Origin of the sequence: Kitasatospora sp. NPDC059408 (genome assembly GCF_042751525.1) — a bacterium.
Taxonomy (GTDB): Bacteria; Actinomycetota; Actinomycetes; order Streptomycetales; family Streptomycetaceae; genus Kitasatospora.
In genome coordinates this window covers 1-54,868 of record NZ_JBHYWI010000007.1, presented here as the reverse complement: position 1 = coordinate 54,868, position 54,868 = coordinate 1, and the positions used below count along the sequence as shown (strand labels likewise).

The 54,868-nt window shown below is 74.5% G+C and carries 58 protein-coding genes (1 of these 58 cut by a window edge); 35 read left to right on the top strand and 23 right to left on the bottom strand.

Features of this window, described 5'->3' with window-relative positions:
* Positions 1–221: the end of a helix-turn-helix transcriptional regulator gene (locus tag ACFXDE_RS07195; RefSeq protein ID WP_380491684.1), read on the top strand. The gene continues 637 nt to the left of window position 1, outside the view; 221 of the gene's 858 nt are visible here — the last part of the coding sequence; its start codon lies off the left edge, out of view; the stop codon is at positions 219–221.
* Here the strand turns inward: ACFXDE_RS07195 and ACFXDE_RS07190 are convergent.
* Positions 211–1,413, bottom strand: a complete 1,203-nt coding sequence (locus ACFXDE_RS07190; RefSeq protein ID WP_380491681.1) for an MFS transporter — start codon at positions 1,411–1,413, stop codon at positions 211–213. The two genes, ACFXDE_RS07195 and ACFXDE_RS07190, sit on opposite strands and share 11 nt — an antisense overlap.
* 54 nt (positions 1,414–1,467) lie before the next feature.
* Between ACFXDE_RS07190 and ACFXDE_RS07185 the strand changes: the two genes are divergently transcribed.
* The gene (locus ACFXDE_RS07185) at positions 1,468–2,226 is read left to right on the top strand and encodes an AraC family transcriptional regulator (RefSeq protein WP_380491679.1); all 759 of its coding nucleotides are present in this window, start codon (positions 1,468–1,470) and stop codon (positions 2,224–2,226) included.
* Between the two features lie 27 nt (positions 2,227–2,253).
* Here ACFXDE_RS07185 and ACFXDE_RS07180 read toward each other — a convergent pair whose 3' ends face one another.
* Positions 2,254–2,859 carry an SGNH/GDSL hydrolase family protein gene (locus ACFXDE_RS07180; protein WP_380491677.1) on the bottom strand — a complete coding sequence of 202 codons (606 nt, stop codon included), beginning with the start codon at positions 2,857–2,859 and terminating at the stop codon, positions 2,254–2,256.
* A gap of 379 nt (positions 2,860–3,238) precedes the next feature.
* Here ACFXDE_RS07180 and ACFXDE_RS07175 point away from each other — a divergent pair, with 379 nt between their 5' ends.
* Entirely contained in the window at positions 3,239–4,900 is a 1,662-nt protein-coding gene (locus tag ACFXDE_RS07175; RefSeq protein ID WP_380447719.1) for an APC family permease, read from the top strand.
* Between the two features lie 270 nt (positions 4,901–5,170).
* Here the strand turns inward: ACFXDE_RS07175 and ACFXDE_RS07170 are convergent, their stop codons facing one another.
* The gene (locus tag ACFXDE_RS07170; RefSeq protein ID WP_380491675.1) at positions 5,171–6,796 is read right to left on the bottom strand and encodes an FAD-dependent oxidoreductase; all 1,626 of its coding nucleotides are present in this window, start codon (positions 6,794–6,796) and stop codon (positions 5,171–5,173) included.
* A 308-nt stretch (positions 6,797–7,104) separates the two neighbouring features.
* Between ACFXDE_RS07170 and ACFXDE_RS07165 the strand changes: the two genes are divergently transcribed.
* The 9 genes from ACFXDE_RS07165 (at position 7,105) to ACFXDE_RS07125 (ending at position 13,892) form a co-directional block, all read left to right on the top strand.
* Complete coding sequence (locus ACFXDE_RS07165; RefSeq protein WP_380447715.1) at positions 7,105–8,274, top strand: SchA/CurD-like domain-containing protein; 1,170 nt, start codon at positions 7,105–7,107, stop codon at positions 8,272–8,274.
* Positions 8,275–8,303: 29 nt separating this feature from the next.
* Complete coding sequence (locus tag ACFXDE_RS07160; protein ID WP_380491673.1) at positions 8,304–8,747, top strand: cupin domain-containing protein; 444 nt, start codon at positions 8,304–8,306, stop codon at positions 8,745–8,747.
* Complete coding sequence (locus ACFXDE_RS07155; protein ID WP_380447711.1) at positions 8,744–10,000, top strand: beta-ketoacyl-[acyl-carrier-protein] synthase family protein; 1,257 nt, start codon at positions 8,744–8,746, stop codon at positions 9,998–10,000. Before ACFXDE_RS07160 ends, ACFXDE_RS07155 begins: the two co-directional genes overlap by 4 nt.
* Positions 10,001–10,005: 5 nt before the next feature.
* Entirely contained in the window at positions 10,006–11,247 is a 1,242-nt protein-coding gene (locus tag ACFXDE_RS07150) for a beta-ketoacyl synthase N-terminal-like domain-containing protein (RefSeq protein WP_380447709.1), read from the top strand.
* Between the two features lie 28 nt (positions 11,248–11,275).
* On the top strand, positions 11,276–11,536 hold the full coding sequence (locus ACFXDE_RS07145; RefSeq protein ID WP_380447707.1) for an acyl carrier protein: 261 nt from the start codon (positions 11,276–11,278) through the stop codon (positions 11,534–11,536).
* 1 nt (position 11,537) lies between these two features.
* Positions 11,538–11,993, top strand: coding sequence for an SRPBCC family protein (locus tag ACFXDE_RS07140; RefSeq protein WP_380447704.1), 456 nt, complete (start codon positions 11,538–11,540; stop codon positions 11,991–11,993).
* A gap of 5 nt (positions 11,994–11,998) precedes the next feature.
* Entirely contained in the window at positions 11,999–12,319 is a 321-nt protein-coding gene (locus ACFXDE_RS07135) for a TcmI family type II polyketide cyclase (protein ID WP_380447702.1), read from the top strand.
* 318 nt (positions 12,320–12,637) lie between these two features.
* Positions 12,638–13,066, top strand: a complete 429-nt coding sequence (locus tag ACFXDE_RS07130) for a hypothetical protein (protein WP_380491669.1) — start codon at positions 12,638–12,640, stop codon at positions 13,064–13,066.
* 112 nt (positions 13,067–13,178) lie between these two features.
* Positions 13,179–13,892 carry a class F sortase gene (locus ACFXDE_RS07125; RefSeq protein WP_380491667.1) on the top strand — a complete coding sequence of 238 codons (714 nt, stop codon included), beginning with the start codon at positions 13,179–13,181 and terminating at the stop codon, positions 13,890–13,892.
* Positions 13,893–13,968: 76 nt separating this feature from the next.
* On the opposite strand, the gene ACFXDE_RS07120 is transcribed toward ACFXDE_RS07125, so the two are convergent.
* Entirely contained in the window at positions 13,969–15,057 is a 1,089-nt protein-coding gene (locus tag ACFXDE_RS07120; protein ID WP_380491665.1) for a methyltransferase, read from the bottom strand.
* 30 nt (positions 15,058–15,087) lie between these two features.
* Complete coding sequence (locus ACFXDE_RS07115; RefSeq protein WP_380491663.1) at positions 15,088–16,167, bottom strand: nitrous oxide reductase family maturation protein NosD; 1,080 nt, start codon at positions 16,165–16,167, stop codon at positions 15,088–15,090.
* A 249-nt stretch (positions 16,168–16,416) separates the two neighbouring features.
* Here ACFXDE_RS07115 and ACFXDE_RS07110 point away from each other — a divergent pair, with 249 nt between their 5' ends.
* Positions 16,417–17,361: a deoxyribonuclease IV gene (locus ACFXDE_RS07110; protein WP_380491661.1), complete on the top strand. Its 945-nt coding sequence runs from the start codon at positions 16,417–16,419 to the stop codon at positions 17,359–17,361.
* Between the two features lie 149 nt (positions 17,362–17,510).
* Positions 17,511–19,643 (top strand): MMPL family transporter, encoded by a 2,133-nt coding sequence (locus ACFXDE_RS07105; RefSeq protein WP_380445530.1) that lies wholly within the window; start codon positions 17,511–17,513, stop codon positions 19,641–19,643.
* A gap of 49 nt (positions 19,644–19,692) precedes the next feature.
* Here ACFXDE_RS07105 and ACFXDE_RS07100 read toward each other — a convergent pair whose 3' ends face one another.
* Together ACFXDE_RS07100 and ACFXDE_RS07095 are read right to left on the bottom strand one after the other, a co-directional pair.
* Positions 19,693–19,917: a hypothetical protein gene (locus ACFXDE_RS07100; protein ID WP_359959138.1), complete on the bottom strand. Its 225-nt coding sequence runs from the start codon at positions 19,915–19,917 to the stop codon at positions 19,693–19,695.
* Positions 19,918–20,126: 209 nt separating this feature from the next.
* Positions 20,127–21,014 carry a polysaccharide lyase gene (locus ACFXDE_RS07095; RefSeq protein WP_380491659.1) on the bottom strand — a complete coding sequence of 296 codons (888 nt, stop codon included), beginning with the start codon at positions 21,012–21,014 and terminating at the stop codon, positions 20,127–20,129.
* Between the two features lie 156 nt (positions 21,015–21,170).
* Between ACFXDE_RS07095 and ACFXDE_RS07090 the strand changes: the two genes are divergently transcribed.
* From ACFXDE_RS07090 to ACFXDE_RS07065, 6 genes are all read left to right on the top strand, one after another.
* Positions 21,171–21,356, top strand: a complete 186-nt coding sequence (locus ACFXDE_RS07090; protein ID WP_380445528.1) for a YegP family protein — start codon at positions 21,171–21,173, stop codon at positions 21,354–21,356.
* A 104-nt stretch (positions 21,357–21,460) separates the two neighbouring features.
* Positions 21,461–22,693: a glycosyltransferase family 4 protein gene (locus tag ACFXDE_RS07085; RefSeq protein WP_380491656.1), complete on the top strand. Its 1,233-nt coding sequence runs from the start codon at positions 21,461–21,463 to the stop codon at positions 22,691–22,693.
* Positions 22,690–23,913, top strand: a complete 1,224-nt coding sequence (locus ACFXDE_RS07080) for a glycosyltransferase (RefSeq protein ID WP_380491654.1) — start codon at positions 22,690–22,692, stop codon at positions 23,911–23,913. The genes ACFXDE_RS07085 and ACFXDE_RS07080 overlap by 4 nt, the downstream gene beginning before the upstream one ends.
* Positions 23,891–24,772: an SGNH/GDSL hydrolase family protein gene (locus ACFXDE_RS07075; protein ID WP_380491652.1), complete on the top strand. Its 882-nt coding sequence runs from the start codon at positions 23,891–23,893 to the stop codon at positions 24,770–24,772. Before ACFXDE_RS07080 ends, ACFXDE_RS07075 begins: the two co-directional genes overlap by 23 nt.
* A gap of 208 nt (positions 24,773–24,980) precedes the next feature.
* Positions 24,981–26,081: an NUDIX domain-containing protein gene (locus tag ACFXDE_RS07070; RefSeq protein ID WP_380491650.1), complete on the top strand. Its 1,101-nt coding sequence runs from the start codon at positions 24,981–24,983 to the stop codon at positions 26,079–26,081.
* Positions 26,082–26,115: 34 nt separating this feature from the next.
* Positions 26,116–26,505 carry a DUF6188 family protein gene (locus tag ACFXDE_RS07065; protein WP_380445523.1) on the top strand — a complete coding sequence of 130 codons (390 nt, stop codon included), beginning with the start codon at positions 26,116–26,118 and terminating at the stop codon, positions 26,503–26,505.
* Positions 26,506–26,566: 61 nt separating this feature from the next.
* Here the strand turns inward: ACFXDE_RS07065 and ACFXDE_RS07060 are convergent, their stop codons facing one another.
* The 7 genes from ACFXDE_RS07060 to ACFXDE_RS07030 all read right to left on the bottom strand — a co-directional run bounded on the left by ACFXDE_RS07060 (position 26,567) and on the right by ACFXDE_RS07030 (position 32,847).
* On the bottom strand, positions 26,567–26,941 hold the full coding sequence (locus ACFXDE_RS07060) for a hypothetical protein (protein ID WP_380445522.1): 375 nt from the start codon (positions 26,939–26,941) through the stop codon (positions 26,567–26,569).
* Positions 26,942–27,044: 103 nt separating this feature from the next.
* Positions 27,045–27,440 (bottom strand): roadblock/LC7 domain-containing protein, encoded by a 396-nt coding sequence (locus ACFXDE_RS07055; RefSeq protein ID WP_380445521.1) that lies wholly within the window; start codon positions 27,438–27,440, stop codon positions 27,045–27,047.
* 82 nt (positions 27,441–27,522) lie between these two features.
* Positions 27,523–28,746, bottom strand: a complete 1,224-nt coding sequence (locus ACFXDE_RS07050; protein ID WP_380491647.1) for a hypothetical protein — start codon at positions 28,744–28,746, stop codon at positions 27,523–27,525.
* Positions 28,743–29,126, bottom strand: coding sequence for a hypothetical protein (locus ACFXDE_RS07045; RefSeq protein WP_380445519.1), 384 nt, complete (start codon positions 29,124–29,126; stop codon positions 28,743–28,745). The genes ACFXDE_RS07050 and ACFXDE_RS07045 overlap by 4 nt, the downstream gene beginning before the upstream one ends.
* Positions 29,127–29,772: 646 nt before the next feature.
* Positions 29,773–30,837, bottom strand: coding sequence for an MsnO8 family LLM class oxidoreductase (locus ACFXDE_RS07040; protein ID WP_380491645.1), 1,065 nt, complete (start codon positions 30,835–30,837; stop codon positions 29,773–29,775).
* Between the two features lie 46 nt (positions 30,838–30,883).
* Positions 30,884–31,516 carry a DUF2269 domain-containing protein gene (locus ACFXDE_RS07035; protein ID WP_380491643.1) on the bottom strand — a complete coding sequence of 211 codons (633 nt, stop codon included), beginning with the start codon at positions 31,514–31,516 and terminating at the stop codon, positions 30,884–30,886.
* Positions 31,517–31,653: 137 nt separating this feature from the next.
* Positions 31,654–32,847, bottom strand: coding sequence for a peptidoglycan-binding protein (locus tag ACFXDE_RS07030; protein ID WP_380491641.1), 1,194 nt, complete (start codon positions 32,845–32,847; stop codon positions 31,654–31,656).
* Between the two features lie 343 nt (positions 32,848–33,190).
* On the opposite strand from ACFXDE_RS07030, the gene ACFXDE_RS07025 reads away from it, so the two are divergent.
* Together ACFXDE_RS07025 and ACFXDE_RS07020 are read left to right on the top strand one after the other, a co-directional pair.
* Positions 33,191–34,690: a DUF6271 family protein gene (locus ACFXDE_RS07025; protein WP_380491639.1), complete on the top strand. Its 1,500-nt coding sequence runs from the start codon at positions 33,191–33,193 to the stop codon at positions 34,688–34,690.
* Entirely contained in the window at positions 34,687–35,187 is a 501-nt protein-coding gene (locus tag ACFXDE_RS07020) for a GNAT family N-acetyltransferase (protein ID WP_380491637.1), read from the top strand. The genes ACFXDE_RS07025 and ACFXDE_RS07020 overlap by 4 nt, the downstream gene beginning before the upstream one ends.
* Before the next feature lie 31 nt (positions 35,188–35,218).
* Here ACFXDE_RS07020 and ACFXDE_RS07015 read toward each other — a convergent pair whose 3' ends face one another.
* Together ACFXDE_RS07015 and ACFXDE_RS07010 are read right to left on the bottom strand one after the other, a co-directional pair.
* Positions 35,219–35,641 carry a helix-turn-helix domain-containing protein gene (locus ACFXDE_RS07015; RefSeq protein WP_380491635.1) on the bottom strand — a complete coding sequence of 141 codons (423 nt, stop codon included), beginning with the start codon at positions 35,639–35,641 and terminating at the stop codon, positions 35,219–35,221.
* Between the two features lie 81 nt (positions 35,642–35,722).
* Complete coding sequence (locus tag ACFXDE_RS07010; protein WP_380445512.1) at positions 35,723–36,133, bottom strand: VOC family protein; 411 nt, start codon at positions 36,131–36,133, stop codon at positions 35,723–35,725.
* A 296-nt stretch (positions 36,134–36,429) separates the two neighbouring features.
* Between ACFXDE_RS07010 and ACFXDE_RS07005 the strand changes: the two genes are divergently transcribed.
* Complete coding sequence (locus tag ACFXDE_RS07005; protein WP_380491633.1) at positions 36,430–37,452, top strand: hypothetical protein; 1,023 nt, start codon at positions 36,430–36,432, stop codon at positions 37,450–37,452.
* Between the two features lie 23 nt (positions 37,453–37,475).
* On the opposite strand, the gene ACFXDE_RS07000 is transcribed toward ACFXDE_RS07005, so the two are convergent.
* Positions 37,476–38,345 (bottom strand): polysaccharide deacetylase family protein, encoded by an 870-nt coding sequence (locus ACFXDE_RS07000; protein WP_380491631.1) that lies wholly within the window; start codon positions 38,343–38,345, stop codon positions 37,476–37,478.
* A 173-nt stretch (positions 38,346–38,518) separates the two neighbouring features.
* On the opposite strand from ACFXDE_RS07000, the gene ACFXDE_RS06995 reads away from it, so the two are divergent.
* From ACFXDE_RS06995 to ACFXDE_RS06970, 6 genes are all read left to right on the top strand, one after another.
* On the top strand, positions 38,519–39,199 hold the full coding sequence (locus ACFXDE_RS06995) for a response regulator (RefSeq protein WP_380491629.1): 681 nt from the start codon (positions 38,519–38,521) through the stop codon (positions 39,197–39,199).
* A complete protein-coding gene (locus ACFXDE_RS06990) occupies positions 39,196–40,782 on the top strand; it encodes a sensor histidine kinase (RefSeq protein WP_380491628.1) in 1,587 nt (528 codons plus the stop codon). Before ACFXDE_RS06995 ends, ACFXDE_RS06990 begins: the two co-directional genes overlap by 4 nt.
* Entirely contained in the window at positions 40,779–41,297 is a 519-nt protein-coding gene (locus ACFXDE_RS06985) for a GerMN domain-containing protein (protein ID WP_380491626.1), read from the top strand. The genes ACFXDE_RS06990 and ACFXDE_RS06985 overlap by 4 nt, the downstream gene beginning before the upstream one ends.
* A gap of 55 nt (positions 41,298–41,352) precedes the next feature.
* The gene (locus tag ACFXDE_RS06980; protein WP_380491624.1) at positions 41,353–41,991 is read left to right on the top strand and encodes an alpha-ketoglutarate-dependent dioxygenase AlkB; all 639 of its coding nucleotides are present in this window, start codon (positions 41,353–41,355) and stop codon (positions 41,989–41,991) included.
* An 84-nt stretch (positions 41,992–42,075) separates the two neighbouring features.
* Complete coding sequence (locus ACFXDE_RS06975; RefSeq protein WP_380491622.1) at positions 42,076–42,828, top strand: VOC family protein; 753 nt, start codon at positions 42,076–42,078, stop codon at positions 42,826–42,828.
* Between the two features lie 86 nt (positions 42,829–42,914).
* Positions 42,915–43,244, top strand: coding sequence for a hypothetical protein (locus ACFXDE_RS06970; RefSeq protein ID WP_380491620.1), 330 nt, complete (start codon positions 42,915–42,917; stop codon positions 43,242–43,244).
* Positions 43,245–43,253: 9 nt separating this feature from the next.
* Here ACFXDE_RS06970 and ACFXDE_RS06965 read toward each other — a convergent pair whose 3' ends face one another.
* The 3 genes from ACFXDE_RS06965 to ACFXDE_RS06955 all read right to left on the bottom strand — a co-directional run bounded on the left by ACFXDE_RS06965 (position 43,254) and on the right by ACFXDE_RS06955 (position 46,444).
* Entirely contained in the window at positions 43,254–44,111 is an 858-nt protein-coding gene (locus ACFXDE_RS06965) for a carbohydrate ABC transporter permease (RefSeq protein WP_380491618.1), read from the bottom strand.
* Positions 44,108–45,049 carry a carbohydrate ABC transporter permease gene (locus tag ACFXDE_RS06960; RefSeq protein ID WP_380491616.1) on the bottom strand — a complete coding sequence of 314 codons (942 nt, stop codon included), beginning with the start codon at positions 45,047–45,049 and terminating at the stop codon, positions 44,108–44,110. Before ACFXDE_RS06960 ends, ACFXDE_RS06965 begins: the two co-directional genes overlap by 4 nt.
* 87 nt (positions 45,050–45,136) lie before the next feature.
* Complete coding sequence (locus tag ACFXDE_RS06955) at positions 45,137–46,444, bottom strand: extracellular solute-binding protein (protein ID WP_380491614.1); 1,308 nt, start codon at positions 46,442–46,444, stop codon at positions 45,137–45,139.
* A 274-nt stretch (positions 46,445–46,718) separates the two neighbouring features.
* On the opposite strand from ACFXDE_RS06955, the gene ACFXDE_RS06950 reads away from it, so the two are divergent.
* The 3 genes from ACFXDE_RS06950 to ACFXDE_RS06940 all read left to right on the top strand — a co-directional run bounded on the left by ACFXDE_RS06950 (position 46,719) and on the right by ACFXDE_RS06940 (position 49,252).
* On the top strand, positions 46,719–47,531 hold the full coding sequence (locus tag ACFXDE_RS06950; protein ID WP_380491612.1) for an IclR family transcriptional regulator: 813 nt from the start codon (positions 46,719–46,721) through the stop codon (positions 47,529–47,531).
* Positions 47,532–47,971: 440 nt separating this feature from the next.
* A complete protein-coding gene (locus tag ACFXDE_RS06945) occupies positions 47,972–48,691 on the top strand; it encodes an alpha/beta hydrolase (protein ID WP_380491610.1) in 720 nt (239 codons plus the stop codon).
* 21 nt (positions 48,692–48,712) lie between these two features.
* Complete coding sequence (locus ACFXDE_RS06940) at positions 48,713–49,252, top strand: SMI1/KNR4 family protein (protein WP_380491608.1); 540 nt, start codon at positions 48,713–48,715, stop codon at positions 49,250–49,252.
* 12 nt (positions 49,253–49,264) lie between these two features.
* On the opposite strand, the gene ACFXDE_RS06935 is transcribed toward ACFXDE_RS06940, so the two are convergent.
* A complete protein-coding gene (locus ACFXDE_RS06935) occupies positions 49,265–49,831 on the bottom strand; it encodes a universal stress protein (protein WP_380491606.1) in 567 nt (188 codons plus the stop codon).
* A 282-nt stretch (positions 49,832–50,113) separates the two neighbouring features.
* Between ACFXDE_RS06935 and ACFXDE_RS06930 the strand changes: the two genes are divergently transcribed.
* Positions 50,114–50,932, top strand: coding sequence for an MOSC domain-containing protein (locus ACFXDE_RS06930; RefSeq protein ID WP_380491604.1), 819 nt, complete (start codon positions 50,114–50,116; stop codon positions 50,930–50,932).
* Between the two features lie 133 nt (positions 50,933–51,065).
* Here ACFXDE_RS06930 and ACFXDE_RS06925 read toward each other — a convergent pair whose 3' ends face one another.
* Complete coding sequence (locus ACFXDE_RS06925) at positions 51,066–51,458, bottom strand: ribonuclease (protein ID WP_380445497.1); 393 nt, start codon at positions 51,456–51,458, stop codon at positions 51,066–51,068.
* Positions 51,459–51,805: 347 nt separating this feature from the next.
* Here ACFXDE_RS06925 and ACFXDE_RS06920 point away from each other — a divergent pair, with 347 nt between their 5' ends.
* Positions 51,806–53,386 carry a carboxyl transferase domain-containing protein gene (locus tag ACFXDE_RS06920; RefSeq protein ID WP_380491602.1) on the top strand — a complete coding sequence of 527 codons (1,581 nt, stop codon included), beginning with the start codon at positions 51,806–51,808 and terminating at the stop codon, positions 53,384–53,386.
* A 488-nt stretch (positions 53,387–53,874) separates the two neighbouring features.
* Positions 53,875–54,249: a transglycosylase SLT domain-containing protein gene (locus ACFXDE_RS06915; protein ID WP_380491600.1), complete on the top strand. Its 375-nt coding sequence runs from the start codon at positions 53,875–53,877 to the stop codon at positions 54,247–54,249.
* 137 nt (positions 54,250–54,386) lie between these two features.
* Here ACFXDE_RS06915 and ACFXDE_RS06910 read toward each other — a convergent pair whose 3' ends face one another.
* Entirely contained in the window at positions 54,387–54,722 is a 336-nt protein-coding gene (locus ACFXDE_RS06910) for an SRPBCC family protein (protein WP_380491598.1), read from the bottom strand.
* Positions 54,723–54,868: the final 146 nt, after the last annotated feature.

Sequence of the window (54,868 nt, the reverse complement as noted above, 5' to 3'; positions counted from 1 at the left end):
TCCGCACCCTGTGGGCCGGGCACCACGTGCACGAGAAGAGCCACGGGCCCAAGCGCTTCCGGCACCCCCTGGTGGGCGACGTGACGCTCGACTACGAGACCTTCCAGGCCCCGGGCGCCGCGCACCACATGCTCGTCGTCTACACCGCGCCGCCCGGGAGCCCGGCCGAGGAGGCGCTGCGCTTCCTCGACAGCTTCACGGCCGACAGCTTCACGACCTGACCGGCACCGCCTCCGGCTCCGCCGCGACCGCCCGCGGCACGGCCGGTTCGGGCAGGGTGCGGATCGCCAGCCAGGAGACGACGGGCAGCACGATCAGCGGTACGAGCGCCGTCCGGAGCGAGGTCGCGTCGGCAGCCGCGCCGAGGACCGGGCTCACGACACCGCCGACGCTCACCGCCAGGCCGAGCGTCACGCCGCTCGCCGTGCCGACGCGGCTCGGCAGGTAGTCCTGCCCGAGCGTCACGTGGAGCGAGAAGGGCACGTAGAGCCCGGCCGAGGCCAGCGCCACGAACAGGAAGAACGCCGGCCCCGGCACGAACACGATCCCCGCGACGGCGAGGGCGCTCAGCAGGTACGAGCGCCGCACCACGGTGACGCGGTCCCGGCGCTCCGCCAGCCGGCCGCCCAGCACCGTGCCGACCGCGCCGCCGGCGTACAGCACGAACAGCGCCGCGGTGCCCGCCGTCGTGCCGCCGCCGGTCCGCTCGCGGGCGTAGAACGTGATGAACGTGCTCAGCCCGATGAACACCACGGACCGGCAGACCACCGCCACCGACAGCCGCAGGAACGAGCGCACGTCGTCGGCCCCCGCCGGCCCGGCACCCGCACCCGCACCCGCCGTCGGCCGTGCCACGCCCACCGCACGCAACGCGGGCAGGCACAGCGCACCGCCCACGACGGCGGGCACGACGAGCAGCGGCGTCCACCGCAGGCCGCCGGTGGCGACCACCGCGGACACCAGCAGGGGCGCCAGCGCGAACCCGACGTTCCCGCCGACGGAGAACCAGCTCATCGCCGTGTGGCTGCCCCGCCCGGCCTTGCGGGCGACCCGCGCCGACTCCGGGTGGTAGGCGGCGACGCCCAGTCCGGACACCGCGACGAACGCGAGCGTCAGCGCGTAACTGTCACCCAGGCCGCTCAGCGCGATCCCGAGCCCGCCGAGGAGGGTGGCCACGGGCAGCAGCCAGGGCAACGGGCGGCGGTCGGTGAGCGCTCCGAACAGGGGCTGCGCCACGGAGGAGAGCAGAGAGGCCGCGAGCACGATGCCGGAGGCGGCGGCGTACGTGTAGGCGCGCTCGGCGACGAAGAACGGGACCAGCGCGGTCACGGCGCCCTGGTAGACGTCGACGCAGGCGTGGCCGACGGCGAGGAGGGGGATGGCGCGCTCGGGCGCCTTGTCGTTGGTGGGCACGCCCTCATGCTCACGCCGCGCCCCGCTGTCGGGCTTCCGATAATCTGCCAACCAATGACGGAAATCCGCCACACGCCCGTGGCCCCCACGAGCACCCGCCGGCTCACCCGCGGGGCGGCCATCGACGCCCACCGCCACGACGACCACCAGATCGCCTACGCCGGCCGCGGCGCCCTGGCCATCACCACCCACGCGGGCACCTGGGTGGCACCGGCCGACCGCGCGATCTGGGTCCCCGCGGGCACGGTCCACTCCCACCAGGCCCACGGCGAGCTGGAGTTGCACCTGGTCGGCCTGCCCGCCGACAGCAACCCGCTGGCCCTGGACAGGCCCACGGTGCTCACCGTCAGCCCCCTGCTCCGCGAGCTGATCCTGGAATACACGCGGCGCCCCGACGAGACCGGCGACACCCCCGACACCCCGCCGCGCGCCCGCCTGCGGGCCGTCCTGCTCGACCAGCTGAGCGTCTCGACCCAGGAGCCCCTCCACCTGCCGGCCCCCACCGACCCGACGCTGACCGCCGTGTGCGACCTCCTGCACGCCGACCCGGCCGACGACCGCACCCTCGCCGCCCTCGGCCGCGAGGTCGGCGCGAGCGAACGCACCCTGTCCCGGCTCTTCCGCGCCGACCTGGGCATGACGTTCCCCCGCTGGCGCACCCACCTACGGCTCTACCACGCCCTCACCCTCCTCGCCGAGGACACCCCCGTGACCACCGTGGCCCACCTGTGCGGCTGGTCCTCCGCCAGCGCCTTCATCGACGCCTTCCGCCACACCTTCGGCCACACCCCGGGCACCCACCGCCGGCTCTGACCCGAGCCGGCGGCCGAAACCCGTACCTCACAGGTCGGTGAGCTCCCCCAGTCCGAGGGTGCGCAGCGTGTGGTTGGCCATCTGCAGGTGCCCGACGGCGTTCGGGTGGGCCGGGTCGTCCAGCCACGCGATCGGGGCGACGTCGCCGAACTCGGCGCGCCAGTGGGCCTCGTGGTCGACGAGCAGCGCCCCGGTCCCGGCGGCGAGCTCGCGGACGGCCTGGCAGTAGGCGGGCAGCTCGGCCCGCGCCGGCAGCGCGTCCTGACTGACGAGCAGCGGCGTGTGCAGCACGATCTGCGCCCCGGCGGACCGCTCGATGATCTCCCCCATGGCGTCGCGGAACTCCCCGAGCCCGGCGAGCCCGGCCCGCACGTCGTTGGTGCCGAGCGACAGCGACAGCACGTCCGGCCGGAACCGGCCGATGACGAAGTCGTACGCCCCGAGCACGTCGGTGGCCCGCCAGGCCGAGACGCCGGAGTTCACGACGATGTCCGTCAGCCGGTCGAGCTGCCAGCACACGCGCTCCTGCACGTGCTCCACCCACCCCCGGGCCCCGTGCGTGTGCAGGACGGCCTGCGTGATGCTGTCCCCGGCCATGACCCAGGTCATCGGCCTGTCGGCGAGTTCGATCATGTGGTGCTTCCCCCTTGCGTTCGTGCGGACCGGAGGAAGTTGATCACACGCCCCGCGGGCGACTCAACGGTGTCCTGGTCGGCCATCCGCCCGGGCTGGCTGCATCACTATGCAGGGATCACCATTTCTATAAAACGACGTGTCGACCATGATGCATGATCGACCACCCGAAGCTCAATTCCGGCTCAAATAGTGAACCTACCGACGAGTCACGTAATGCGCCCGAAACCCTCACACCCCCTACCAGCGAGAATGTCCGGAAAAGTAAGTAAACATTCAGTAATGAAATCTGTGCATAGGCCTATGAATAGCCCTACTGTGTGGCAACTCTCCAGAGCTGCTCCGCCTGCCGGGGCCCCCACACACAGAGAGAATTCCCATGGTCTCCACCAACCAGGTATCCCCGCCGGGACAGAGCACCGGCTCCGGGTCCGGTACCACCCACCGGACGCTCCGCCGGAACGTCGGTCTCATCGGCCTCATGTGGGCCTCGGTCGGCTCGATCATCGGCTCGGGCTGGCTGTTCGGCGCCAAGAACGCCGTCACCGCCGCAGGCCCGGCCGCGATCATCTCCTGGGGCATCGGCGCCGTCGCGATCGTCCTGCTGGCGTTCGTGCACGCCGAACTCGGCGGGCTCTTCCCGGTCTCGGGCGGCACCGCGCGCTACCCGCACTACGCCTTCGGCGGCCTCGCCGGCATGTCCTTCGGCTGGTTCTCCTGGCTCCAGGCCGCCACCGTCGCCCCGATCGAGGTCGAGGCGATGATCGGCTACGCCAAGCACTGGTCCTTCGCCGACGGCCTCCAAAACGCCAACGGCACCCTCACCACCAGCGGCTTCGTCGTCGCGACCGCCCTGATGGCGGTGTTCGTCGCGGTCAACTTCCTCGGCGTACGGGTCCTTGCGCGTACGAACAGCGTGGCGACCTGGCTGAAGATCTTCGTCCCGCTTTTCACGATCTTCGTCCTCGCGATCACCAGCTTCCACAGCTCGAACTTCACCTCGCACGGCTTCGCGCCGTTCGGCGCCAAGGGCGTGCTCGCCGCGATCAGCACCAGCGGCATCATCTTCGCGCTGCTCGGCTTCGAGCAGGCCATCCAGATCGCCGGTGAGAGCCGCAACCCCCGCCGCGACATCCCCCGCGCCGTGCTCGGGTCGGTCGCCATCGGCACCCTGATCTACACCCTGCTCCAGGTCGTCTTCATCGGCGCCCTGCCGGTCAGCGCCTTCGCCAACGGCTGGGCCAAGCTCGACTTCCCCGGCATCGACGGCCCCTTCGCGGGCCTGGCCACCCTGGTCGGCCTCGGCTGGCTGTCCTGGGTGCTGTACATGGACGCCATCATCTCCCCCGGTGGCACCGGCCTGATCTACACCACCGCCACCTCGCGCATCTCCTACGGCCTGAGCCGCAACGGCTACGCCCCGCAGAAGTTCGAGCGCCTGGACAAGAACGGCGTGCCGTGGTTCGGCCTGATCATCTCCTTCGTCACCGGCGTCGTCTGCTTCCTGCCCTTCCCCAGCTGGCAGGAGCTGGTCGGCTTCATCACCTCCGCCAGCGTGCTGATGTACGCCGGCGCCCCGCTGGCCTTCGGTGCCCTGCGCCGCCGCCTGCCCGACCGTGAGCGCTCCTACCGCCTCCCCGCGGGCGGGGTCGTCTCGCCGGCCGCGTTCGTGGTCGCCAGCCTCATCATCTACTGGTCCGGCTGGCAGACCCTGTCCCGCCTGGGCATCGCCATCGTGCTCGGCTACGTCCTGCTCGGCAGCTACGCGGCCTACGCGATCAAGAAGGGCCTGCCGAACGCCCCGCGCCTGAACTGGAAGGCCGCGCAGTGGCTGCCGGTCTACCTGATCGGCCTGGGCCTGGTCTCCTGGCAGGGCGGTTTCGGGGACGGCACCGGCCGGATCCCGATGTGGTACGACATGGGCATCGTCGCGGTCTTCGCGCTCGGCATCTACTACTGGGCGATCCGCGTCGCCCTGCCGGCCGAGGAGATCGAGCGCGAGGTCGCCGACGTGGAGGTGGTCGACGCGGGCGGTCACTGATCCGCGGGGCGGGGCTGACTCCCCGCTCCCGATCGGCCGCTCCCGGCCCCGGGGCCCCACCACACGGCCCCGGCCGCCGGAACCCGGCCACGAGATCCTGACCGAACGCCCCTGAACAACCCGAGCCTTACGCACCCCAACGGCGGGCCCGCCGGTCGAGCAGCGACCGACGGGCCCGTCCGTGTGCGTCATCCGGGCCCGCCGGAGGCCGGGCGCATCAGGCCGTGCGCGTCAGGCGTGCACGTCATCCGTGCGCGTCACCTTCGCCCGTCAGAGGTCGAGCACGGCCTTCAGCGCCGCCGCCACCGCCGCCTGCGGATCGTCGACCGCGCCCGGCGAGCGCCACGCGACGAAGCCGTCCGGGCGCACCAGCACCGCGCCGTCCGGGCCGATGCCGTGCAGCTCGGCGAAGTCCGTGCCCGGCTCCGGCGCCAGGTCGTCCTCCGCGTCGTCGCCGATCCGGTATGCGTCCATCGGGACGGCCAGCGCGTCCGCCGCCCGCCGGGCGCCCGCGCGCCAGGCCTCGCCGTCCGGCCCGGTGAGCAGCACCATCGCCTGCTCGTACAGGTCCAGCGTGGACAGCCGGACGCCCGCGCACACCAGCCACTGGTGCGGCGCGCGGCTGCCGGGCTCGCCGGCCGACTCGAACTTCTCCGGGACGACCTCGCCCGCCGGGTCCGCCCCGGCCACCGCGCCCCGCGGGTAGCGGTAGCCCAGCGCCACCGCCAGCACCCCGGCCTGCCGCCCGACGCCCGGCACGACCGCGTACCCGGGGTGGCTGTGCTCGGCCGAGCGGGCCGAGGCGCGCTCGCCGGTCACCCGCGCCACCGGCCGCCGCTCCCGCCCGTACGTCTCCAGCAGGCCGGGCCCGGCCCAGCCGCACAGCACGGCGGCCAGCTTCCAGGCCAGGTTGTGCGCGTCCTGGATGCCGGTGTTGGAGCCGAACGCGCCGGTCGGCGACATCTCGTGCGCCGAGTCCCCGGCGAGGAAGACCCGCCCGGTGCCGTAGCTCTCGGCGACCCGCTCGGCCGCGTGCCACGGCGCCCTGCCGGTCACCTCGACGTCCAGCTCCGGCATGCCGACGGCGGTGCGGATGTGCCGCTCGCACCGCTCGTCGGTGAACGCCTCCAGCGGCTCGCCGTGCTCGGGGTGCCACGGCGCGTGGAAGACCCACTCCTCCCGGTTGTCCACCGGCAGCAGCGCGCCGTCCGCCTCCGGGTTGGTCAGGTAGCAGGCGATGAAGTGCCGGTCGCCGACGGCCTCGGCCAGCCGCTTGGCCCGGAAGGTGATGCTGACGTTGTGGAACAGCTCGCCCTTGCCGGTCTGCCCGATGTCCAGCCGCTCGCGCACCGGGCTGCGCGGGCCGTCCGCCGCCACCAGGTACTCCGAGCGCACCACCCGCTCCTCGCCGGTCTCCCGGCTGCGCAGCACCGAGGTGACGCCGTCGGCGTCCTGTTCGAAGGAGACCAGCTCGGTGCCGAAGCGGATGTCGCCGCCGAGGTCGCGGGCCGCGCGCAGCAGCACCGGCTCCAGGTCGTTCTGGCTGCACAGGCACCACGAGCTGGGGCTGAAGGCGGCCAGCCGCCCGCCCGGGTCGATCTCCCGGAACAGCCACTCCTGCTCCTCGCCGGTCAGCGAGGGCGCCTGGAGGATGCCGTGGTTCGGGGCCAGCACCGAGGCCGCCTCGCGGATCGCCGGCTCGATCCCGGCCACCCGGTACAGCTCCATGGTGCGGACGTTGTTGCCTCGGCCACGCGGGTGACGCGAGGTGTCGGTGTGCTTCTCGACCAGGAGGTGTCTGACCCCCAGTCGGCCGAGGAAGAGCGAGGCCGACAGCCCGACCAGCGAGCCGCCCACGATCAGGACCGGCACCCGGTCGTCTACCTTCGGATTCATCAATTGCTCCACCCTGTACGGGGATTCCGCGGCCCGGCACGTGGGCCCGGCGCCGCCCTCGAAGGGGCCCGCAGCGGCGGCCGCCCCGGTCTTCCATCCCCCGCCGGAGCCGGCTTGTGCCGCCCCTTCGCCCGGATGGCCCGCAAATCTCGCGCGCCCCCGGACGCGCCGCGCACGATCGACCTCAGGCCTGGCGCCGACGGCCCGGGCCGACCGCCATCGCACCGCCCTCCCCCGGGCCGGGAGCGCCCTGCCGGACGCGGCCGGAGTACGGCCCGCAGCGTGCGGCCCAGAGCAGAAAGTGGATCATGACAACTCTGTCCGAACCGCAGGCGCCGCAGCACGCCGAGTCCGAGACCCGGCTGCGGGTCGTCCTGATGCTGGAGATCCAGGACGGCGCGCAGCAGCGCTTCCTGGACGTCTACGAGCAGCTGCGCCACCAGGTGGCCGCGGTGCCCGGCCACGTCAGCGACCAGCTGTGCCAGTCGATCAACGACCCCCGGCAGTGGCTGATCACCAGCGAGTGGGAGGACCAGGACACGTTCCTGCAGTGGGTCGACAGCGACGCCCACCGGGAGATGGTCAAGCCCATGCACGGCTGCGTCAGCGACAACTTCCGCTCGATGCGCTACGTCGTCCTGCGCGAGACCTCCGCCGCCGGCGGCGCCACCGGCACCCGGGCCCCGGTGGAGGTGCCGCCCGGCCTGCCGCGCAGCGAGCCCGTCGGCCACGTCGGCCCGCCCAAGGCCGAGCCCGGCCCCGACGGGGTCGTCCGCCACGCGCTGACCTTCACGGTCAAGCCCGGCAGCGAGCCCGAGGTGGCCCGGATCCTGGCCGGCTACACCTCCCCCAAGGCCGACGTGGACGAGCACACCCGGCTGCGCCGCACCTCGCTGTTCATGCACGGCAACCGGGTCGTGCGGGCCGTCGAGGTGACCGGCAGCCTCGGCGACGCGCTGCGCCACGTCGCGATGCAGCCCGAGGTGCGGGCCGTCGAGGAGGCCATCAACCCGTACCTGGAGGAGGCCCGGCAGCTCGGCGACCCGCAGTCCGCGCGCGCCTTCTTCGCCCGCGCCGCGCTGCCGGCCAAGGAGCAGGCGATCGCCACCGCGCCGTCGTCCGGGCGGCTGCACCGGCACGCCGTGCTCTACCCGGTCCGTCCGGGCTCCGGCACGGCCGTCACCGAGCTGCTGGCCGGCCACGACGACCTCGCCACCGCCGACCCGACCGGCCCGGTCGCGGCGAGCACCGTGTTCCAGCGCGACGACGTCGTCGTGCGCCTGGTGGACCTGCGGGTGCCCGCCGAGGCCGACCCGGGCGCCGCGCTCGGCGTGGCCGGCGACGCGGAGGCCGCGGCGCTCGCCCGGCTGCTCGACCTCGGCGCGGAGTGCGACCTGCGCACCGTCGCCGGCCTGCGCGCGTTCCTCGCCGCCCGCGGCATGACCCCGATCACCGACCGCAGCTCACAGTCGAACTGACGATCCGTCACATTCCCGGAGGAAACACCATGTCCACGCAGTACCCACGGATCGTCCACGTCGACGAGGCTCCGGAGAACCGCCGCCACGGCGCCGAGCTGCGCACCATGCTCACCCCGACCACCTGCGGGGCGACCAGCGGCTTCATGGGCCTGGCCATCGTCAAGCCCGGGGAGCGGATCGCCGAGCACTACCACCCGTACTCCGAGGAGTTCGTGTTCGTCGTCTCCGGCGACCTGGAGGTGGACCTGGACGGCGAGACCCGCGTCCTCAAGCCCGACCACGGCCTGATGATCCCGATCAACATGCGCCACCGCTTCCGCAACGTCGGCACCACCGAGGCCCGGATGGTCTTCCACCTCGGGCCGCTCGCCCCGCGCCCCGACCTCGGCCACGTGAGCACCGAGGAGCACGCGGGCACCGACGGGTCCGCCGCGTCCGGCCCGCCGGAACACGCCAAGGTGGCCTCGTGACCCGGCGGGTCGCCGTCACCGGGATCGGCGTGGTGGCGCCCGGCGGGGTCGGGGTCCCGGCCTTCTGGGACCTCCTCACCTCCGGCCGCACCGCCACCCGGGGCATCACGCTCTTCGACCCCACCGGGTTCCGCTCCCGGATCGCCGCCGAGTGCGACTTCGACCCGGCGGCGCACGGGCTCGGCCCCGAGGACGTCCAACGGGCCGACCGCTACGTGCAGTTCGCGATGGTGGCGGCCGGCGAGGCGGTCGCCGACGCGGGCCTGGACCTCGCCGCCGAGGACCCGTGGCGGATCGCCGTCTCGCTCGGCACCGCCGTCGGCGGCACCACCCGGCTGGAGCACGACTACGCCCTGGTCAGCTCGGCCGGCGCCCGCTGGGACGTCGACCACCGGCAGGCCGAGCCCCAGCTGCACCGGGCGTTCGCGCCCAGCACGCTGGCCTCCGCGGTCGCCGAACGGATCGGCGCGCACGGCCCGGTGCAGACCGTCTCCACCGGCTGCACCTCCGGCCTGGACGCGATCGGCTACGGCTTCCGGGCCGTCGAGGAGGGACGCGCCGACATCTGCGTCGCCGGCGCCTCCGACTCCCCGATCTCGCCGATCACCGTCGCGTGCTTCGACGCCATCAAGGCCACCAGCGAGCGCAACGACGACCCGGCGCACGCCTCCCGCCCCTTCGACGCCCACCGGGACGGCTTCGTCCTCGGCGAGGGCGGCGCCGTCCTGGTCCTGGAGGAGCTGGAGCACGCCCGCCGCCGCGGCGCCCGCGTCTACGGCGAGGTCGGCGGCTTCGCCACCTACGGCAACGCCTACCACATGACCGGCCTCACCCAGGAGGGGCTGGAGATGTCCCGGGCGATCGACGACGCGCTCGCCCACGCCCGGGTGAACACCACCGACGTCGACTACGTCAACGCGCACGGCTCGGGCACCAAGCAGAACGACCGGCACGAGACCGCCGCCGTCAAGCGCTCGCTCGGCCGGCACGCCTACGGAACGCCGATGAGCTCGATCAAGTCGATGGTCGGGCACTCGCTCGGCGCGATCGGCGCCATCGAGGTCGTCGCCTGCACACTGGCGCTCGCCCACGGCGTCGTGCCGCCGACCGCCAACTACGAGACTCCCGACCCGGAGTGCGACCTCGACTACGTGCCGCGCACCGCGCGCGAGCTGCCGCTGAGCCACATCCTCTCGGTCGGCAGCGGATTCGGCGGATTCCAGTCCGCCGTCGTGCTCAAAAGAACGGGGTGAGATCCATGACGTCACGTCAGCAGGGCCGCCGGGCGGTGGTCACCGGCATCGGCGTGGTGGCACCGAACGGTGTCGGGGCCGACGCCTTCTGGAAGGCCACCAGGCAGGGCGTGAGCGTCCTCGACCGGATATCCCGCGAGGGCTGCACCGCGCTGCCGCTGCGCGTCGCCGGACAGGTGCGGGACTTCGACCCGCAGGCCGTGATCGACAGCCGCTACCTGGTGCAGACCGACCGCTTCACGCACTACGCGATGGCCGCCGCGGACCTGGCCGTGGCCGACGCCCGCTTCACACCGGACCCGGAACAGCCCTACGCCGTCGGCGTGGTGACCGCGGCCGGCTCCGGCGGCGGCGAGTTCGGCCAGCGCGAGCTCCAGCAGCTCTGGGGCCAGGGGCCCCGGTTCGTCGGCCCCTACCAGTCCATCGCCTGGTTCTACGCGGCCAGCACCGGACAGATCTCCATCCGCGGCGGCTACAAGGGCCCCTGCGGTGTCGTCGCCAGCGACGAGGCCGGCGGCCTGGACGCGCTCGCCCACGCCGCCCGCTCGATCGAGCACGGCGCCGACGCGGTGGTGGCCGGCGCGGCCGAGGCCCCGCTCGCGCCGTACTCGATGGTCTGCCAGCTCGGCTACCCCGAGCTCAGCCTCGCCGAGCAGCCCGACCGGGCCTACCTGCCGTTCACCGCGCAGGCCTGCGGCTTCTCCCCCGCCGAGGGCGGCGCGATGCTGCTGCTGGAGGACGAGCGGACCGCGCGTCGCCGCGGGGCCGCCGTCCGCGCCCACCTGGCCGGGCACGGCGCCACCTTCACCGGCGCCTCCCGGTGGGAGGAGTCCCGCGAGGGCCTGGCCGCCGCGATCCGGATAGCCCTGGACGAGGCCCGGATCGCACCCGAGGAGGTCGACGTGGTCTTCGCGGACGCGCTCGGCGTCCCGGCCGCCGACCGGGCCGAGGCCCTCGCCCTCGCCGACGCCCTGGGCCCGGCCGCCGAACGCGTCCCGGTCACCGCGCCCAAGACCGGCACCGGCCGCGCCTACTGCGGCGCCCCGCTGCTGGACGTCGCCGCCGCCGTCCTCGCCATGGAGGACGGTGTCCTCCCGCCCACCCCCAACGTCACCGAGGTCTGCCACGACCTCGCCCTGGTGACCGGCCGCGCCCGGCCGGCCGAGCTGCGCACCGCACTGGTGCTCAGCCGCGGGCTGATGGGCTCCAACTCCGCGCTGGTGCTCCGGCGCGGTGAGCGGCCCTGAACCACCCCGTTCTGAGAAGGGACACCCCGTGAGCAACACCCTCAGTTACCCCGAACTGGCCGCCCTGCTCCAGGCGCGGGCCGGCGTCACCGTCGAACCCGGCGACCTGGAGCGCCCCGGCTCCTACTTCGACGACTTCGGCGTCGATTCGCTCGGCCTGCTCGGCGTCGTCGGCGAGCTGGAGAACCGGCACGGCCTCAAGGTCACCTCGGGCGCCGAGTCCGCCAAGACCCCGGCCGAGTTCGTGCAGCTCGTCAACGCCTCCCTCGCGACGAAGGCCGGTGCCTGACATGCCCGGACACACCGACAACGAGATCGTCATCGCCGCTCCGCTCGACCTGGTCTGGGAGATGACCAACGACCTGGAGAACTGGCCGGAGCTGTTCAGCGAGTACGCCTCCGTCGACGTCCTGGAGCGCGACGGCGACAGCGTCCGCTTCCGGCTCACCATGCACCCGGACGAGAACGGCCAGGTGTGGAGCTGGGTCTCCGAGCGCACCACCGACAAGTCCTCGCTCGCGGTGCGCGCCCGCCGGGTCGAGCCCGGCCCGTTCGAGTTCATGGAGATCCGCTGGGAGTACGCCGAGGTCCCGGCCGGGACGAGGATGCGCTGGATCCAGGACTTCGCGATGAAGCCCACCGCCCCGGTGGACGACGACGGCATGGTCAACCACATCAACAAGAACTCCCGGATCCAGATGCAGCTGATCCGCGAGAAGGTCGAGCTGCGGGCCGGGGAGAGGTGAGCGGCGTGCACCGCGCTCTGATCGTCGCCCGGATGAAGCCGGAGGCGGCCCCCGACATCGCCGAGGTGTTCGCCGAGTCCGACCGCGGCGACCTGCCGCACCTGATCGGCGTCACCGGCCGCAGCCTCTTCCAGTTCGGCGACGTCTACCTGCACCTCATCGAGGCCGACCGCCCGCCGGGCCCGGCCGTCGCCAAGGTCGTCGGGCACCCGGAGTTCCGGACCGTCAGCGACCGCCTCACCGCCTACGTCCAGGCGTACGACCCCGCCACCTGGCGCGAGCCCAAGGACGCGATGGCGCGCGAGTTCTACCGCTGGGACCGCTGAGCTCCGCAGCGCCCCGCGACCCTTTGGGCCCGCCCCCGGCCACCCGCCGGGGGCGGGCCCACGCGTGCCCGGAGCCGCCCTCGCGCACCGACGGCTCGTGGCCGCCGTAACCCCCGTTCACCCGGATCGCCCGCGCACCCGGGTGAACACGCCCGGGAGTCCATCCGAAAGGCGCACCGGGCGCGCGGGCCCCGCACGCCTCCGGTGGCAGGCGTCGGCACGGTGGTTGACGGTGGATCAGGCGCGCATTCCCCGCGAGTCCCCTTGCCCGGCAACCCCGCCGGGCGTCGCGGCCGGCGCGCCGGAAGGATCATCCTCATGCGTTCTGCACGCACGCTGCTCGCCGGGGCGGCCGTCGCCGCCGTCCTGACCGTCGGCACCCCCTTGGCCTTCGCGGACGGATCCGCCGACCAGGGCAAGAACCTCACCTGGCAGGAGAAGCAGCCGGACAAGGGCACCGGCTCCGACAAGGGCACCGGCTCCGACGAGCACAAGGGCACGAGCGACCACAAGGGCTCCTCCTCCACCGAGGAGCACAAGGGCTCGGACGAGCACAAGGGCAACGACGCCTACGGCGACAAGGGCGAGGAGCACAAGGCCCCGCACGGCGGCGTGCACACCGGCGGCGGCGGGCTGTCCCTGTCCGGCGGCGGTCTGGCCTCGGGCGCGGTCCTGCTGCTCGGCGGGATCGGCGCGGGCGCCCTCGCGCTGCGCCGCGGCCGCCGCACGGCCGGCGCCGTCGCCTGACCCCCGCCGCCGCCCCTGGGCGCCGCCCCGCCACCGCGGGGGGCGCACGGGGGCGGCGGGCCGTCCCGCGGGCGCCGTCCCGCGGACGCCGTTTCCGGAAAGGTGGGCCTCGGTGCTTCCCGTCCCAGGTACGTCCCGGCTGCTGCGCGTCGGCATGAGCGCGGCGGCGGTCGGCGTGCTGCTGATGTACAACTCGGTGGACTCCCGGACTGCCGACGAGTCCTCGTCCGCCGAGGCCGCTCCCCCGGCCGCGACCGCGCCGGCCGCCCCCGGCCCGTCGGCACCGGCACCGGCCGCGGCCGCCAAGCCGGGCCCGACGGCCGCCGCGGGCGCCCCAGCCGCCGCAGGCGCACCGGCGCTGAAGCGGTCCAAGCCGGCCCGGCTGCGGATCCCGCAGATCGCCGTGGACGCCCCCTTCACCGAGCTGACGCTCGGTCCGGCGGGCCAGCTCAACGCCCCACCGCCGGACGACAAGAACCTGGTCGGCTGGTACAACGGCGGCGTGACCCCGGGCGAGCGCGGCAGCGCCGTCGTCGCCGGCCACGTCGACACCACCAAGGGCCCGGCGGTGTTCCTGCTGCTGAGCCTGCTCCTGCCGGGCAACAAGGTCGAGGTGGCGCGCGCGGACGGCACCGTCGCGGTGTTCTCGGTGGACTCCGTCGAGACCTTCGCCAAGAACGCCTTCCCCGACCAGAAGGTGTACGGGAAGACGCCGGACGCGCAGCTGCGGCTGATCACGTGCGGCGGCGTGTACGACAAGAAGCGGCGGGACTACCTCGACAACGTGGTCGTGTTCGCGCACCTGGAGTCGTCGCACCGGGCCTGAACGCCGAACGGCCGCTGCTCCCCGGCGAGTGGGGGAGCAGCGGCCGTTTCGCGCGGTGGGCGGCGCGGTGGGCGGCTCAGCCGCGGACGGTGGCCTCGAAGGCGTGCAGGTAGGGGTTGACCGAGCGGACGTCGGACACCGCCAGACCGGCCTCCTCCATCAGCCGGACGAGGCTGTCCTTGGAGTGCTTGGCGCCGCCGACGTTGAGCAGCAGCATCAGGTCCATCGCGGTGGTGAAGCGCATCGACGGGCTGTCGTCGACGAGGTTCTCGACGACCACGACGCGCGCGCCCGGCCGGGCCACGGCCACGACGTTGCCGAGGGTGCGGCGGGTGCTCTCGTCGTCCCACTCCAGGATGTTCTTGATGATGTAGAGGTCGGCGCGGACGGGGATGTCCTTGCGGCAGTCCCCGGGCACCAGGCGGGCCCGCGCGGAGAACGCGCCGCCGTCCTGGAGCCGCGCGTCCGCCCCGGCCACCACCTTGGGCAGGTCGAGCAGGGTGCCGTGCAGCGCCGGGTGCTTCTCCAGCAGGCTGGCGAGCACGTGGCCCTGACCGCCGCCGATGTCCGCCACCGAGTCGACGCCGGTGAGGTCCAGGTACTCGGCGAAGTCCCGGGCGGACTGCCGGCTGGAGGTGGTCATCGCCTTGTCGAAGACCTTCGCCGAGTCGTGCGCGTCGCTGTGCAGGTAGTCGAAGAACTCCTTGCCGAACAGCTCGGGGAAGACGTTGCGGCCCGAGCGCACCGCCTCGTCCAGCTTCGGCCAGGCCTCCCAGGTCCACGGCTCGGTGCACCACAGGGAGATGTAGCGCAGCGAGTTGGGGGCGTCCTCGCGCAGCAGGCGGGACATCTCGGTGTGCTCGAAGCGCTCCTCGCCGGGCACGGTGGCCGCGGTGGCCGCGCCGGGCTCGCCGGTCACGGTCGTCGCGGTGGTCTCGGCGAAGATTCCGTAGCAGGTGAGCGCGCGCAGCAGGCGGCGCAGCGGGCGGGGTTCGGTGTCGAGCGCGGCGGCGAGCTCGGTGACGGTCATCGGGGTGTCGCCGAGCGCGTCGGCGACGCCGAGCCGGGCGGCGGCCCGGACGGCCGCGGCGCAGGCGGCGCCGAAGACGAGCTCGCGCAGGCGCATCGCGGCCTGGGGGCTGGTGTGGGCGGGTGCGGTGGTCATGGGCGGTCCTTACGGGTGGGTGCGGCGGTATCAGCAGCGGCCGGAGGGCTCGGAGACGGCGCAGGTGTTGCGGGCGAAGGTGTTGCCGGTGCCGGTGTCGCGGTCGGCGAGGTCCGCGGGGCCGTTGCCGCTCAGCGTGTTGCCGGTGACGGTCGCACGGGTGTTGGGGATGCCGACGACGCTCTTGAACAGGACGATGCCGCCGGAGAAGTCCGTGCGGCCGGCGTTGTCGTGGACCTCGTTGTCGGTGACCCGGGTGTCCTCGGTGCCGGTGAGCACGATGCCGGCGCCCTGGATGGCGCCGAGGCGGGGATTGGCGGGGCAGAACTTGTTGTTGGCGACCACCCGGTTCTTCCTGACGTCGAGGTCCCCGGCCCGGGGCACGCCCTCGTCGCCGACCACGAAGACCCCGCTGCAGTTGCCGGTGATCTCGTTGCCCTGGACGGTCAGCGCGCGCAGCCGGCGGACGGTGACGCCGACCCGGTTGCCGGAGAGCTCGTTGCCCTCGACGCGGGTGCCCCCGGTGTCGGGCGCGCCGCCCTCGCGGTAGGCGTAGTTGGCGAGGAAGACGCCGGACTGGCCGTTGTCGGTCGCGCGGTTGCCGAGGATGACGGCCCTGGTGGAGATCTCCTGGCTGATGCCCTGCTGGCCGTTGTCGTGGACGTAGGTGGCGCGGACGGTCAGGCCGGTGGTGCCGCTGGCGTCGATGCCGTTCTTGGCGAAGCCGGTGACGGCGAGGGCCTCGATGGTGACGTCGGGCAGCGGGGCCGCCTCGGTGCCGTCCACGCAGATGCCGTGGCCGGCGGCGGCGCACGCGTTCTCGGTGCCGTCGCCGCGCACGATCACGCTGGCCGGGCCGGCGCCGCGCAGGGTGAGGCCGGGGGTGGTGATCCGGACGCTGCCGCGGTACGTGCCGGGCAGGACCTGCACGGTGTCGCCGGGCCGGGCGGCGTCGACGACCTGCTGGATCGATTCGCCCGGGTGGACGAGGAGCAGGGCGCCTCCGTCCGCGTGGGCGGGGGTGACGGCGAGGACGGTGGTCAGGGCGGTGGTCAGGGAGCAGACCGCGGCGGTGGCCGCGGCGAGGTGGTGGACCCGACGCGTGGGCATGTGTGGTGACCTGTTTTCTTCCTCCGCGCAAGGTCCGGGCCGTGGGCGCGGGGCGGTTCTCACGCGGTGTGGGGGGCTCGTGACAGCCGGTGGGGATGACCGAACCGACGCTATGGGCGCCCGGGTGGGCCCGCCACCAGGGCTGGGCTGCGGGACTGACGGGGCGTCGGCCGGGCGGGCGAACGCCGTCCCCGGGGTGGGCGGGGCCCGTTTTCGGGACACGCCCGGCCGCGTGGCATGCTCGGGGCCGTGAACAGCACCGCTCTCGTACCGCCCGCCGCCACCGCCCGCAACCCGATCGGCGCCCACGTGCCGGTCGCCGCCCGCGGGCTGGCCGGGACCGGCCTCGCGTACGCGCGGCGGGTCGGCGCCGAGACGGTCCAGGTGTTCGTGGCCAACCCGCGCGGCTGGGCCACGCCCCCGGGCAACCCCGCGCAGGACGAGGAGTTCCGCGCCGCCTGCGCCGAGCAGGGCGTCCCGGCCTGGGTGCACGCGCCCTACCTGATCAACTTCGGCTCGGACAACCCCGCGACGAGGGAGCGCTCCGCCGTCTCGCTGCGCCACTCGCTGCTGCGCGGCCACGCGATCGGCGCCCTCGGCGTCGTCCTGCACACCGGCTCCGCCGTCGGCACCGCGTCCGGCGGCGGATCCCGCCGGGCCGAGGCGATGGCCCAGGTGCGGGCGGACGTCCGGCCGCTGCTGGACGAGCTCGACGCGCTCGGCGACGACGCGCCCTGGCTGCTCCTGGAGCCGACGGCCGGTCAGGGCAGCTCGCTCTGCTCCCGCATGGAGGACCTCGCCGAGTACGTCGAGGCGCTGGAGGGCCACCCGAAGGTCGGCGTCTGCCTCGACACCTGCCACGCCTTCGCGGCCGGGCACGACCTCGCCGCGCCGGGCGGCGTCACCGCGGCGCTGGACGCGCTGGTCGCGGCCGCCGGTCCCGGCCGGCTGCGGCTGATCCACGCCAACGACTCCGAGGACGTCGTCGGCGCGCGCAAGGACCGGCACGCCAACATCGGTGCGGGGATGATCGGCGCGGAGCCGTTCCGCGAGCTGTTCGAGCACCCGGCGACGGCCGGCGTGCCGCTGGTCGTCGAGACGCCCGACCGCAAGCACGGCGGGGACGGCACCGGGCACGCGATGGACATCACCGCCCTCAAGGAACTGCGCGAGCGGGCCGCCGTCCGCGTGTAGCCGACCCGGGTGTGGCCGCCGTCCGGGTGCGGCCGGGCCGGGCGTGGTCGACCCGGGTGCCGTAGCGGGGCCCCGCTCGGGCTGCCGGTCCGTACCGGCGGTGCGAGGCTGGATCGACATCACCGCCACCGGCCCCTGGGGGTCCCGCCATGACCGCGTCCCGACCGACCGCGCGGACCGCCGCGACGACGATCGCGACCCGGCTCGCCGCGCTGCCGTGCGGCCGCCGCGGCAAGTGGGTGGTGCTGGCGGTCTGGCTGATCCTGCTGGTCGCCACCGGCCCGCTGGCCGGGAAGCTCATGGGCGCCGAGGACAACCAGGCGTCCAGCTGGCTGCCCGGCAACGCCGAGTCGACGAAGGTGCTGAACGAGCAGCGCGCCTTCCAGCCGATCGAGACCGCCCAGGCCGTCGTCGTCTACGACCGCCCCGGCGGCCTCACTCCCGCCGACCGCGCCCAGGGTGCACGGGACGCGGTCACCTTCGCGACCGCTCCGCACGTCCTCGGGCCGGTCGTCGGACCGGTGGTCTCCGGCGACGGACAGGCCATGCAGACGATCGTCCCGATCGACGTCGGCACCAACGGCTGGAACGACCTGCGCCCCGCCGTCGACAGCCTGCGCGCCACCGCCGCCGCCGACAGCCACGGCATGACCACCCACGTCACCGGCCCGGCCGGGGTCGGCGCCGACCAGGCCAAGGCGTTCGCCGGCATCGACAGCTCCCTGCTCGCCGCCACCGTCAGCGTCGTGATCATCCTGCTGCTGCTCACCTACCGCAGCCCGGTGCTCTGGACCCTCCCGCTGATCTCCGCCGCCGGCGCGCTCGTCGTCTCGGAAGCCGTCATCTACCTGCTGGCCAAGCACGCCGGGCTCACCGTCAACGCGCAGAGCGCCGGCATCCTGGTCGTCCTCGTCCTCGGCGCGGGCACCGACTACGCCCTCCTGCTCACCGCCCGCTACCGCGAGGAGCTGCGCCGCCACGAGGACCGCCACGAGGCGATGGCGTTCGCCCTGCACCGGGCCGGGCCCGCCATCCTGGCGTCCTCGGCGACGGTCGTCGCGTCGATGTTGTGCCTGCTGATCGCCGAGATGAACTCCACCCGCGGCCTCGGACCGGTGTGCGCCATCGGGGTGCTGGTCGCGCTGACGGCCATGCTCACGCTGCTGCCCGCGCTGCTGGTGATCATGGGACGGTGGGTGTTCTGGCCGGTCAAGCCCGCCTACGGCACGGCCGAACCGACGAAGACGGGCCGCTGGGCGCACATCGGCGCGTGGATCGCCCGCCGCCCGCGCAAGGTCTGGGTCGGGACGGCGCTCGCCCTCGCGGCCTGCTGCGCGGGGCTGGTGTCCCTCAACGCCAACGGGCTCGGCACGGCCGCCTCGTTCACCGGCACACCGGACTCCGTCGTCGGCCAGCAGGTGCTGGAGCAGCACTTCCCGGGCGGCACGGGCTCACCCCTCACCGTCATCTCGACGGCGGCGGACGCCGGCGCCGTACGGGCCGCCGCGCAGTCGACGCCCGGCGTCGCCGGGACGTCCGTGCCCGTGACGCACGCCGGGCAGGCCCTCTTCCAGGCCACGCTCACGGACCCGCCGGACAGCCAGGCGGCGAAGGACACCGTGGACCGGGTCCGCACCGCCGTCCACGCCGTCCCGGGCGCCGACGCCAAGGTCGGCGGCAACACCGCGGTGATCCTCGACGCCGGGCGGGCCGCCGGCAACGACAACCGGGCGATCATCCCGCTCGTCCTCGGCGTCGTCCTGGTGATCCTGGCGCTGCTGCTGCGGGCCGTCACCGCGCCGCTCGTGCTGATCGCGACCGTCGTGCTCTCGTACGCGGCGGCGCTGGGCATCAGCGTGCTCTTCTTCGAGCACGTCTTCGGGTTCCAGGGCGAGGACAACGCGTTCCCGCTGTTCGTCTTCGTCTTCCTGGTCGCCCTGGGCATCGACTACAACATCTTCCTGATGACGCGCGTCCGCGAGGAGTCCGCCCACCGCGGCACCCGCCAGGGGGCGGTCGCGGGCCTCGCCGCCACCGGCGGCGTCATCACCTCGGCGGGGCTGATCCTCGCCAGCACCTTCGCCGTGCTCGGCACCCTGCCCGTCGTGGGCCTGGCCGAGATCGGCTTCGCCGTCGCGCTCGGCGTGCTCATCGACACCCTGGTGGTGCGGTCGGTGCTGGTCACCGCGCTCACCGTCGACCTCGGCCGGCACATCTGGTGGCCGAGCCCGCTCTCCCGGCCGGCCGACGTCCGGCAGATGGAGCCGAGCGGACACGCGTGAGCCCGGGGAGCGCCGAACACTCCCCGGGCCCACGGCCGGATCAGCTGGATCAGCAGTCCCCGATGCAGGCGTCCTCGCTGTGCTCGTGGACGTTGAGCCAGTTGGCGTGCGGGCCGAAGAGGCCGACGCCGGCCGAACCCGACTCCAGGCTCTGGCCGGACGACGAGTCCGACGCGTGCCAGTGCGCCATCGCCGGCGCCGGCGCCGCGAAGGCGGCGGCACCCGTCACGGCCGCGATCACGGCGAACTTGCGGATGTTTCCACGAAGCGACATCAGATGTCCTTTGGGTGGTCTCTGGTCTCTGGCATGAAGGCGCGCCCGGGGCCGGCCACACGCACACCCGGCCGCCCCGCGGGCACCAGCACAGATTTGCACACGAACCCGCACGAACCCGCCCACGCCGCAACCCCGCTGAGACAACCGGGTGACCGATCTCCCTCGCCCGGGTGAAGGCGGACCGCCGGGCCTCACCCGAACGGCCGTCAGTGTTGCCGGGTGGGCGCGAGGGAGAAGTCGGCGAACTCGACGTGCTGCGCGCTCGCCGGGCCCCACGTGGTGTCGTGGCCGCCGTAGAAGGTGGAGAAGAGCACGCCGGAGAACGGGATCCCGGCGATGCCCTTGGCCACGCCCGGCGCCGCGTACACCTGCTCGGCGTCGTACCAGACCGTGACGTCACCGGTGCCGCGGTCCACCAGCTGCTCGACGGTGTGCCACCGGCCGTCCGCCTGGAAGCGCCAGTCGCCCAGGCCCTCGTCGACGCCGTAACCCGTCGGGCCGGAATTGGTCGGCGTGTAGAGGTAGACCTCGCCGTTGTCCGGCACGCCCTTGGCGCCGCGCCACATGTACCGCGTCGACCACCCGTCACCGTGGTTCCCGCCCGACTCCGCGCCGATCCGGCCGCCGTAGAGCCCGGGCAGCTTGCCGGCCCTGCCCCAGTCGCGCCCGACGGGGAACTTGACGGCGTACCGGAGGTCGAGGGTCGTCCCGTCGGCGAGGCCGGACAGGCCGAGCGCGTCGAGGCTGGTGTAGAACTGCCCGCCCCCGGGATTCGGGCAGTCGGCGCACTGGTTCGCGGACGAGCCCGCCCCGTAGGCGACTTGGAGCGCCGACCCGCCGCCGCCCGGCACCGACGGATCGTCGACGGCACTCAAGTCGGCGCCGCCCCAGGCCCCTTGGTCGGCCACACCCCACGCACGCCGCCACTGGTCCGTCCCGTACCCGCGGAAGTCCCCCTTCCAGGACCCCGCCGCGGCAACGGCGTTCGACGGCGCGGCCGGCTTCGACCGGGCACGGGCCGGCGCGGCGGAGCACCCGGAGACGGCGGCCAGCACGAGGGCGCTCAGAACGACTGCGGCGGTGGTGCGCTTCACGGGACTCCTCATCCGGGGATCGGCCGACCCGCCCGATCATGCCCGACGGCGCGGCGGCGGGCGCCACTCGGACGGGTCCGGTCGGCGGGCGGGGGGTGGGGGTTGTGACTACGGTGCGGTGCGAGGGGGTCACCGAGCGAGAGGCGAGTGGGTTTCATGGCCGGCAAGTTCGAGCTGTACACCGACGAGACCGGGATGCACCGGTTCCGGCTCAAGGCGAGCAACGGGTCGATCGTCGTGACGAGCGACCCGCAGGAGAGCCGGGACGACTGCATCCGGAGCATCGAGTCGATCCGCAAGCTCGCGCCGTACGCGGAGCTCAAGGAGGCGGCCGCCGGATAGCGGACCCCCGTGTGCGGGTCGGCGGTGCAAATCGCCGACCCGCGTTCGTTTGTACGACAGATCCCTTTGGCCGAATACATGCCGGGCGCGGTCACAACACTGACATGCGCGTCGTCATCGTCACCGAGTCGTTTCCGCCCGAGGTCAACGGAGTCGCCCACAGCGTGCTGCGGACGGCCGAGCATCTGGTCCGCCGGGGCCACCACCCCCTTGTCGTCACTCCCGCTCCCGCGCGCGGCGCCGAGTGCCCGCCGCACACGTTCGGCGCCGGCACCGACGCGGCGCAGCTGCCCGTCGTGCGGATACCGTCCGTGCCGCTGCCCGGCTACCCGCAGGTGCGGGTGGCGCTGCCGAGCCGACGGCTGACCGCCGCGATCGCGGCGCACCGGCCGGACGTCGTGCACCTGGCCAGCCCGTTCGTCCTCGGGGCGCGCGGGATGCAGGTCGCGGCCCGGCTCGGAGTGCCCGCCGTCGCCGTCTACCAGACCGACCTCGCCGGGTACGCGCACGCCTACCGGGCGGGGCGCGGGCTCGGGGAGGCGGCCGCCTGGCACCGGATCCGGACCGTCCACCGGGCCGCCGCGCGGACGCTGGCGCCGTCGACGCCCGCCGTCCAGGACCTCACCGCGCACGGGGTGCCCCGGGTGCAGCTGTGGCCGCGCGGGGTGGACTCGGTGCGCTTCCACCCCCGGCACCGCGACGAGGCCCTGCACCGGGCGCTCGCCCCGGGCGGTGAGGTGCTGGTCGGGTACGTGGGCCGACTGGCGCCCGAGAAGCGGGTCGACCTGCTGGCCGCCGCCTCGGCGCTGCCCGGGGTGCGGGTGGTGGTCATCGGGGACGGGCCGTCCGCCCCGGGCCTGAAGGCCTCGATGCCCGGCGCGGTGTTCCTCGGGCGGCGGACCGGCGAGGAACTCGCGCGATGTTTCGCCACGCTGGACGTGTTCGTCCACACCGGCCCGCTGGAGACCTTCTGCCAGACCATCCAGGAGGCGATGGCGAGCGGCGTGCCGGTGGTCGGACCGGCCGCCGGCGGCCCGCTGGACCTCGTCGGCCACCACCGGACGGGCCTGCTCGTGCCGCCCAGGGACGGCGCGGCCGTCGCCCGCGCGGTGGCCGGGCTGGCCGCCGACCCGGAGCTGCGGGCCGCGTACGGCCGGGCCGGGCGCGCCGACGTGACCGCCCGCACCTGGGAGGCGGTCGGGGACCTGCTGCTGCGGCACTACGCGGAGGTGCTCGCGGAGCACCGCGGGGTCGCCGTCCCGTCGCCCGCCGCTCCGCCGGTGGTGGAAGTGCCGCAGGCCGGGCCGGCCGCCGTCACCGAGGAACTGCCGGCATGAACGGGACCACGGACGGGACCACGGACGGGTCGCTGCGGATCGTGCGGCTCGCCAACTTCGTCACCCCGGTGTCGGGCGGGCTGCGGACGGCGCTGCGGCACCTCGGCGCCGGGTACCGCGCGGCCGGGCACCGGCCGGTGCTCGTCGTGCCCGGCGAGCGGCGCTCCGAGGAGGAGACCGAACAGGGCCTCGTCGTCACGCTGCCCGGGCCGGTGCTGCCGGGCAGCGGCGGCTACCGGCTGCTCACCGACCGCCGGGCGGTGGCCGCCGAGCTCACCAGGCTCTCCCCCGACCGGCTGGAGGTCTCCGACCGCACCACCCTGCGCTGGACCGGCGGCTGGGCCCGGCGGCACGGGGTCCGCTCGGTGATGGTGTCCCACGAGAGCGCCGCCGGGGTGCTCGGCACGTGGGGCGTGCCCGGTCCGCTCGCCGCCCTGGCCGCCGACCGGCTCAACGCGGCGACGGCGCGCGCGTACGACACCGTCGTCTGCACGACCGACTGGGCGGCGGCCGAGTTCCGGCGCCTCGGCGTGCCCAACCTCGCGCGCGCCCCGCTCGGCGTGGACCTGGACACCATGCGCCCCCTGTCGGCCCCCGCGCGGGCGCACGAGCGGGCCCGGTACGCCGACCCGGACCAGGCGCTGCTGGTGCTGTGCTCGCGGCTCTCGCAGGAGAAGCGGCCCGAGCGCGCGATCGAGGCGCTCGCCGAACTGCGGGCCCGGCGGGTGCCCGCGGTGCTGGTGGTCGCGGGCACCGGCCCGCTGCGGGAACGGCTCGCGGCGCGGGCCGACCGGCTGCGGCTCCCGGTGCGCTTCCTCGGGCACGTGAGCCGCCGGGAGGCGCTGGCCCGGCTGCTGGGCTGCGCGGATGCCGTGCTCGCGCCCGGTCCGGTGGAGACCTTCGGGCTGGCCGCCATGGAGGCGCTCGCGTGCGGGACACCGGTGGTGGCCAGCCGCTCCTCGGCGCTGCCGGGGCTGATCGGTCTCGCGGGCGCGGCCGCCGCCGACACCGGCGAGGGATTCGCCGCCGCGGTGGGGCGGTTGCTGGCGCGGCCGGAGGACGCCCGGCGCGCGGCCGCCCGGGCGCGGGCGGAGCGGTACGCGTGGCCGGCGGCGGTGGCCGCGTTCCTGGCGGCGCACGGAGTGCCCCTCTCCGGCGCAGGGAGGCCGGATGCCGGCACCGGGGAGGGGGTCCGCGATGAGCGTGCTCGACACGCGTGAGTGGACGGCGGACGGGCGGCGGCCCGCGGGCGGGCCGGTGCGGTTCGTCGCGCTCGGCGACTCGCTCACCGAGGGTGTCGGCGATCCCGTCGGGGACGGCTGGCGCGGGTGGGCCGCCGTGCTGGCCGGGTCGCTGGCACCGGAGCGGACGGCCGTCGAGTTCACGAACCTCGCCCGGAGCGGCGCCCTGACCGTCGATCTGACGACGAGTCAGCTACCGGCGGCACTGGAACGCAGGCCGGAGCTGGCGGCGGTCGTGGTCGGCGGGAACGACACCCTGCGGGCCGGCTTCGACATCCGCCGCACCGCTCTGGAGCTGGACGCCACCCTCGGCGAACTGTCCGGCCACGGCGCCCGGTTGCTCACCGCCTGCCTGCCGGACCCCGGCGCGCTGCTGCGCCTGCCGGCTCCGCTCGCCCGGCCGCTCGCCCGGCGGATGCGGGCGGTCAACACCGTCGTGCACGCCCTCACCGCGCGCCACCGCGCCCTGCACCTGCACATCGCCGACCTGCCCTGGTGCGAGGAGCGGCGGCTGCTCAGCGTCGACCGCCTGCACCCCAGCGCGGAGGGACACCGGCTGATCGCCCGCCGCTTCCACGAACTGCTGGCCGCCGACGGCCGCGACCTCGGCCCCGCGCCCGGCGGCGAACCCGCCGAACGCCCGCCCGGCCGGGCCGCCGACGTGTGGTGGATGGCCACCCGGGGCACCCGCTGGGTCGCCGCCCGCAGCACCGACCTCCTCCCGGGGCTCCTGGCCCTCGCGGCGACCGAGGGCCTCGCCCGCCTGCGCGGCGCGACCGGCCGGCACGACGAACAGATGGCCCGGGCGGCGGCCCAGGCCCTGGCCTCCCTGGGCTGAGGGCGCTTCCCCGGGCCGGGGCCTCCCTGGGCTGAGGGCGCTTCCCCGGGCCGGGGCGCTCGGGCGTGTCCTTCGGATCGGGCGGCCACTGACGGGTGATCACCGGTGGCGCGCGCGTGGAACCGGGCAGGTATCCGGCGGTGTCGTCCGGAGGGACGCGATCACCGAGCCGGACCGGAGGGAGTGCCGAGTGGAGGCGTCATCGAGGGTGGAGGCAGCGCCGACGAGCGGGCGGGAGCTGCTGGCGGCGGCGGGCGTGCTGTTCCCGGACGAGCAGGGGCGGGTGCTGGTGGTGCGGCTGCCGTACGACCGCAAGCACCCGGTGGCGATCCCCGGCGGCGGCTGGGAGCCGACGGACCTCTCGCCGCGTGAGACCGCGCTGCGCGAGATCGCCGAGGAGCTCGGGTTCACGCCCCGGCTCGGGCCGCTGGCCTGCATCGACTGGACGCTCGACGACCACCGTCCGCCGATCGCCGCCCACCTGTACTGGGCGGAGCCGATCGGCTCGGCGCAGGCGGCGGCGATCCGGGCGGACGCGGCGGAGGTCGGCGGCTGGGTCTGGCTGTCGCCGGAGGCGGCGGCGCACGCGCTGCCGCCCAGGCTGTCGCGCCGGGTGACGGCGTGCCTGCGGGCACCCCGCACGGCCGGCCCGCTGGAACTGGAGGACAGTTGGCCGGCCGGCCACTCGCTCGACCACCTCCCGGCCGCGCCGCTGCCGCCCGAGTACACCGGGCCCGCCGGGATCCCCGAGCTCCAGGGCCACGGGGAACCGGACCCGGCACCGCCGCTGGACCGGGCCGCCTTCATCGCCTCCCGCCCCCGGATCCGGGCCAAGGCGCGCGCGGTGTTCACCGACGGCGCCGGGCGCGTGCTGCTCGTCCGGCTGAAGCCGTGGGACGGGCCGCGCGGACGGGTGCCGTACTGGACGCTCCCGGGCGGCGGCATCGAGGCGGACCGCGAGCTACCCCGGGCGGCGGCCCGCCGGGAGGTCCGCGAGGAGCTGGGGTGGGAGGTCGAGCCGGGGCGGCTGCTCGTCCTGGACTGGCTGCCGTCCTCCGCCGCCGATCCGGCGCTCGACCGGGACACCGCCGTCCTCGTCTACGTCTTCGACGGCGGCACGGTGACGGACCGGATGCTCGCCGCGATCGCCCTCGCCGAGGACGAGTTGGTGGACTGGCGCCTGTGCGAACCGGCCGAGGCCCGGGCCCTGCTGTCCGCGCCCTCGTGGGACCGGACGGCCGCCGCCCTGGCCGCCCGGGAACGCGGCGGCGGCCCGCTCGAACTGGTCGACGGGCGGCCGGTGGGATAGCAGCCGGGCGGCGGTGTGATCCACACTGGGAGGCATGCAGAACGTGATCGGAGAGGTGCTGGCCGGCCGTCGGGTGGCGTCGGTCAGCGGTGGCGGCCGGCTGGACCTCACGCTGGACGGCCCGGTGACCGTCCGGGTGGCGCACGAGTTCCGGTTCGCGGCGCCGTCCTTCGCCGCGCCCGCCGAGGTGGAGCACTTCTTCCCGGCCCTGACCGTCCGCCCGACGGCGACGCTGCTCGCGCTCGTCGGCCGGACCGTCGGCTCGGCCCGGGTCACCCCGGCCGGCGGCCTGGAGCTGGACTTCACCGGAGGCGGTGCGCTGTCCGTCCCGCCGCACGCGGTGCTGGCGCCGTGGAGCGTGGTGACGCCGGAGGGAGAGCTGTGCGCCGCACTGCCGGGCGGCGAGGTCAGCTGGGCGGGGTGAGCCGGGGCGGGGCCGGGCCGGCGGACGGTGGTCCGCCGGGCCCGGGGCCCTCGCGTCCGGGTCAGACCTCCATGTCCGCCTCGATCTTGACGAGCTGGTGGCGGGCCATCGCCAGGTTGGCGCGGCCCTTGTCCAGCGCGAGGTAGAGGAACAGGCCCTTGCCGGTGCGGCCGGTGAGCGGGCGGATCAGGTGGTACTGGCTGCTGAGGGTGATCAGGATGTCCTCGATGCCGTCCTGCAGGCCCAGCATGTCCATGGTGCGCATCTTGGCGCGGACCACGTCGGTGTTCCCGGCGGCGGCCACGTTGAGGTCCAGCCCGCCGGGGCCGTCGAGGGTGGCGAGCGCCATGCCGCTGTTGTAGTCGACGAGCGCGGCGCCGATGGCGCCCTCGATGGAGGTCATGGCCTGCTTGAGGGCGCCGGCTGCGTCGGTCATTTCGTGACTCCGTTTCGGTGGTTCGGTGATGGGGTGGTCGAACAGGGGCGGGGGGTCAGGGGCAGGGGGGTCAGGGGCAGGGACAGGGGCGGCGGACGGTCGGTCAGCCGGCCTCGCGCGGGTCCTTGGGCACCAGGGCGTCGGTGAGCAGCCCGGCGATCCGCTGGGCCGAGCGGCGGGCCTCCAGGTGCAGGCGGCCGACGTTGACGTCCGGGTGCGCCAGCAGCGTCAGCACGCAGCTGCCGCCGGCCGCGTACGTGGCGACGTAGCCGTGTTCGCCGCGCACGAGGGACTCCCGGAACTCGCCCTGGCCCGTCGTGTCGGCGAGCCGCTGGGCGAGGGAGAGGGAGGCCGCCGTCATCGCGGCGAGGCCGGACGGCTCGGTCCCGTGGGTGTCGTGGGCGACCAACAGGCCGTCCACGCTGGCCACCAGACCGCCGGCGAGGTGCGGGATGCGGTGTTTGACGGCGCGGAGCTCGGCGAGCAGCTCGGTCTCCAAGGCGATCAGTTGTCTCCTTCCGACACGCTGCTTGAGCGCCCGCCTCATGGCCGGTACGGCGGGGTCGCGGGCGGAGAGTGGCTCAAAGTCGGGCCTCCAGGAGGGTCAGGACCCGGGTCAGCAGCGCGATGTCCGGGTCGGGCACGGTCAGCGGATGGGCCGCCGCCGGGATCGGCGGACGGTCGGAACGGGGGGCGGCGCCGGGTGCCGGGGCTCCGCGCTCCGGAGCCCCGGCCGCGTGGGCGCCGAGTGCGTGGGCGCCGAGTGGGCGGGGCCCGGGTGCGGTGGATCCGGCACCCGGGACGCTCGTCGCGGCTCCGGCTGCGACGGCTCCGGGTACGACGGCTCCGGGCGCCCCGGCGCCGGTGAGGGTGGCGCCGGGGATCCGGCGGTGCAGGCCGCCGGCGCGCGGGACTTCGGGTGCGGGTGCCGGTCGTGCCGCCGGTGGCGGTGGGAGTGGCGACTGCGCGGGGACGGCCGCGACGACGGGCCCGGGCCCGGGGACCGACACGGGAACGCCTACCGGCGTCGGGCCGGGCGCGGCGGCCGGGCCGGGCGCGTCGGCCGGGCCGGGTACGGGGACCGGCCCCGGCACCACCGCCGGAGCGGCGTCGAGCAGCCCCGCAGCGGCCAGCCGACGGACGTCCGCCGTCACGCCGAACCCGGACCGGCCGAGCAGCCGGGCCAGTTCGGCCGGGGTTCTTCGGCCGTCCGCGTGGTCGAGCAGCTCCCGCCGGCGGCGGCCGGGCGGACGGCGGGACGGCCGGCGGGCGGCCTCGGCCGGGCGGACCGGCGCGGTGTCGAGCTGCGCCCAGGGCCAGATGCCGTCCAGCAGGTGCCGGCGGCGCTCGGACTCCCGGCAGACCCGTGCCGCGTCGACCGCCGCCACCGGGCCGAGCCAGTGCCGGACACCGGTCTCGAACCGCCAGAGGCCGCCGCCGGTGTCGGCGAGGACGAAGAAGGCGGCGTCGAACAGGGTTTCCAGGTGGCCGAGTTCGAGCTCCCCGCGGGTGATCCGGCCCTGGTCGACCAGCGCTGCCGCGACGCGGGCCTGCGGGCCGTGCACCTCGACGAGTTCGCGCCACTCCCCCGGGGCGAGCCGGCCGCAGCCGGTGAGGAGGTCGCCCAGGTCGGGGGCGCGGTCGGACTCGGCGTGGGTCACCAGGCCGTCGGTGAGGTAGACGCTGCCGAGCGGGCCGCGCAGGGCGCCGGTGGCCTCGCGGGCGGCGAGCAGGCCGACCGCCTCGCCCGGCGTCCGCGGAACCGTCGGTGGCAGCACGGCCGTCGGGGCCGCGTGCGCGCTCACCCGAGCACCAGCTCCTCGGCGAGCGCCTGGAGGCGGTAGCGGGCACCGGCGAGGTTGCCCTCCTCGCGGTCCAGCCACAGATGCAGGACGAGCCGGCTGTCGAAGACAGTGTCGATGAAGCAGATCAGGTGGTAACTGCGGCCCGCAGTGACGATGATGTCCTGCAGCGGTGCCCGACGGTCCTCCGACGCGGTGAAGGTCTGGCTCTCAACGGCCGCCCGTACCAGGTCGGTTGCCTCGGCCGCCGTGGTCTCGTGCTCGCCGGCCGGGCTCTCGCCCAGGCTGCCGAGCGCGAGCCCGCTGCTCCAGTCGACCAGGCTCGCGGAGCGGGCGCCGGTGATCGCCATCGCTCCGGAGAGGCAGTCGTCGATACCCGGCACACCGGCTCCTTCGTGGGGGGTCGTCCATCGCACGGGGGAATGCTGCGCGGCCGGGCGCGCAGCGCGGCACCGGCCGGACCGCCACGACGAGTGGCGGGTTCGACACGGAAGGCTACTGCCGGATTCCGTATGACGAACATTCCAATGGCATATTCACACCAGTAGCAGTGAGTTCCGGCCATGCTGTGACGGACCATCAACTCTCCGTCGCCATCGAAACCCGCTGGCCGTGGTACCGCGGCCGCCCGCCGCTCACCGGCCACCTGGAACGGGACCTTGGCCGATAGTCGGCCACGCCGGAGGGTTTCGGCCACCGAATGCGATAGAGGAGCCGGACGGCCGGAACGGGCGGTGGACGCCGGGAGGCGGCAGCGGGAACGGCCGCGAAAGCGGGGTGCGAGCGACAGCGCCGAGGGACGGCTCAGGGGGGTAGCTCAGGGCGACCCGGGGACGGTCCAGAGGCGGGCCGGGAATAGCCAGGGAACGGCGAAGGGGCCCGTTCCGCTGGACGGAACGAGCCCCTTCGAGTGGAGCGCCAGGCCCGGGTCGCACGGACTCTCCCCACTGAAAGTGGGACGTGCTCTGGTAGCACCGCTGACGCCTGTCCGGGAGGTCATCTCCTCCCGACGAGAAGAACAGTAGCAGGTCAGCGCCCCTGTTCAGAAATCGCGTCAGGGGCGCCGGGGGCCGCGGGGCCGGTCCGAGCGGACAGCCCGGCCGCCTCCGCCAGCAGCCGGTAGGACTCCGTCATCGCGGCCCGGTCGAAGGTGCTCGTGGTGACCAGGAACTCGTCGGCGCCCGCTCGGGCCACCAGTGCGGCCACCTCGGCGGCGGCCTGCGCCGGGGTGCCGGCGATGTGGCCCGTGAGCGACTGCTCGTACGCGGCCCGCTCGCGCGCCGTCATCGACCGGGCGAGGACCTCGGCGGCCGGGGCGAGCGGCGGGAACTCGCCGTGCGTCCGGGAGTACGCGCCCGACCAGGCCTCGGGGACGAGGAGCTCGTGCGCCCGCTCGACCGTGCCGGCCACCGCGACGGTCCCGGAGACCACCACGTACGGCTCGGCGGCGTGCGCGGAGGGGCGGAAGCGCGTGCGGTAGCGGTCGATGGCCTCCAGCATCCGCTCCTCCCCGCGCGGGGCGGCGATCACCAGCGGCAGCCCGGCCTCGGCCGCCAGATCGGCGCCCGCACCGGTGGCGAGGACGAACGGCGGCACCCGCAGGCCCTCGGCCGGGCGGGCGTGGACGCCGCGGTGCGCCCGCTGGGTGCCGTCGAACCAGCCGAGCAGCTCGGCCAGCTGCGCGCCGAAGTCGTCGGCGGCGTCCTTCTCCCGCCCCAGCGCCCGCCGGACACCGTCGGTGAAGCCCACCGACCGCCCGAGGCCCATGTCGATCCGGCCGGGGAAGAGCGAGGCCAGCACGCCGAACTGCTCCGCCACCACCATCGGCTGGTGGTTGGGCAGCATCACGCCGCCCGTCCCGACCCTGATCCGGGAGGTGGCCGCCGCCACCGCCGCGGCGAGCACCGTCGGCGCCGAACCGGCCACCCCCGGCACGCCGTGGTGCTCCGAGACCCAGAACCGGTGGTAGCCGAAGGCCTCCGCCTGCCGGGCGAACCCGACCGTGCTCCGCAAGGCCTGCGCGGGATCCTCCCCTCGCCTGGTGCGGGAGCGGTCCAGCACGGAGAGTCGGAGCGCGGGCTGTGCAGTGGTCACGTCCGGGGACAACGCGGCCACACCACCCGGGTATTTCCCCGGCCGCTCACCGCCGACGCGACCGACGCGACCGAGGCAGCCGAGGCGGCCGAGGTATTCGCGGCGCCCTTCGGCCCCAGGGCTTGTGGACGGACAGCACCACCATGAACAGGTAGAGCGACAGCGCCACGGACGGGACGATCACCACGTTGTACCGCACGAAGCCGAGCTCCGCCGCGGTGATCGGCCCGACGGGATGTGCGTCCACCGCCCGCACCGCGTCGTGCAGGCGGTCCGGGAGCGCGAACGCCGACGCGCCCAGGGCCGCGAGCGTGAGCCAGAACTTCGTGCTCACCCAGTAGTGGCGGAACAGCCCCCAGGTCGTGCCCAGCCCGAGCACCACCCCACTGGCGAAGGTCAGCAGGCTCAGCGGCAGGACCAGGACGTCCCCGAGCAGTCCCATCGCCCGGTAGGCCGCGCGCACCCGCTCGGCGTCGTCCGTCGCGAGCGCCGCCGCGGCGAGGGTGAGCAGGCAGAGCATCAGCGCCAGCCAGCCCACCGACGCCACCAGGTGCACGGCCACCAGCCACTTCCGCGCGGCCGGGGACAGCCGGCGGCGCCGAGGTGCCGGAGAAGCGGCCGAGCGCGGGGGCGACGGCGAACCCCCCGCCGCTGCCGAGGACTCCGGGAGCGAGCGCATCCGTACCTCCTTCGATAGAGGCCCATCAGAACGCGCTCAGCCTCCCCCGCCCTCCTCTCATCCGACATCTGCCGGCGGGAGTAACTCCGACTACTCCCGGCCGAGTACGGCGGACGACACGAGGACGCCCGCCCGCCTCACCCGGTCACGGTGAAGTCGTGCGCCGCGCCGAGCCGTTGGAGCGAGTCGGACCCGGGGACGCCGTCCGCGTCCGCGTCGGAGTACCCGCAGCGGCGCTGCCAGCCGGCGTAGGCGGTGACCGTCAGGCTGCCGAACGAGCCGTCGACCCACCGCTGTTCGAGCAGCCCTTCGTCCGCCAGCGCCTGTTCGACGATCGCGACCTCGGCGCCGTACGTCCGGTGGCCCTGCTCGGCGCCCGGGTCGGTGCCGGCCGCCGCGACGACGTGGGCGAGCGAGACGGTGCGCGGGCCGGGCAGGTAGCCGAGCAGGCGCAGCAGCGAGGCCGGGCCGGGGACGCCGTCCGCCGCAGGGCCCGAGTAGCCCAGACTCCCCTGGTAGTCGGCGTAGTTGAGGGTGTCGGCGTCCGTCCAGTCCGGGCCGGGGCCGGACCGGTAGTGCCCGCCGAAGCCCTGGGCGACGAGCGCCCGGCCGACGGCGGTGACCTGGTAGCCGTGGGCGCCGTAGCCGTACCGGAGGCCGTTGACGGCGACCTGGTAGCGCGCCGGGACGGGTTCGGCGGGCGGGGTGGGCCCGTCCGGCGGCGGGGGCGGGAGGGACGGGCCGCCGGTGAAGTCCGGCCAGGAGCCCGGGTCGGTGTGGTCGTTGTCGGGGACGTGGGCGTGGGCGTACCAGCCGCCGCGGGTCTCCCACACCCGCTCGTCGCGCCGGCCGGCGAAGTCGGTGGGCCGGCCCATCGGCCAGACGTCGGGCACGCCCCACGAGGCGATCCAGGCGTGCAGGCGGCCCCAGCCGGCGCACGGGGTGTCGACGAGGCGCGGGTAGACCGTGCCCCGGTGGCGGCAGTAGGGGAAGAAGACCGCCTCGATCTGGAGGACGACCCGCCCCGCGCGGTTGGTGCGGGTCGGGCTCCCGGGCGGGCTGAGCAGGCTCCTGGAGCGGGAGTCGGCGGGGAACAGCTGGGCCGTCCGGCCGCTGAACGGGTCCCAGACGAGGTGCGGGGCGTCGCCGGCGCCGCTGGTGGTGAAGTAGGTGACCAGGTCGTCGAACGTGCACCAGTCCTGCGGGGCGGCGGCGCTGGCGTCGCGGTCCCAGGTGATGTGCGCGATGGCCTTCGGCGGGTACTGCTGGTCGGTGGGGGCGTGATCGCCGAGGTCGTGGACCTCGGCACCGGGCAGCCACAGCTCGGGCATGGCGTGTCCTCCGGACGGAGTGGGGGAGTACGGAGTGACGGGGCACGGACATCGTTGCCGTTATCGGCAGGTCCATGCCTCCGGATGACTCCGGCACGGGGCGGAGTTCCGCTGAACCCCCGGGGTCCGCTTGCCCGTTCGGATATTCGGTGGGCAATCGCAGATCCGTACGGTTTGCGCGCCCCCTGCGGCGCGCGCGGCGAATCCCACCCCCTCACGGCCCGTCCTGTCAATCGTTGACTTCGACATTGGTCTAGTCCACGGTGTTCGCGAGGCCGGACCGACCGGAGGAAGACGTCAACTGGCCTCGAAACCAGTCGAGTTCGACCGACGGAGAACCTGCATGAGACGAGTCTGCCTCGCCCTGCCCACCAACCGGGCCTGCGCCGGCACCATCACCGCGCTCGCCGAGGAAGCCGCCCACGCCGCCGCGCACTTCGACGTCGAGGTGCACCTGCTGATCCTCGACACCTCCGACGGCTCCGGCGGCTCCGGCGGCTTCGACCGCCCCGGCACCTTCGACGGCTCCGACCGCTCCGGCACGTCCGTCCGCCCCGGCACCTCCGACGCCGCGGGGGCGCTGGAGGCCGCCGAGGGCAGCGGGGCCACGCCGTTCGCGCGGAACGCGGCCGCCGTCGCCGCCCTGGCCCCCGCCCCGCGCGTGGTCGTGCACCACCTCGACGAGGCGTGGCAGCGCGCCTTCCTGAAGCGGGTGATCCGGCGTTCCGGCGCCCCCGGTCCCGAGCTGCTGCTCGACCTGATGCTCCCCGGCGCCGTCTCCTACGGCGCCTGCACCAACCGGGTCTTCCTCGTCGCCGCCGCGCTCGGCTGCACGTCCGTCCACCGCCGGGACTCCGACGGCGACTACCAGCTCCTGGACGGGCGCAAGGTGTTCCCGATCGACCACGAGCTGCGCGCGCTCGGGCGGCGGGCGGGCGACGTAGCGGCGGACGCCACCGCCGTCACCAGGAACGAGCTGGACCCGGCCCACGGCGACCGTCCCGTGGTCCTGGTCGGCGGCTCGTTCATCGGCGAACTGTCCGTCGACATCGGCGGGATCCGGGAGCTCGACCCCGCCGTCTACCACGACGTGGTCGGCCTCTGGGCACCGCCGGTCTGGTCCGACGAGGAGAAGCGCGAGCTGGTCGAGGAGTCGTTCACCGGCGGCGGCACCGAGCCGTTCCGCGCGGACGAGACGGTCCTCGGCCCGCCCGACATCCGGCGGGTCGACATGTGCAACCTCGGCCTGGACCACCGCGTCTACGAGCGGCTGCCGCTGCCGCCCGCGACCGACACCATCGGCAGCGACTACTTCCTCCTGCACGTGGTCCTCGACGCGGGCCTGCCGGGCGTCGTCCACAACCGGCACATCGTCAACTACTACACGCCCGAGCGCCGCACCGGGCCCGGCTTCACCGCCTACCAGGTGCGGTTCGTCAAGTTCCTGCTGTCGATGCTGTACCTGCACCCGGTCTACGGCGAGATGATGGCGCTCGGCGAGGACCTGCTCGACGAGCGGTACGAGGTCCGCACCGCGCCGGTCCTCGACTCCGTGCGCCGCAGCGCCGACTGGGACCCCGCCGAGAACGTCCGCCGGCTGGACGTCCTCGACCGCTCCTACCGCCGGCTCGGCGGCACGTACGCGGACTTCGCCGACCACCTGGCGCCGCTGCGCGAGCGGCTCCTCGCCGAGGCGCGGGCCGACGCCGAACGCTTCGCGCTGCTCATCGACGCGTGGGGCGCGCTGGTCGCCGCAGCGCACGCCGAACCGGCCGCAGCCACCGCGGAACCCGGGGCAGCCGCGGCGGCCGGGGCGGCCTCGGAGACCGGGGCGGCCGGATGAGCGACGACGACCTGCGCATCCGCCCGCTCGCCGAGGACGACTGGGACACCGTCGTCGCCCTGGAGCACGACGCCTACGCGGCCGACGGCCTCTCCGAGGGCCGGGCGGCCCTGGAGTCCAGGGGCCGCAGCTCGCCCGGCACCTGCCTCGTCCTGGAGAGCGGCGGGAAGGTCCGCGGCTACCTGCTGAGCCTGCCCTACCCGCCGCTGCGCTGCCCCGACCTCGCCCGCCCGGAGGGCACCGCCCACCGGTCCCGCAACCTGCACGTGCACGACCTCGTCATCGCCGAGGACCTGCGCGGACGGGACGTCGCGCTGCGCTTCATGCACCACTTCCAGGACCGCGCGCGGGAGCAGGGCTTCGAGCGGATCTCCATGGTCGCGGTGCGCGGCACCGACATCATCCTGCGGCTGCTCGGCTACCGCGCCCACCGCGAGGTCGCCGTCCCGGCCTCGTACGGCAGGCGGGCCGTCTACATGTCGATGCCCGTCGGCTAGCGGCCCGTCGGGTAGCGGCCCGCCGGGCCGCTCACCCGGGCACGGTCGCGCCGACGCCGACGCCGACGCCGACGCGGGCGCCGGCACGGGCGCAGCCGGCGGCGAACTCCGCGGGCGCCGCACCGACGAGCCCGGTGAAGCGGTCGCGGAGGACGCCCGGCGTGGCGCAGCCGACCGCGGACCACACCCCGGCCGGGTCGCCGCCGCCGAGCAGGAGGGCGACCGCGCGCTCGACGCGGCGCGCCGTCAGGTACCCGTACGGCGAGGCCCCGTACGCGAGCCGGAACTCGCGGCTGAGCTGCCCGGCGGGCATCCGGGCGGCGCGGGCGAGCGCCTCGACGTCCAGCGGGCGCGCGTACTCGCGGTCGATCCGGTCGCGCACGCGGCGCAGCCGCGCGAAGCCGCTCAGGCGCTGCGCCGCGATGCGTGCGCGCGCCCATCCGGGGTGGCACATGGAAGACCCCCTTCGCCGACGGCGTCCGTGCGTCCGTCGGCTCTCGTCAGTGGCCGCGAACGAGCCGTCCGGGCGGACGGCTCAGCGGAGTTCCTGGATGCGGACGAGGTTGCCCGCCGGGTCGCGGAAGGCGCAGTCGCGGACGCCGTACGGCTGCTGCGTCGGCTCCTGCACGACCTCGGTGTCGCCGGCCTGCACCTTCTCGAAGGTGGCGTCGAGGTCGCGGGTGGCCAGCAGGATCCAGCCGTACGTGCCCTTGGCCATCATCTCGTCGATGGTGCGGCGTTCGTCCTCGGTGACGTTGGGGTCGGCGGCCGGGGGCGCGAGCAGGATGGAGGTGCCGGACCCGCCGGCCGGCCCCACGGTGATCCAGCGCATCGTGCCCTGGCCGACGTCGCTGCGGACCTCGAAGCCGAGGACGTCGCGGTAGAAGGCCACGGACGCGTCCGGGTCGACGTGCGGGAGGACGGTGGTGTGAATGGTGAGGTCCATGCCGACGATGCTAGGGGCGGCCGGTGGACCGCGCTTCTCGATTCCTGACCGAATCCCGGCCGGATCCCGGGCCGGATCCCGGGCCGGTTTCCGGCCGCCTCCCGGCCTCCGCCGCCAGGACGCGTACCGCACACCTCGCCGGCGCGTCGCCGCCACCTCGCAGGCACGTCGTCGGCACGTCCCGGGCCCGTCCGAAACCCGTCGCGGTTCCGTCCCCGTTCTCGTCGACCGGGGTCCGCAATCGCCCGGATTCCGGGATGGTGGTGTCAACGACGCCTACGCTGGGGGGAGTTGTCATGGGGAACGGCCAGGAACTGGTGACCGCGACCGTCGACGCGCTGGTCCGCGCGCCCGGCTCGGCGGTGGCCGAGCTCGTGCGCACGCGGCTGCGGGCGGTGCCCGGCGGCGAGGAGGCGGCGGTCTCGGCCGGGGCGGATCCGGCGGACCCGCTGGCGCGGGCCGCGCTCACCACCGCCGTCGGCCGGCTGCTCGCCGAGGACCCGGCGTTCGCCCGCTACCTGCTCTCGACGGAGCTGGGCCCGCCCACGAGCCCCTCGACGGTCCAGCTCCGGACGGCACCGGCGGACCCGCCGACCGTCCACCTCCAGGCGAGACCCGGCGACGGCGGGACGGTCCAGCTCCGACTGAAGCCCGCGTCCGGCCGCCGCGCCACCGGCGGGATCCTGGTGACGCTCGCCCTCGTGGTGGTCGCGTCCCTGGTCGCCCTCGGGATCAACCTCGGCGACCGGCCGCTCCTCCAGCCCGGCGTCCACGGCTTCGACCACGCCGCGACGGCGCTGCGCGACCCCGCCCGGGCGCAGGGCGTCCTGCCCGACCCCGCGGCGATGCCGGGCGGCTGGCAGATCGAGACCGCGCCGCAGTCCGGGACGAGCGCGGGCGACGGCGTCCCGTGCTTCGTCCAGGACGCCTGCGACCAGCAACTCGCCTACGCCACCGTGACGTTCCGCGCCGGGCCGCGGCACAGCGCCAAGTTCATCGTGGTCACGTTCGCGACCGCCGCGACGGCCGGCCGGGCCTTCGACACGATGCTGGATCGGGTGGGCGGCACCGGTGCGGCCGCGGCCGTGCCGCTCCCGTCGATCGGCGACCAGAGCGCCGCCAGGTCGCACGGCGCGGACGGCATGGAGGCCCTGGTCCGGGTCGGCACGACGCTCCTGTACGTCGGCGACTCCGGCGCGGACGCGACCGTGGCCGACGCGCCCGCCCTCACCGTCTTCGCCCGGCTCCTCGCCGCCCGCGCCCAGCAGGCGCAGGACGGCCGGACGCCCGACGCCGCCGTACCCGGTTCCAAGGCCTGACCCCCGTTCGGCTCCCCTCCCGCTCACCGCTTGGGGAAGCTGAAGGCGTACCCGTTGGCCCGCAGCCACGGCAGGAGCCGCTCCAGCGCCTCCACCGTCTGCGCCCGGTTCCCGCCGCCGTCGTGCAGCAGGACCGTCGGGCCGCGCCGCAGCTGCTCCTTCGCGGTCTCGACGATCCGCTCGACCCCGGGGCGTTCGAAGTCCCGGGTGTCGACGTTCCAGCCGAGCGGCCGCATGCCGTGGGCGGCGGCGATCTGGCGGCTCTCGGGCGTGAACGCGCCGCCGGGCGCCCGGTAGTACGGCACGGGGGCGCCGCCGGTGGCGTCCTGGATCATCCGCAGGCCGTCCACGATCTCCTTCTCCTGGTGGGCGACGTCCTTGTGGTCCATCGCGGTGTCGTGGCTCACGCTGTGGTCGCAGAGGCGGTGGCCGGCCGCGACGACCTGCCGGGCGAGCTCCGGGTGGGCGGTGGCGCTCGGTCCGAGCATGCAGAACACGGCCTTGGCCCCGTTGCGGGCGAGGACGTCGAGGACGCGCGGGGTCCACTGCGGGTCGGGCCCGTCGTCAATGGTGAGGTTGACGGTCCTCCCCTCGTCCTCGGACTCGCGCGAGATGCTCATGTCCACCGTCGGCGCGGGCAGGGAGGCGTCCGGCGCGGTGGCGGAGGGCTCGGGCCCGGACGGCGCGACCGGGGAACCGGTGAGCCGGGACAGCGGGTCGGGCCCCTTCATCAGCACCCCGGCGGCACCCAGCAGCGTCACCACCACCGCCCCCGCCGTCACCGCGCGCAGGACGGCGGTGCGGCGGGCATGTGGCCGGGCCGCCGGGTCCAGGCGCGGGTACCAACTGCTCGGAGCGGTCTCGGGGGTCCGGGGTTCGTCGTGGTGGCGCACGGTGCTGCTCCTCGTCAGGGGGTGGACGACCACCACCCTCGGCCGCGCGCTTGCGGGCCCTGTGAGCCGCGTATGACCGTTTCGCAACAACGTGCGACAGGTTTCGCAACAACTGGCCGCCCGTCCCGCGCCGTGGTCCGGAGCACGCCTGACCAGCGCCGATACTGGCAGACATGCCACGAGTACTGCTGATCGAGGACGACCCGTCGGTGCGCGACGCGCTCGCGCTGGGCCTGCGCCGCCAGGGCCACGCCGTGCGCTCCGCCGCGTCCGGCGAGGAGGGGCTGGCCGAGGCCCACCGGGAGCCGCCCGAGATCGTGGTGCTCGACCTGATGCTGCCGGGCATCGACGGCCTGGAGGTGTGCCGCCGCCTGCGCGCCGACGGCCCCACCCCGGTGATCATGCTGACCGCCCTCGGGGACGACGTCGACACCGTCCTCGGTCTGGAGGCCGGCGCCGACGACTACGTGGTCAAGCCCGCGCAGTCCCGCGTCCTGGACGCCCGGATCCGCGCCGTGCTGCGCCGCGCCGGCGGCCCCGGCCCCGAGCCCGTCCGCGAGACGCTCGGCGACCTCGTCCTGGACCGCGCCGCGCTCACCGTCACCAAGCACGGCGTCCCCCTGCTCCTCGCCGCCGGCGACCTGCGCCTGCTGCTGGAGCTCGCCGCCGCGCCCGGCCGCGTGTTCAGCCGCGAGCAGCTCCTGGAGTCGGTGTGGGGCCTCGGCCGCCAGGACGACATCCGGCTCGTCGACGCCGGGGTGAACCGGCTGCGCGCCAAGATCGAGGACAGCCCGGCCGCGCCCCGCTACGTCCAGACCGTCCGCGGTTTCGGCTACCGCTTCGGACCGCTGTGAACGGCGACCGCCGGAACCCGCCGGCCGACGACCCCTCCGGCAGAACCGCCGCCGGGCCGCCCCAGGCCGAACACCCCGGCGCCGGACGGCCGTCCCGGCCCGGACGGCACCGGCTGCTGCGCCTGCGCCGCGCCGTCGCCGGGCTGCGCCCGCGCATGCTCGCCGCGTTCCTCGCCGTCGCCGCCATCAGTGCGCTCGCCACCGCTGCCCTCACCTACCGGGCCGCGACCAACTCCACCCTCGACCTCACCCAGGACACCACCCTCGACGAGCTGCGCCGGCGCATCGACGTCCTCTCCCCCGCCCTGCCCTTCCCGCCGACCCAGGCCGAACTCGACCGCCTGGCAGGGCAGTTGTCCGGCACCAACGGCTTCCGCGACTGGCGCGTCCTGGCCTCCTACGGGACGATCCACTCCGAGTGGACCCAGCCCGTCGCCGTCCCGCCCGGCCTGCAGGCCACCGTCGGCTCCGGCCGCGCCGCGTTCCAGCGCTTCGCCGCCGACGGCCACCCGTGGCTCGCCGCCGGGGTGCCCGTCACCTACGCCCCGTCCGGCGTGACCACCGGCGTCCCCACCAGGACGCCGCCCGGCTCCGGCACCCCCTCCGGCCTCACCGTCTACGCGGTCCTCCCCCTCGACCGCGAACAGGCCGCCGCCGACGAGGTCCTCGCCGGTGCCGCCGGCGCCGGCGTGTTCGCCGCCGTCCTCGCCGCCGGACTCGCCCTGTTCGCCGCCCGGCAGGTCCTGCGCCCGGTCCGGGCCCTCGGCGACGCCGCCCGCGCCCTCGCCCAGGGCCGGCTCGACACCCGGCTCACCGTCACCGGCCACGACGAACTCGCCCAGCTCTCCAAGACGTTCAACCACACCGCCCGCACCCTCCAGGGCACCATCGAGGAACTGCGCGCCATCGAGAGCCAGGGCCGCCGGTTCGCCGCCGACGTCTCCCACGAACTGCGCACCCCGCTCGCGGCCATGCTCGCCGTCACCGACATCCTCGACGAGGACGCCGAACAGCTCCCGCCCGACACCGGCACCGCACTGCGCATGATCAGCAACGAGACCCAGCGGCTCACCCGCCTCGTCAACGACCTCATCGAGATCTCCCGCCTCGACGCCGGCGCCGCCCCGCTGCGCACCGAGGACGTCGACGCGGCCTCGGCCGTGCGCGAGACCCTCGACCTGCGCGGCTGGTCCGAGCGGATCGAGACCGACCTGCCCGCCGCCCTGCCGGTGCGGCTCGACCCGCGCCGCTTCGACGTCATCGTCGCCAACCTCGCCGGCAACGCGCTGCGCCACGGCCGCCCGCCGGTGCGCCTCGGCCTGCGCGAGGCCGACGGCGAGCTCGTGCTCACCGTCACCGACCGCGGCCCGGGCATCCCGCCCGCCGAACTCCCGCACCTGTTCGACCGGTTCTACAAGGCCGACAAGTCCCGCGCCCGCTCCGAGGGCAGCGGGCTCGGCCTCGCCATCGCCCAGGAGAACGCGCGCCTGCACGGCGGCATCATCGAGGCCGCCAACTCCCCCGCGGGCGGAGCGGTGTTCACCCTCGTCCTGCCCCTCGGCACCCCTTCGGAGGACCAGTGACGACCGCCCGCCGGCAGGCCGCCCACCAGGCCCGCCGCCACCCGGCCGCCCGCCGCCTGGCCGCCGCCGCGCTGCTCCTGCTCGCGTGCGGCTGCTCGATCCCGAGCACCGGTCCGGTCCGCAGCGGCCTGCCCGCCACCGGCATCGAACCGGGCACCCGGCTCTACTTCCCCGGCCCGCAGGGCATCCGGCTCGCCATCCGCCCCGGCGGCCGGCGCGAGGACCTCCAGCAGACCCTCGACAGCCTGCTCACCGGCCCCGACCAGGCCGAACGGCGCACCGGCCTCTACAGCGACCTGCCCGCCACCGGCAAGGTCCAGGCCACCGCCACCCCCGGCGCCGTCACGCTGCGCCTGTCCTGGCCGACCGCCTCGCTCAGCACCACCGCCATCCAGCAGCTCGTCTGCACCACCGAGGACGCCCCCGCCGTCGGCCCGACGCCCCACGTCTCCATCGTGAGCAGCGACGCCCCGAGCGCGATCCAGCAGCAGTGCGACCTCCACCGCAACGGCTGACCCCGCCGGCCCTCATATTCGAGCAGACGTTCGAATAGGGGCGTACGCTGGTGCCATGCCCGGCACCCTTCACCTCCAGCCCTCGCTGTTCGACGACCCCGGCGACGACGTCCGCCTCGGGCCGCTGCGGGGCGTGCGGCGGGTGGTGCTCGGGGACGGGGCGTGGCTCGACGTGCTGCCGGGGTGGCTGCGCGGGGCCGACCTGGTGTTCGAACAACTGGCGGCGGAGGTGCCCTGGCGGGCGGAGCGCCGCGAGATGTACGAACGCATGGTGGACGTCCCGCGGCTGCTCGCGTCCTACCCCGAGGGCGCCGAGGCCCCGCACCCGGTGCTGGCCGAGGCGCGCGGGGCGCTGAGCGCGCACTACGCCGAGGAGCTCGGCGAGCCCTTCCGGACCCTGGGCCTGTGCTACTACCGCGACGGGCGGGACAGCGTCGCCTGGCACGGCGACCGGATCGGGCGCGGGAACCGCGAGGACACCATGGTCGCGATCCTGTCGGTCGGCGAGCCGCGCGCCCTCCTCCTGCGGCCCCGGTACGGCGGGGGCGCCGTCGTGCGGCACCCGGTCGGGCACGGGGACCTCGTCGTGATGGGCGGCTCGTGCCAGCGGACCTGGGAGCACGCGATCCCGAAGACGGCGCGGCCGGTGGGCCCGCGGATCAGCGTCCAGTTCCGGCCGCGCGGCGTGGCCTGAACCCCGGTTGCCGTCGGCGGACCGGGCGTGGAGGCTGGCCGGAGGGGACGGTCCCCGAACGCGGGCCCGAGCGCAGGAGGCGGCATGCCGAAGGCGGGCAGGTACCGCGAGGGCGTCCCCTGCTGGGTGGCGCTCGCGGTGCCCGACGTCGAGCGCGCGCGGCGCTTCTACCGCGGGCTGTTCGGCTGGGACTTCGTCCCGACCGGCCCGGCCGAGGCCGTCGCCACGCTGCACGGCGCCCAGGTCGCGGCCGTCGGGCCGCCGTCCGAGCCGCCCGCCTGGCTCACCTGCCTCGCCACCCCCGACGTCCGCCGCAGCGCCGCCGCCGTCCGCGCGGCCGGCGGGCGGCTCCTGCGCGAGCCGTACGACGTGCCCGACCAGGGCCGGGCGGCGCTCGCCGCCGATCCGCAGGGCGCGCGCTTCGGGCTCTGGCAGGGCGGGCCGGTCCCGGGCGCGGGGCTGGTCAACGAACCGGGCGCGCTCACCTGGAACGAGCACCTGTCCCCCGACCCGGACGCCGCGCGCGCCTTCTACCGGCAGGTGTTCGGCCTCACCCACGACCACCCCCGCGACGGCTACACCGTGTTCCGCGCCCAGGGCCTCCCGGCCGGCGGGATCGGGCCCTCGCCCTCGGACGACGCCCGCGCCGCGTGGCTGACCTCGTTCGCGACCGACGACGCGGACCGCGCCGCCGACCGGGTGCGCGCCCTCGGCGGGACCGTCCTCTCCGGCCCGGAGCCGACGCCGTTCGGCCGCTCGTCGCTGGTCCGGGACGACGGCGGCGCGGTGTTCACCCTGGTCGCCGTCCCGCCCGACGAGTCCGCGGAGGCGGCCTGACCCGACGAGGAAGCCGGCGCGACCAGGAAACCGGCACGACGAGGAATCCGGCACGACGAGGAGACCAGCACGGCGAGGAGACCGGCATGACGAAGAAGACGACTCCCGAGGATCGATTCGCCTCCCTGGTAGAGGAGTTGACGCGCCTGGACGGCGTGGAGCCGCCCGGCACCGGCCGCCGCTTCGGCTCCGACGCGCTCAAGGCCGACGGCCACATCTTCGCGATGCTGTCGGCCGGCCGCCTCGTCCTCAAGCTCCCCCGCGCCCGCGTGGACGAGCTCGTCGCCGCCGGGGAGGGCGAGCACTTCGACGCGGGCAAGGGCCGTCCGATGCGCGAGTGGTTCGCGGTCGACCCGGCCTCCGCCCTCACCTGGGACGGACTCGCCCGCGAGGCCCACGCGTTCGTCCACCGGTGAGCGGAACGATCAGTCCTTGACCGCGCCCGCGAGGCCGGACACCAGCTTGCGCTGCACCGCGACGAAGAAGACCAGCACCGGCACGGTCATCAGCGTCGACGCCGCCATGATGCCGCCCCAGTCGTTCTCGTCCGGCTTGAAGAACACCAGCAGGGCGGACGGCAGGGTCTGGTTCTGCGTGGCGCTGATGATGAACGTCTTCGCGAACACGAAGTCGTTCCACGCCGCGATGAACGAGAACACGCTCGTCGCCGCGAGCCCGGGCGCCACCAGCGGCAGCAGGATCCGCCACAGGATGCGGGCCCGGCTCGCGCCGTCGATCTGCGCGGCCTCCTCGATGGACTCCGGCACGGCGGCGACGAAGCCGCGCATCATCCAGATCCCGAACGGCAGCGAGAACGCCAGCTGCACCAGCACCAGCGACACCAGGGTGTTCAGCCCGAGCCCCGGGACGTACCGGCCGGCGTCGCGGAACATGAAGAACAGCGGGATGGTCAGTGCCTCGACCGGGATCATCTGCGCGATCAGGAACATCACCATGACCGTCGTGCGGAACCGGAAGCGGAACCTCGTCACCGCGACCGCCGCCAGGAAGACGACCACCGCCGACAGCACCACGACCGACAGCGCGACGACCGCGCTGTTGGCGAAGTACCGCCCGAACCCGTCCACGCTGAGCACCCGCCGGAAGCCGTCCAGCGTCGGGTGCGCCGTCCACGGCCTCGGGTCCAGCGACTGCACCTCCCCCTTCGGCTTGACCGCCGAGAGCACCATCCAGAAGATCGGGAACGCCGTGACGACGGCCGCCGCGATCGCGCCCCCGTTCGCGAGAAGCCGCCAACCACGCGCGCCGGAAAGGAAGTTCACAGTTCGTTCGCCGTCCGTCGCAGGGTGCGGATGTAGAGGGCCGTCGGGATCACCAGGACCAGCAGCATGATCACGCCGATGGCCGCGCCCAGCCCGTACTGGGAGGAGGCGAAGGCCTTCTGGTAGGCGTAGACGTTGAGCACGAGGTTCTGGCCGGCGATGCCGCCACCCTCGGTCATCACGTAGATCTGGGTGAAGACCTTGAAGTCCCAGATCACCGACTGGATCACCACGATCGTCAGGATCGGCCGCAGCATCGGGGCGGTGATCCGGCGGAACGTGGTCCAGGTGGTGGCGCCGTCCAGGGCGGCGGCCTCCAGCACCTCCGCCGGGATCGCCCGGATGCCCGCGTAGAGGGTGACCATGACGAACGGGTAGGAGTGCCAGACCACGACCGCGCCGACGACCAGGAACGCCGACCACCGGTCGTAGAACCAGTTGTACTCGTGGAAGCCGGTGAGCCCCAGCCGCACCAGGGTGTGGTTGACCAGGCCGAGGTTGGTGTCGAACAGGAAGCTCCACACCGTCGAACCGGTCATCGCGGGCGCCGCCCAGGCCGCCATCGCGGCGGTGGTCAGCACCAGCCGCGGCCACCGGCCGACCCGGGTGAGCAGGACGGCGAACGTCGCGCCGACGGCGATCGTGGCGGCCACGCAGAACGCGGCGAAGCCGACGGTCTGCAGCAGCACCGTCCAGAACTGGCCGTCGCCGAGGACCTTCTGGTAGTTGCCGAGCCCCACGAAGGAGGTCGGCGCCCCGCCGGAGGCCTGCGCCTGCCCGAAGTCCAGCACGGACAGCAGGCCCAGCTGGTAGATCGGGTAGGCGACGAGCGGGATCATGACGACCGCCGCCGGCAGGAGCAGCAGCAGTGGGGGTCGGCGCCGCCGGGTGCCCGAGCGTGCGGCCGGCGCCGGGGCGGTCGTGGTGGATGTGGACACGTGACCTGCTCTCTGGCCTGAGGGCCCTACGGACCGGCGTCAGTGCGGACCGGCATCGGCGCGGACCGGTGTCGGTGCGGACCGGCGTCAGTGCGCCGCGAAGGCCGAGGTGACCTGGGTGGCCGCGTCGCCGGCGGCCTTCGCCACGTCCGCCTTGCCGGTGACGACCTGCTGGAGCATCGTCGGGATCACCGCCTGGGCGTCGATCTGCGTCCAGGCCCGGTCGAGCGGGACGAACCGGGTCCCGGCCGCGATGGTGTCGGTGAACGGCTTCAGGAAGGGGTCCTTCGCCGCGACCCTGGCACTGACCGGCGTGAGCGTCGGCAGGTTCCCCATCGCGTCGTACATCTGCTCCTGGTAGGCCGGCCCGGCCAGCAGCTGCGCGAACTCGACCGCGAGCGAGCGGTGCTTGGCCGCCTTCATGACGCCGAAGTTGTTGCCGCCCGCGAACGCCGGCGCGATCGACCCCGGCTTCTCGCCGGGCAGCGGCACCACGCCGTACTTGCCCCGCACCGGGCCCGCGTCCACCTTGCTGCGGCTGGAGTTGGGCAGGATCGCCATCGCCGCCTTGCCCGCCGCGAACAGGTCGACGGTCTTGCCGCCGGTGAGGTCCGCGCACTGCTGGGCCGGGCAGCCGTCCGCGCCGAACAGGTCGGTGTAGCGCTTGATCCCGGCCTGCGCGGCGGGCGAGTCGATCGCCCCCTTGAAACGCGCACCGTCCTTGGCGGCGATGTCGCCGCCCGCGTCCCAGACGAACGGCAGCGCGGCGTACGTGTACTTGCCGCCGACCGCGATGCCGTAGGTGTCCGGGTGCGCTGCGTGGATCTTCCGCGTGGCGGCGACGAGTTCGGCGTAGGACGTCGGCGGGGCGAGCCCGGCTTCGGTGAACAGGTCGGTGCGGTAGTACAGCGAGCGCACCGCGACCCACCACGGCACGCCGTACGTCTTCCCGTCCACGACGGCCGTCTTCGCGATCACCGGGTCGAGGTCGCCCTTGCTCTGCCACCCGGCCAGGTCGGCGCCGATGTCGGCGAGACCGCCCGCGGCGACGTAGCCCGGCAGGTCGGTGTTGCCGAACTCGACCAGGTCGGGGGCGCTGCCGGGGTCGTTGAACGCGCCCTTCATCTTCGCGGCGCGGGCCGAGGCGTCGGTGTCGATGTAGCCGACGTCGACGGTGACGCCCTGGTGGGAGGCCTGGAACTCGGCCACGGCCCGGCCGACCACCGCCTCCTTCGCGGCGTTGCCTGCCTCGTTGAACAACCAGACCCGCAAGGCGCCCGTCCGGTCGTCGGCCCCGGCACCGGCCGGCGCCGAAGTGCCCGGCGCGCAGGCCGCCGCGGCCAGGCACCCGGCCGTGAGCACGGCGGCCGCGGCCGTCCGTCCGATGAGTCGCATGGTGGAGACCTCCCCTCCCGGCAGCTGCCGCCGGGACGTGCGCCGCTGGGGACGGGCACGTCGAAGCAGGCCCTGACCGGGGCCGGTGGTGGGTGGGTTGCGGGGGTACGGCAGGGCGGGTTCCGACGGGCGGGGGATGCCGTCGCCTGCTCGATGGCAGGGACGTTAGGCGCGGCCGCTCGCGGCCAACAAGAGGCGGTTCACGAAGTTTTGCACTGCACAACGTTGTGTCGAGAACGCGGCGATCCGCGCGCGAACGGGTACGTTCTGAGCCATGACGGACCCAGGAGCAGGGCCCAGGAAGCCCGCGCCCGAACGCAACCAGTCCTCGTCGCTGCGCCGCGCCCTCGCCGTCCTCGGCCACGTCCGCGACCACGGCGACGGGCGCGGCGTCCCGCTCGCCCAGCTCGCCGAGGCGCTCGACCTCAACAAGAGCACCGTGCTGCGCCTGGCCGGCCCGCTGCTCGACGAGCACCTGCTGGAACGCGACCGCGAGACCGGCTGGTTCCGCCTCGGCCACGGCTCACTGCGGCTCGGCCAGGCCTACCTCTCCACCCTCGACCTGCGCAGCGTCGCCGCCGAACACCTGCGCCGCCTCCAGCGCGAGGCCGGCGAGACCGTCCACCTGACCGTCTGGCAGGCGCCGGGCATCGTCTACCTCGACAAGGTCGAGGACGAGACCAACGTGCGGATGGCCTCCCGCGTCGGCAGCCGGGCCCCCGGGTACTGCACCGCCACCGGAAAGGCGATCCTCGCCTGGCTGCCCGACGAGGCCGTCACCGAGGTCGTCGCCGCCGGCCTGCGCCCGGTCACCGCCTGGACCATCTCCGACGAGACCCGGCTGCGCGCCGACCTCGCCCGGATCCGGGCCCGCGGCTACTCCATCGACGACCGCGAGAACGAACCCGAGGTCCGCTGCGTCGCCGCGCCCATCTTCGACCACACCGGCGAGGTCACCGCCGCCCTGTCCGTCTCCGGCCTGACGTCCCGGATGACCGCCGCCCGCGTCCGCGCCCTCGGCCCGGTGGTCGCCCAGGCCGGCCTGCGGATCTCCCGCGAACTGGGCTCCGACCGCCAGCCGGCGTGACCGGGGGAATTCGCCGGAAAAGCGAACGAGGCCCGATACCCGAATGGGCACCGGACCTCGTCCGACAATAGAGCGCCAGGCCCGGATCGCACGGACTCTCCCTACTGAAAGTAGGACGTGCTCTGGTAGCACCACTGACGCCTGACGAGGAATCATCTCCCTCGCGACAAGAAGAACACTAGCAGGCCGGAATCCCTGCCGCGAAACCCGCCCCACACCACCGGAAAAGCCCCGGAAAAATGAACAAGGCCCGGCACCCGAATAGGTACCGGACCTCGTCCGACATTAGAGCGCCAGGCCCGGATCGCACGGACTCTCCCTACTGAAAGTAGGACGTGCTCTGGTAGCACCACTGACGCCTGACGAGAGATCATCTCCCTCGCGACGAGAAGTACAGTACCAGGTCGGCGGCCACGGCCCGAACCGGAGGGGAACACCGCATGACCAGCATGGAATTCGATCGCCTCGACGTCGTCGAGTACGCCGACGGGAGGCCGGTGGACGTCCACCGCCCGCCGGCCGGGACGGCCGGGCCGGTGCCCGTCGTCCTGCTGTGGCACGGCCGCGGGCCGGACGAGCGGGACGTCCTGCGGCCGCTCGCGCGGGAGGCCGCCGGGCACGGGCTGCTCGTGCTCGTGCCCGACTGGCGCTCGGACCGGGAGGACGGCGGCCGGGCCGAGTTGCTCGCCTCCCTCGCACACGCCCGTGACACCGCCGCGCAATTCGGCGGCGACCCGGACCGGCTCGTCCTCGCCGGCTGGTCGCTGGGCGGCCGGGAGGCCGTCGCCGTGGCGATCGACCCCGGCGCTCCCGCCGGACCGCGGCCGATCGCCGCGGTGGGCATCTCCTCCAGCTACGCCCGCCCGGCCGTCACGAACGGCGTCGTTCCGGTCGAGCTCCTGGCGGAGGCGCCCTCCCCCGTCCCGCTCTGGCTGGTGCACGGCACCGAGGACGACGTGCTGGGGCCCGAGCACACCCGACTGCTGGCCGGCGTGGCCACCTCGGCCGAGTTGCTCGAACTCCCCACCGACCACGCGGGCACGGTGATGACGCAGTACAGCCCCGAGGCGCAGCGCTGCGTGCCCGCCACCGCGGGGAGCGCACTGGACGCGGGCCGCCGCGTCGCCGCCGTGCTCGCGGAGGCGGCCGGACTGTCGTAGGGCCGTGCCACGATCCTCACCATGGACGGAATGCCGGTCGACGAGGACGAGTTGGTCGCGCGCGTTCGCCGGCGGGCGGTCGCGGACGGTACCCCGCCGGCCGCGCCCGCCACCGCCGAGTCGGTCGCGGCGGCGGAGGCGGCCCTGGGCCTCGCCCTCCCGCCGCTGCTCGTCCGGCTCTACCGCGAGGTGGGCGACGGCGGCTACGGCCCGGACGGTCACCTGCTCTGGCCGCTGCGCCGGATCGTGGCCGCCAACCCGCGCCGCACCGCGCCCGGGGGCCGGCCGGTCGGCGTCGTGTCGGTGCTCGACTGGGGCTGCGCGATGTCGGCCGTGGTGGACTGCCTGCGCCCCGGCGCCCCCGTCCTCCTCCACGAGCCGAACGCCGGGCCCGAGGACTCGGCGGACACCTGGTTCGAGGACTGCCCGTCGCTCACCCACTGGCTGGCCGACTGGCTCGACGGGCGCGCGTGGTGGGAGGAGCACGTGATGATGGACGAGCGGGACGGCGAGATGCTCCCGCACTGGCCGGACGCCGCCGCCCGGATCGCCGCGCCCTGACCCGGTGCCGGCCTATTGCCCGGCCGGTGCGAGGCTCACGCCGTGGCTGCGCTCCAGCGCCTCCAGCTCCCGCTGGAGCGGCGGCTTGGGCACGGCCAGCACCGGACACGTCGCGTGCCGCACGCAGTAGGCGGTGACGGACGGGTGCAACAGGCGGCCGAGCCGGCCGCGGCTGCCGGCGCCGAGGACGAGGAGGTCGCCAGGGCGGTCGGCGCAGCGCACCAGGGTGTGGCCGGTGTCGCCGCGGACGGCCAGGCAGCGCAGCCGCACTCCGGCGTAGCCGCCGCCGAAGGCCTCGTCGAGGGCCTGGCGGAGACGGGCGACGGCGGTGTCGCGGCCGGCGGTGAGCATGGGCGGGCAGGGGGTGCGGCGGTAGGCGGACTCGCCGCCGGCCGGGGTCCAGCAGTGGACGGCGAGGACCTCGGCGTCGGTGCGGCGGGCTTCGGCGACGGCGTGGTGGAGGGCGGCGAGGCTGCCGAGGGATCCGCTGAGGCCGACGACGATCCGGTCGCCGCTGCGGTCGCCGAAGTGATCGCCGTCGCCGAAGCCCACCGCCCCGGGTTTGCCGCTGTCCGCCATGGCCCGTCCGCCTTCCGCTCATGGGGTGGCCCGTGCGCTTCGTACGCGCGCCGCCCGTGTCGTCACATGCAAAACGGCCGGAGGAGCAGAAGGGATCCCCGTTGACGGAGCCCTGACGCGCCGACGGACGTTCCGTACGCGCCCCTGATGCCTGGGCCGCCGCCGGGGCTGCCCCTGGGAAGACCGCCGCCGGGGCCACCCCTCACCTGCGCCGGGCCGTCCCGGACGGCCATCGATGATCAACTACGCTGGCCGGAAACGAGCGGGACGATGGGGGAAGTCATGGCCGCTGTGGCGGAGTTGAGGTACTACCCGATCAAGGGGTGCGCGGGGATCACGGTCGAGCAGGCCGAGCTGACCACCGCCGGGCTGACGCACGACCGGGCGTTCATGGTCGTGGACGAGGACGGGGTGTTCCGCTCCCAGCGGCGGGACCGGGCCCTCGCCGCCGTCCGCCCGTCCGTCTCCGCGGACGGCGGCCGGCTGACGCTGGAGGCGCCGGGAGTCGAGGCGCTCACCGTGCCCGTGGACACCGAAGGGCCGCGGCGCCCGGTCGAGCTGTTCGGCGCACCGTTCCGCGGCATCGACCAGGGCGACGCCGCGGCCGCCTGGCTGTCCGACGTGCTCGGCGCACACGGCCGGCTGGTCCGCGTGCCGCCGGAGCACGACCGCGTCACCGACGGGCTCGTCCCCGGCACCTCCGGGTTCGCCGACAGCTGCGCCGTCCACCTGCTCTCCCGCGAGTCACTGGACGACTACAACGCGCGCACCGGCGAACCCCCGCTCGCGGCGGACCGGTTCCGTCCGAACATCGTCGTGACCGGCTGGACCGAGCCGCACACCGAGGACCTCGCCCGCCGGCTCACGATCGGCGGGGCCGAACTGGCCTACGCCAAGCTCGCCGTGCGGTGCGCCGTGACGCTCGTCGACCAGTCGACCGGCGCCAAGGCCGGCCCGGAGCCGCTGCGCACCCTGGCCCGCTACCGGCGGGCCGCGGACGGCGGGGTCGTGTTCGGCGCCAAGTTCGCCGTGCTGCGCCCGGGCACGCTGCGCGTCGGCGACGAGCTCGCGGTGGCGGACTGGGGACCGTCCGATCGCTGACCGGCCCGACGTCGAACTCCGTTACCCGGCAAGGCCGGTGGCCCCGGCGGGGGGCAAGCCGCCGGGGCCCTTGGTCACGCGGAGGCCGGCCTCAGTTGAACGGCCTCAGGAGAACGGTCTCAGTTGAACGGTCTCAGCAGGTCTGGTCGATCAGCGAGAACGTGGCGTAGTGGTCGCCCGTGTAGTAGTCCTCCTGGGTCGCCTGGCCGGTGATGATCCGGCGGGCGCCGCGGGTCGGGGCGCCCGGCGTGATGACGGTGTACTCGTGGTAGTAGCCGTAGGACTGGCTCGGGAGCACCTGCTCTCTGTTCTGGAACACCACGCCGTCCTGGGAATACGGGAACGGACCGTCGGTGGCGATCAGGTTGAGGGTGTCGGTGGCCTCCGGCGGCAGCGCGGAGAGGCAGACCGAGCCGCTCACGTCGGCGTGCGCCTCGGTGGCGACGGCGACGGGCGCGAGGGTCATCAGGGCGACGGCGGTGACGGCGGCAGCGCGGGTCTTCCACGCGCGTAGAGTGCGGGTCATGACAAACAGTCTGGCGAGCCACCGGCCCATCCGGAAGGCCTGAGCCAACTTTTTACCCACCGGTAACTTGCCTGCCCAGCAGGCGACTTGACGAAGTCTCCGATCGTTTCGGTAATACTCCGAGCACCCTCCGAGAGACCGTTCACGAACCGCCCCCGCCCCACCGGAACCGTGCGTTCCCCATGCATTCCCGGCAGGGCCCCGGCGTGCATCTCCGGCGTGCGTCTCTGACGTCCACCCCCTGCGCGCATCCCCGACTTGCTCACACCTTCGCGACGCTTCCGCCCCGGCCCGCTCGGGCCGCATAGAGTGCGCAGAGCGCAGGACGATCACCAGTGGGGGCGGGCATGGGCACGGGAACAGCACTGACGGCGCACCAGCTGATCGGGCTGCTCGTCGACCCCGGGAGCTTCCGCAGCTGGGACGAGCCCGCCGACCCCCACCCCGCCGACCCCGGCTACCGCGCCTCGCTCGCCCGCGCCCGCGAGCGCACCGGCCTGGACGAGGCGGTCCTCACCGGCACCGGCCTGATCGACGGGCGGCCGGTGGCGCTCGTCGCCTCCGAGTTCGGCTTCCTCGGCGGCTCGATCGGCGTCGGCACCGCCGAGCGGATCACCCGGGCCGTCGAGCGGGCCACCGCCGAGCGGCTGCCACTGCTCGCCCTGCCGGTCTCCGGCGGCACCCGCATGCAGGAGGGATCCGCCGCCTTCCTCTGCATGCTGCGCATCACCGCCGCCGTCCAGGCGCACCGGGCCGCCGGCCTCCCCTACCTCACCTACCTGCGGAACCCGACCATGGGCGGCGTCTTCGCCTCCTGGGGCACGCTCGGCCAGCTGGTGTTCGCCGAGCCCGGCGCCCGCCTCGGCTTCCTCGGCCCGCGCGTGTACGAGGAGCTGCGCGGCGTCGAGCTGCCGGCCGACGTCCAGCGCGCCGAGACACTGGCGGAGCGCGGGCTCGTGGACGCCGTCGTACCGCCGGAGGAACTGCGCGAGGTGGTGCGCCGCTCCCTCGCCGTCCTGACAGCCGGCCCCTCTCCTCTCTCCACGGATCCCGCGGCTTCCACCACTCCCCTATATAGGGAGAACCCAGGGGACGACACAGGGGAGAACCCGGGCGAGCGCGTATATAGGGAGAACGCCCCCGAACCGCAGCACCCCGCCGACGCCTGGGACTCCGTCCGCCGCACCCGCCGCCCCGACCGCCCCGGCACGCGCGAACTGCTGCGCCGCACCGCCGCGGAACTCGTCCTGCTGGACGCCCCCGGAGGCCGGTCCGGAGCGCTGGTCCGCGCCCTCGCGATCCTCGGCGGGCAGCCCGTGCTCGTCGTCGGCCAGGAGCGCGGGACGCCCGACCACGAACGCCCCTTCACCGCGGCCGACCTCCGGGCCGTCCGCCGCAGTTCCCGCCTGGCCGAGCAACTCGGCCTGCCGCTGCTCACGGTGGTGGACACGGCCGGCGCCGAACTGTCCGCGCAGGCCGAACTGGACGGCGTCGCCGTCGAGATCGCGCACTGCCTGACCACCCTGCTCGCGCTGCGCACCCCCGTCCTCGCGGTCCTGCTCGGCCAGGGCTCGGGCGGTGGGGCGCTGGCCCTGCTCCCGGCGGACCGCGTGATCGCCGCCGAGCACGCCTGGCTCGCACCACTGCCGCCCGAGGGCGCCTCCGCGATCGTCCACCGCGACGGCGCGCACGCGGCCGAGCTGGCCCGGGCGCAGGGCATCGGCGCGGCCGACCTGGCGCGGGTGGGCCTGGTGGACGAGGTGGTACCGGAACGTCCCGACGCCGCCGAGGAGCCGGACACGTTCTGTGAGCGGCTCGGGGCTGCCGTCGGAGCGGCCCTCGGCGCGCTCGCGGTGGTTCCGGAGGCGGAACGGTTCGCCGCGCGGGCCGCTCGGCACCGTCGGCTGGGCGATCCTCGCTCTCGGTGACCGAGAGCGTGTGGCCCCGGTCTCACCGGAGGCTAGATCGTCTGTACGCAAAGTGGCCGTCGCAGGCCGCCGGGTCACGTCACCCCGGTTCTAAACGGTGACTGCGCTCACAGGGAATCCCAGTCGACGACGGGCCGTAGTAGTGCCGCCGGGGCGGACCCACCGTTCCCGACAATTCGCCCACAGCCGGACATCCGGCCAGGTCGGAGCGTGTCCGAACGGCCCCGGCGATCACTCCTGCGAATCGATGGCGGTCGGCCGATGTACGACCGCGGATCGTACCGAGGGGGTCTTGGCGGTGGCCGATCCGGTCTGGCAACAATGGCTCTCGTCGTCAGCCGCACCGGCTCCTGTCCCGCCGGTGAACGGCTTACCGCCGAGTCGCGCCCCGCAACCGTCGGCCCCTGTCCGGCCGTGGTCCTGGGCGGGGCGCGACCCGGCCCAACCTGATTGAGGTCTTGTTCTTCATGCCCGCTTTCAAGCTCCGTATGCGTACCTCTGCCGCCGTTCTCGCCGGTGCCGCCGGTCTGACCGCCCTGGCCGCCGGCGTGATGCCCGCCGCCGCCAACGCCGCGACCGCCTCCCCGCAGGCCATCGCCGCCCAGATCGTCCCGGCGAACCAGCTGGCCTCCTTCAGCCAGATCATCTCCCACGAGTCCGGCTGGAACGTGACCGCGACCAACCCGAGCTCGGGCTCCTACGGCCTGGGCCAGGCCCTGCCGGCCTCGAAGATGGCCTCGGCGGGCGCGGACTGGAAGACCAACCCGGCCACGCAGATCAAGTGGGCGCTGGACTACATGAACACCCGCTACGGCAGCCCGAACGCCGCCTGGACCTTCTGGCAGGGTCACCACTGGTACTAAGCCGACCCCTTCGGCTCTCCCCCCACCTCGGGAGTCGGACAGGGACCACCGAGGCGACCCACGAGGGCCCCTCCCGCGCGAACGAGCGGGAGGGGCCCTCGTGCCGTTTCCGGACGTCCCGCCCCTGGTCAGCCGCCCTATCGCGACGCCGGCCCGGCGATTTCCTCGACGAAGTGCTTGAAGCGCCGCAGGTCGCCGCGGACCTGGACGCCGAGCACGCCCAGCCGGTCGGCCGCCTTCTCGGCCAGACCGGTGGGCTGGAAGGCCATGGTCATCCGCACCCGGGTCCGGGCCGGGCCGAGCGGCTCGAAGGCGACCGTCCCGGTGTGCTTCACGCTGTCGCCGGTGGTGCGCCAGGCGACCCGCTCATCGGGCACCCGCTCGACGACTTCGGTCTCGAACTCGCGGGACAACCCGGCGATCCTGGTCCGCCAGTGGGCCCGGCGCTCGTCCAGCTGCCTGACCTCCGCCACGCCGTCCATCCCTGATCTTGCAGGGTATCCCCGGCTTCAGCCGGGGAGGGAATGCATCCTTGGCCCGGAGCCGCGAAGCGGCGGAGAACGCTGCGTTGTCGGTGGGGTGCACTAGCTTGACCACATCGACCGAAAGGGGGTGGGCT

Excerpts from the sequence above, each read along its gene's own strand:
- ACFXDE_RS06930 (WP_380491604.1), top strand. The coding sequence starts at position 50,114 with ATGGCCGCTGTGGCGGAGTTGAGGTACTACCCGATCAAGGGGTGCGCG.
- ACFXDE_RS06925 (WP_380445497.1), bottom strand. The coding sequence starts at position 51,458 with ATGACCCGCACTCTACGCGCGTGGAAGACCCGCGCTGCCGCCGTCACC.
- ACFXDE_RS07175 (WP_380447719.1), top strand. The coding sequence starts at position 3,239 with ATGGTCTCCACCAACCAGGTATCCCCGCCGGGACAGAGCACCGGCTCC.
- ACFXDE_RS06920 (WP_380491602.1), top strand. The coding sequence starts at position 51,806 with ATGGGCACGGGAACAGCACTGACGGCGCACCAGCTGATCGGGCTGCTC.
- ACFXDE_RS07030 (WP_380491641.1), bottom strand. The coding sequence starts at position 32,847 with ATGCCCGAGCTGTGGCTGCCCGGTGCCGAGGTCCACGACCTCGGCGAT.
- ACFXDE_RS07160 (WP_380491673.1), top strand. The coding sequence starts at position 8,304 with ATGTCCACGCAGTACCCACGGATCGTCCACGTCGACGAGGCTCCGGAG.
- ACFXDE_RS07020 (WP_380491637.1), top strand. The coding sequence starts at position 34,687 with ATGAGCGACGACGACCTGCGCATCCGCCCGCTCGCCGAGGACGACTGG.
- ACFXDE_RS07035 (WP_380491643.1), bottom strand. The coding sequence starts at position 31,516 with ATGCGCTCGCTCCCGGAGTCCTCGGCAGCGGCGGGGGGTTCGCCGTCG.
- ACFXDE_RS07065 (WP_380445523.1), top strand. The coding sequence starts at position 26,116 with ATGCAGAACGTGATCGGAGAGGTGCTGGCCGGCCGTCGGGTGGCGTCG.
- ACFXDE_RS07170 (WP_380491675.1), bottom strand. The coding sequence starts at position 6,796 with ATGAATCCGAAGGTAGACGACCGGGTGCCGGTCCTGATCGTGGGCGGC.
- ACFXDE_RS07090 (WP_380445528.1), top strand. The coding sequence starts at position 21,171 with ATGGCCGGCAAGTTCGAGCTGTACACCGACGAGACCGGGATGCACCGG.
- ACFXDE_RS07115 (WP_380491663.1), bottom strand. The coding sequence starts at position 16,167 with ATGCCCACGCGTCGGGTCCACCACCTCGCCGCGGCCACCGCCGCGGTC.
- ACFXDE_RS07015 (WP_380491635.1), bottom strand. The coding sequence starts at position 35,641 with ATGTGCCACCCCGGATGGGCGCGCGCACGCATCGCGGCGCAGCGCCTG.
- ACFXDE_RS06940 (WP_380491608.1), top strand. The coding sequence starts at position 48,713 with ATGGACGGAATGCCGGTCGACGAGGACGAGTTGGTCGCGCGCGTTCGC.
- ACFXDE_RS07010 (WP_380445512.1), bottom strand. The coding sequence starts at position 36,133 with ATGGACCTCACCATTCACACCACCGTCCTCCCGCACGTCGACCCGGAC.
- ACFXDE_RS07185 (WP_380491679.1), top strand. The coding sequence starts at position 1,468 with ATGACGGAAATCCGCCACACGCCCGTGGCCCCCACGAGCACCCGCCGG.
- ACFXDE_RS07165 (WP_380447715.1), top strand. The coding sequence starts at position 7,105 with ATGACAACTCTGTCCGAACCGCAGGCGCCGCAGCACGCCGAGTCCGAG.
- ACFXDE_RS06945 (WP_380491610.1), top strand. The coding sequence starts at position 47,972 with ATGACCAGCATGGAATTCGATCGCCTCGACGTCGTCGAGTACGCCGAC.
- ACFXDE_RS07150 (WP_380447709.1), top strand. The coding sequence starts at position 10,006 with ATGACGTCACGTCAGCAGGGCCGCCGGGCGGTGGTCACCGGCATCGGC.
- ACFXDE_RS07100 (WP_359959138.1), bottom strand. The coding sequence starts at position 19,917 with ATGTCGCTTCGTGGAAACATCCGCAAGTTCGCCGTGATCGCGGCCGTG.
- ACFXDE_RS07120 (WP_380491665.1), bottom strand. The coding sequence starts at position 15,057 with ATGACCACCGCACCCGCCCACACCAGCCCCCAGGCCGCGATGCGCCTG.
- ACFXDE_RS07180 (WP_380491677.1), bottom strand. The coding sequence starts at position 2,859 with ATGATCGAACTCGCCGACAGGCCGATGACCTGGGTCATGGCCGGGGAC.
- ACFXDE_RS06980 (WP_380491624.1), top strand. The coding sequence starts at position 41,353 with ATGCCCGGCACCCTTCACCTCCAGCCCTCGCTGTTCGACGACCCCGGC.
- ACFXDE_RS06955 (WP_380491614.1), bottom strand. The coding sequence starts at position 46,444 with ATGCGACTCATCGGACGGACGGCCGCGGCCGCCGTGCTCACGGCCGGG.
- ACFXDE_RS07005 (WP_380491633.1), top strand. The coding sequence starts at position 36,430 with ATGGGGAACGGCCAGGAACTGGTGACCGCGACCGTCGACGCGCTGGTC.
- ACFXDE_RS06975 (WP_380491622.1), top strand. The coding sequence starts at position 42,076 with ATGCCGAAGGCGGGCAGGTACCGCGAGGGCGTCCCCTGCTGGGTGGCG.
- ACFXDE_RS07075 (WP_380491652.1), top strand. The coding sequence starts at position 23,891 with ATGAGCGTGCTCGACACGCGTGAGTGGACGGCGGACGGGCGGCGGCCC.
- ACFXDE_RS06950 (WP_380491612.1), top strand. The coding sequence starts at position 46,719 with ATGACGGACCCAGGAGCAGGGCCCAGGAAGCCCGCGCCCGAACGCAAC.
- ACFXDE_RS06995 (WP_380491629.1), top strand. The coding sequence starts at position 38,519 with ATGCCACGAGTACTGCTGATCGAGGACGACCCGTCGGTGCGCGACGCG.
- ACFXDE_RS06970 (WP_380491620.1), top strand. The coding sequence starts at position 42,915 with ATGACGAAGAAGACGACTCCCGAGGATCGATTCGCCTCCCTGGTAGAG.
- ACFXDE_RS07140 (WP_380447704.1), top strand. The coding sequence starts at position 11,538 with ATGCCCGGACACACCGACAACGAGATCGTCATCGCCGCTCCGCTCGAC.
- ACFXDE_RS06935 (WP_380491606.1), bottom strand. The coding sequence starts at position 49,831 with ATGGCGGACAGCGGCAAACCCGGGGCGGTGGGCTTCGGCGACGGCGAT.
- ACFXDE_RS07080 (WP_380491654.1), top strand. The coding sequence starts at position 22,690 with ATGAACGGGACCACGGACGGGACCACGGACGGGTCGCTGCGGATCGTG.
- ACFXDE_RS06915 (WP_380491600.1), top strand. The coding sequence starts at position 53,875 with ATGCGTACCTCTGCCGCCGTTCTCGCCGGTGCCGCCGGTCTGACCGCC.
- ACFXDE_RS07105 (WP_380445530.1), top strand. The coding sequence starts at position 17,511 with ATGACCGCGTCCCGACCGACCGCGCGGACCGCCGCGACGACGATCGCG.
- ACFXDE_RS07130 (WP_380491669.1), top strand. The coding sequence starts at position 12,638 with ATGCGTTCTGCACGCACGCTGCTCGCCGGGGCGGCCGTCGCCGCCGTC.
- ACFXDE_RS07060 (WP_380445522.1), bottom strand. The coding sequence starts at position 26,941 with ATGACCGACGCAGCCGGCGCCCTCAAGCAGGCCATGACCTCCATCGAG.
- ACFXDE_RS07025 (WP_380491639.1), top strand. The coding sequence starts at position 33,191 with ATGAGACGAGTCTGCCTCGCCCTGCCCACCAACCGGGCCTGCGCCGGC.
- ACFXDE_RS07085 (WP_380491656.1), top strand. The coding sequence starts at position 21,461 with ATGCGCGTCGTCATCGTCACCGAGTCGTTTCCGCCCGAGGTCAACGGA.